The 57,671-nt window shown below is 65.3% G+C and carries 45 protein-coding genes and 3 tRNA genes (1 of these 48 running past the window's edge); 22 read left to right on the forward strand and 26 right to left on the reverse strand.

Translation table 11 applies throughout. The annotated features are described in order from the left end of the window. The coding region (locus AC5RVN_RS10805) for a hypothetical protein (protein ID WP_494137926.1) at positions 1–237 on the forward strand (237 nt) is incomplete at its 5' end. A 144-nt stretch (positions 238–381) separates the two neighbouring features. On the opposite strand, the gene AC5RVN_RS10810 is transcribed toward AC5RVN_RS10805, so the two are convergent. From AC5RVN_RS10810 to AC5RVN_RS10820, 3 genes are read right to left on the reverse strand one after another with little or no spacing between them, the layout of a single operon-like run. Beyond that, the gene (locus tag AC5RVN_RS10810; RefSeq protein ID WP_494040771.1) at positions 382–4,080 is read right to left on the reverse strand and encodes a 1,4-alpha-glucan branching enzyme; all 3,699 of its coding nucleotides are present in this window, start codon (positions 4,078–4,080) and stop codon (positions 382–384) included. Between the two features lie 3 nt (positions 4,081–4,083). After that, the gene (treS, locus tag AC5RVN_RS10815) at positions 4,084–5,880 is read right to left on the reverse strand and encodes a maltose alpha-D-glucosyltransferase (protein ID WP_494040770.1); all 1,797 of its coding nucleotides are present in this window, start codon (positions 5,878–5,880) and stop codon (positions 4,084–4,086) included. Further along, the gene (locus AC5RVN_RS10820; protein ID WP_494040769.1) at positions 5,877–7,958 is read right to left on the reverse strand and encodes an alpha-1,4-glucan--maltose-1-phosphate maltosyltransferase; all 2,082 of its coding nucleotides are present in this window, start codon (positions 7,956–7,958) and stop codon (positions 5,877–5,879) included. The genes treS and AC5RVN_RS10820 overlap by 4 nt, the downstream gene beginning before the upstream one ends. Before the next feature lie 153 nt (positions 7,959–8,111). Between AC5RVN_RS10820 and glgP the strand changes: the two genes are divergently transcribed. After that, positions 8,112–10,730: an alpha-glucan family phosphorylase gene (glgP, locus tag AC5RVN_RS10825; RefSeq protein ID WP_494040768.1), complete on the forward strand. Its 2,619-nt coding sequence runs from the start codon at positions 8,112–8,114 to the stop codon at positions 10,728–10,730. A 34-nt stretch (positions 10,731–10,764) separates the two neighbouring features. Beyond that, positions 10,765–12,546, forward strand: coding sequence for a thiamine pyrophosphate-requiring protein (locus AC5RVN_RS10830; protein WP_494137927.1), 1,782 nt, complete (start codon positions 10,765–10,767; stop codon positions 12,544–12,546). 15 nt (positions 12,547–12,561) lie between these two features. Here AC5RVN_RS10830 and AC5RVN_RS10835 read toward each other — a convergent pair whose 3' ends face one another. The 8 genes from AC5RVN_RS10835 to AC5RVN_RS10870 all read right to left on the reverse strand — a co-directional run bounded on the left by AC5RVN_RS10835 (position 12,562) and on the right by AC5RVN_RS10870 (position 20,130). Beyond that, entirely contained in the window at positions 12,562–12,918 is a 357-nt protein-coding gene (locus AC5RVN_RS10835) for a barstar family protein (RefSeq protein ID WP_494137928.1), read from the reverse strand. Between the two features lie 6 nt (positions 12,919–12,924). Then, entirely contained in the window at positions 12,925–13,446 is a 522-nt protein-coding gene (locus AC5RVN_RS10840; RefSeq protein ID WP_494138113.1) for a guanyl-specific ribonuclease, read from the reverse strand. 19 nt (positions 13,447–13,465) lie between these two features. After that, positions 13,466–15,586: a glycogen debranching protein GlgX gene (glgX, locus tag AC5RVN_RS10845; RefSeq protein ID WP_494137929.1), complete on the reverse strand. Its 2,121-nt coding sequence runs from the start codon at positions 15,584–15,586 to the stop codon at positions 13,466–13,468. A 95-nt stretch (positions 15,587–15,681) separates the two neighbouring features. Next, the gene (gene rlmB / locus AC5RVN_RS10850; RefSeq protein WP_494137930.1) at positions 15,682–16,671 is read right to left on the reverse strand and encodes a 23S rRNA (guanosine(2251)-2'-O)-methyltransferase RlmB; all 990 of its coding nucleotides are present in this window, start codon (positions 16,669–16,671) and stop codon (positions 15,682–15,684) included. A 102-nt stretch (positions 16,672–16,773) separates the two neighbouring features. After that, a complete protein-coding gene (cysS, locus tag AC5RVN_RS10855) occupies positions 16,774–18,240 on the reverse strand; it encodes a cysteine--tRNA ligase (protein WP_494137931.1) in 1,467 nt (488 codons plus the stop codon). A 9-nt stretch (positions 18,241–18,249) separates the two neighbouring features. Beyond that, entirely contained in the window at positions 18,250–18,765 is a 516-nt protein-coding gene (gene ispF / locus AC5RVN_RS10860) for a 2-C-methyl-D-erythritol 2,4-cyclodiphosphate synthase (RefSeq protein WP_494106583.1), read from the reverse strand. 2 nt (positions 18,766–18,767) lie between these two features. Next, positions 18,768–19,550, reverse strand: a complete 783-nt coding sequence (ispD, locus tag AC5RVN_RS10865; RefSeq protein ID WP_494137932.1) for a 2-C-methyl-D-erythritol 4-phosphate cytidylyltransferase — start codon at positions 19,548–19,550, stop codon at positions 18,768–18,770. A 97-nt stretch (positions 19,551–19,647) separates the two neighbouring features. Then, the gene (locus AC5RVN_RS10870; RefSeq protein ID WP_011690592.1) at positions 19,648–20,130 is read right to left on the reverse strand and encodes a CarD family transcriptional regulator; all 483 of its coding nucleotides are present in this window, start codon (positions 20,128–20,130) and stop codon (positions 19,648–19,650) included. Between the two features lie 256 nt (positions 20,131–20,386). On the opposite strand from AC5RVN_RS10870, the gene AC5RVN_RS10875 reads away from it, so the two are divergent. Beyond that, complete coding sequence (locus tag AC5RVN_RS10875; RefSeq protein ID WP_494040759.1) at positions 20,387–20,944, forward strand: hypothetical protein; 558 nt, start codon at positions 20,387–20,389, stop codon at positions 20,942–20,944. A gap of 115 nt (positions 20,945–21,059) precedes the next feature. Here the strand turns inward: AC5RVN_RS10875 and AC5RVN_RS10880 are convergent, their stop codons facing one another. Continuing rightward, a complete protein-coding gene (locus AC5RVN_RS10880; RefSeq protein WP_494040758.1) occupies positions 21,060–21,740 on the reverse strand; it encodes a response regulator in 681 nt (226 codons plus the stop codon). Further along, the gene (locus tag AC5RVN_RS10885; RefSeq protein WP_494138114.1) at positions 21,737–22,978 is read right to left on the reverse strand and encodes a sensor histidine kinase; all 1,242 of its coding nucleotides are present in this window, start codon (positions 22,976–22,978) and stop codon (positions 21,737–21,739) included. The genes AC5RVN_RS10880 and AC5RVN_RS10885 overlap by 4 nt, the downstream gene beginning before the upstream one ends. A gap of 205 nt (positions 22,979–23,183) precedes the next feature. Between AC5RVN_RS10885 and phoU the strand changes: the two genes are divergently transcribed. Beyond that, a complete protein-coding gene (phoU, locus tag AC5RVN_RS10890; RefSeq protein ID WP_494137933.1) occupies positions 23,184–23,846 on the forward strand; it encodes a phosphate signaling complex protein PhoU in 663 nt (220 codons plus the stop codon). Positions 23,847–23,920: 74 nt separating this feature from the next. Here the strand turns inward: phoU and AC5RVN_RS10895 are convergent, their stop codons facing one another. Continuing rightward, positions 23,921–24,667 carry a phosphoglyceromutase gene (locus tag AC5RVN_RS10895; RefSeq protein WP_494137934.1) on the reverse strand — a complete coding sequence of 249 codons (747 nt, stop codon included), beginning with the start codon at positions 24,665–24,667 and terminating at the stop codon, positions 23,921–23,923. Between the two features lie 91 nt (positions 24,668–24,758). Between AC5RVN_RS10895 and AC5RVN_RS10900 the strand changes: the two genes are divergently transcribed. Then, positions 24,759–25,604, forward strand: coding sequence for a class I SAM-dependent methyltransferase (locus AC5RVN_RS10900; RefSeq protein ID WP_494137935.1), 846 nt, complete (start codon positions 24,759–24,761; stop codon positions 25,602–25,604). A 1-nt stretch (position 25,605) separates the two neighbouring features. Here the strand turns inward: AC5RVN_RS10900 and AC5RVN_RS10905 are convergent, their stop codons facing one another. Together AC5RVN_RS10905 and AC5RVN_RS10910 are read right to left on the reverse strand one after the other, a co-directional pair. Continuing rightward, on the reverse strand, positions 25,606–25,956 hold the full coding sequence (locus AC5RVN_RS10905) for a DUF2516 family protein (RefSeq protein ID WP_387553740.1): 351 nt from the start codon (positions 25,954–25,956) through the stop codon (positions 25,606–25,608). A 9-nt stretch (positions 25,957–25,965) separates the two neighbouring features. Beyond that, positions 25,966–27,156, reverse strand: a complete 1,191-nt coding sequence (locus AC5RVN_RS10910; RefSeq protein WP_494137936.1) for a trans-sulfuration enzyme family protein — start codon at positions 27,154–27,156, stop codon at positions 25,966–25,968. Positions 27,157–27,275: 119 nt separating this feature from the next. Between AC5RVN_RS10910 and tmk the strand changes: the two genes are divergently transcribed. The 9 genes from tmk (at position 27,276) to AC5RVN_RS10955 (ending at position 35,009) form a co-directional block, all read left to right on the forward strand. After that, positions 27,276–27,929, forward strand: coding sequence for a dTMP kinase (gene tmk / locus AC5RVN_RS10915; protein WP_494137937.1), 654 nt, complete (start codon positions 27,276–27,278; stop codon positions 27,927–27,929). After that, complete coding sequence (locus AC5RVN_RS10920; protein ID WP_494137938.1) at positions 27,926–29,068, forward strand: DNA polymerase III subunit delta'; 1,143 nt, start codon at positions 27,926–27,928, stop codon at positions 29,066–29,068. Before tmk ends, AC5RVN_RS10920 begins: the two co-directional genes overlap by 4 nt. Before the next feature lie 17 nt (positions 29,069–29,085). Then, a complete protein-coding gene (locus AC5RVN_RS10925; RefSeq protein ID WP_494137939.1) occupies positions 29,086–30,651 on the forward strand; it encodes an alpha/beta hydrolase in 1,566 nt (521 codons plus the stop codon). Between the two features lie 103 nt (positions 30,652–30,754). Then, a tRNA-Thr gene (locus AC5RVN_RS10930) sits at positions 30,755–30,827 on the forward strand. 418 nt (positions 30,828–31,245) lie between these two features. Continuing rightward, the gene (locus AC5RVN_RS10935) at positions 31,246–31,530 is read left to right on the forward strand and encodes a hypothetical protein (protein WP_494137940.1); all 285 of its coding nucleotides are present in this window, start codon (positions 31,246–31,248) and stop codon (positions 31,528–31,530) included. A gap of 109 nt (positions 31,531–31,639) precedes the next feature. Further along, a complete protein-coding gene (locus tag AC5RVN_RS10940; RefSeq protein WP_494137941.1) occupies positions 31,640–32,311 on the forward strand; it encodes a DNA alkylation repair protein in 672 nt (223 codons plus the stop codon). 1 nt (position 32,312) lies between these two features. Next, on the forward strand, positions 32,313–33,284 hold the full coding sequence (locus AC5RVN_RS10945; protein ID WP_494137942.1) for a hypothetical protein: 972 nt from the start codon (positions 32,313–32,315) through the stop codon (positions 33,282–33,284). Positions 33,285–33,429: 145 nt separating this feature from the next. Next, complete coding sequence (locus AC5RVN_RS10950; protein WP_494137943.1) at positions 33,430–34,704, forward strand: multidrug effflux MFS transporter; 1,275 nt, start codon at positions 33,430–33,432, stop codon at positions 34,702–34,704. 119 nt (positions 34,705–34,823) lie between these two features. Continuing rightward, the gene (locus AC5RVN_RS10955; protein ID WP_494040744.1) at positions 34,824–35,009 is read left to right on the forward strand and encodes a hypothetical protein; all 186 of its coding nucleotides are present in this window, start codon (positions 34,824–34,826) and stop codon (positions 35,007–35,009) included. 117 nt (positions 35,010–35,126) lie between these two features. Here AC5RVN_RS10955 and AC5RVN_RS10960 read toward each other — a convergent pair whose 3' ends face one another. The 8 genes from AC5RVN_RS10960 to AC5RVN_RS10995 all read right to left on the reverse strand — a co-directional run bounded on the left by AC5RVN_RS10960 (position 35,127) and on the right by AC5RVN_RS10995 (position 42,070). Continuing rightward, positions 35,127–35,972 carry an aldo/keto reductase gene (locus tag AC5RVN_RS10960; RefSeq protein WP_494137944.1) on the reverse strand — a complete coding sequence of 282 codons (846 nt, stop codon included), beginning with the start codon at positions 35,970–35,972 and terminating at the stop codon, positions 35,127–35,129. 62 nt (positions 35,973–36,034) lie between these two features. Next, on the reverse strand, positions 36,035–36,511 hold the full coding sequence (locus tag AC5RVN_RS10965; RefSeq protein WP_494040742.1) for a hypothetical protein: 477 nt from the start codon (positions 36,509–36,511) through the stop codon (positions 36,035–36,037). 5 nt (positions 36,512–36,516) lie between these two features. After that, complete coding sequence (locus AC5RVN_RS10970; RefSeq protein WP_494105897.1) at positions 36,517–37,146, reverse strand: bacterial proteasome activator family protein; 630 nt, start codon at positions 37,144–37,146, stop codon at positions 36,517–36,519. A gap of 78 nt (positions 37,147–37,224) precedes the next feature. Continuing rightward, on the reverse strand, positions 37,225–37,428 hold the full coding sequence (locus AC5RVN_RS10975) for a YbdD/YjiX family protein (RefSeq protein WP_494137945.1): 204 nt from the start codon (positions 37,426–37,428) through the stop codon (positions 37,225–37,227). After that, complete coding sequence (locus tag AC5RVN_RS10980) at positions 37,428–39,728, reverse strand: carbon starvation CstA family protein (RefSeq protein ID WP_494040739.1); 2,301 nt, start codon at positions 39,726–39,728, stop codon at positions 37,428–37,430. The genes AC5RVN_RS10975 and AC5RVN_RS10980 overlap by 1 nt, the downstream gene beginning before the upstream one ends. 250 nt (positions 39,729–39,978) lie before the next feature. Continuing rightward, positions 39,979–40,263 carry a DUF1540 domain-containing protein gene (locus AC5RVN_RS10985; RefSeq protein WP_494040738.1) on the reverse strand — a complete coding sequence of 95 codons (285 nt, stop codon included), beginning with the start codon at positions 40,261–40,263 and terminating at the stop codon, positions 39,979–39,981. A gap of 102 nt (positions 40,264–40,365) precedes the next feature. Continuing rightward, complete coding sequence (locus AC5RVN_RS10990; protein ID WP_494137946.1) at positions 40,366–40,956, reverse strand: PadR family transcriptional regulator; 591 nt, start codon at positions 40,954–40,956, stop codon at positions 40,366–40,368. A 130-nt stretch (positions 40,957–41,086) separates the two neighbouring features. Beyond that, positions 41,087–42,070 carry an NAD(P)H-quinone oxidoreductase gene (locus tag AC5RVN_RS10995; RefSeq protein ID WP_494137947.1) on the reverse strand — a complete coding sequence of 328 codons (984 nt, stop codon included), beginning with the start codon at positions 42,068–42,070 and terminating at the stop codon, positions 41,087–41,089. Positions 42,071–42,177: 107 nt separating this feature from the next. Here AC5RVN_RS10995 and AC5RVN_RS11000 point away from each other — a divergent pair. Both AC5RVN_RS11000 and AC5RVN_RS11005 read left to right on the forward strand, forming a co-directional pair. Next, positions 42,178–42,265 (forward strand) — tRNA-Ser (locus AC5RVN_RS11000). Positions 42,266–42,785: 520 nt separating this feature from the next. After that, the gene (locus AC5RVN_RS11005; protein WP_494137948.1) at positions 42,786–47,324 is read left to right on the forward strand and encodes an ExeM/NucH family extracellular endonuclease; all 4,539 of its coding nucleotides are present in this window, start codon (positions 42,786–42,788) and stop codon (positions 47,322–47,324) included. A 223-nt stretch (positions 47,325–47,547) separates the two neighbouring features. Here the strand turns inward: AC5RVN_RS11005 and AC5RVN_RS11010 are convergent, their stop codons facing one another. Further along, positions 47,548–49,488: an FAD/NAD(P)-binding protein gene (locus tag AC5RVN_RS11010; protein WP_494137949.1), complete on the reverse strand. Its 1,941-nt coding sequence runs from the start codon at positions 49,486–49,488 to the stop codon at positions 47,548–47,550. A gap of 83 nt (positions 49,489–49,571) precedes the next feature. Here AC5RVN_RS11010 and AC5RVN_RS11015 point away from each other — a divergent pair, with 83 nt between their 5' ends. The 4 genes from AC5RVN_RS11015 to AC5RVN_RS11030 all read left to right on the forward strand — a co-directional run bounded on the left by AC5RVN_RS11015 (position 49,572) and on the right by AC5RVN_RS11030 (position 54,129). Beyond that, on the forward strand, positions 49,572–51,809 hold the full coding sequence (locus AC5RVN_RS11015) for a prolyl oligopeptidase family serine peptidase (protein WP_494137950.1): 2,238 nt from the start codon (positions 49,572–49,574) through the stop codon (positions 51,807–51,809). 2 nt (positions 51,810–51,811) lie between these two features. After that, complete coding sequence (locus AC5RVN_RS11020; RefSeq protein ID WP_494137951.1) at positions 51,812–52,339, forward strand: GNAT family N-acetyltransferase; 528 nt, start codon at positions 51,812–51,814, stop codon at positions 52,337–52,339. Between the two features lie 97 nt (positions 52,340–52,436). Further along, positions 52,437–52,524 (forward strand) — tRNA-Ser (locus tag AC5RVN_RS11025). A 174-nt stretch (positions 52,525–52,698) separates the two neighbouring features. Beyond that, on the forward strand, positions 52,699–54,129 hold the full coding sequence (locus tag AC5RVN_RS11030) for an MFS transporter (RefSeq protein WP_494137952.1): 1,431 nt from the start codon (positions 52,699–52,701) through the stop codon (positions 54,127–54,129). Between the two features lie 82 nt (positions 54,130–54,211). Here AC5RVN_RS11030 and AC5RVN_RS11035 read toward each other — a convergent pair whose 3' ends face one another. Continuing rightward, entirely contained in the window at positions 54,212–56,443 is a 2,232-nt protein-coding gene (locus AC5RVN_RS11035; protein ID WP_494137953.1) for a RecQ family ATP-dependent DNA helicase, read from the reverse strand. 154 nt (positions 56,444–56,597) lie between these two features. On the opposite strand from AC5RVN_RS11035, the gene AC5RVN_RS11040 reads away from it, so the two are divergent. Beyond that, on the forward strand, positions 56,598–57,671 hold the 5' portion of the coding sequence (locus AC5RVN_RS11040; RefSeq protein ID WP_494137954.1) for a phosphomannomutase/phosphoglucomutase. Its footprint extends 345 nt past the window's final position; 1,074 of the gene's 1,419 nt are visible here — the first part of the coding sequence; the start codon lies at positions 56,598–56,600; its stop codon lies off the right edge, out of view.

Genomic DNA, 57,671 nt, shown 5'->3' on the forward strand with positions numbered 1-57,671 from the left:
CCCACAGGGGCGGACAGCCCGGTCAATTCAACCAATCAAAAAACAATCGGTATCAACAAACTTGGCACACTATTGAGTTCTCAAACAACAGACACACCCGGCACCACCACCACAACAACACGCCATGTGGATCGCTCCGGAGCAACTTTTCAAGCTTACCCGCTGGCTTCTCACTTGTCAAACCGGCGTCTGCGACGATCCACACCCGAAGGCTTGATTGTCGGTTTTTCCGTCTGACTCCGTGGAGCAGCGCGGAAATAAACTCTACCACCACTGTGCCCGGATGGCCAACCCGGCAGTGAAGCTCATTCCTGACCAGCACCGCAGGCCACGAAAAAGCCCGGGATCGCGGGGATCCCGGGCCTTTCACAGGGCTGGCGGTCAGTTGGCGGCTGACCCCGCCGGCTTGAAGTACGCAGCACCAAGCGGCGGCAGTGTGACGCTCAGGGTGGCCGGCTGTCCGTCCTGGCCCTCGTCCGTTGCCTTCAGTTCCCCGTTGTTCAGTACACCGGAACCGCCGTACGTCGTGGCGTCGGTGTTGAGGACTTCAGTCCAAGCACCAGCCTCCGGCACTCCCAGGGTGTAGCCGGCGTGCGGCGCTCCGGAGAAGTTGATGGCGCAGACCAAAGGGTTGCCATCCTTGTCCCAGCGGATGAACGACAGGACGTTCCGTTCTGCGTCTCCCCCGTTGATCCACTGGAAACCGCCAGGCTCGTTGTCGCGTTCGTACAGAGCAGGGGTGGATGCGTAGAGCTCGTTAAGGTCCTTGGTCAGCAGCTGCAGTCCCTTGTGCGCGGGGATGTCGGCGAGCCACCAGTCCAGCCCGTGCTGTTCGGACCACTCCGCTTCCTGGCCGAACTCGGTACCCATAAAGATGAGCTGCTTGCCCGGGTGTGCCCACTGGTAGGCAAAGAAGGCACGCAGGTTGGCCAACTGCTGCCAACGGTCACCGGGCATCTTGCGGAGCATGGAACCCTTGCCGTGCACTACTTCGTCATGGCTGATGGGGAGCAGGAAGTTTTCCGTGAACGCGTAAACCAGGGAGAACGTCACCGTGCCGTGGTGCCACTTGCGGTTGATGGGCTCCTCGGAGGCGTACTTCAGGGAGTCGTGCATCCAGCCCATGTTCCACTTCAGGCCAAAGCCCAGGCCGCCGTTGCTGGTGGGTGCGGTAACACCGGGGAACGCCGTTGATTCTTCAGCGATCATGACAGCACCGGGGTGCGTCTTATAGACAGTTGCATTGACTTCCTGGAGGAAGGAGATGGCTTCCAGGTTTTCCCTGCCGCCAAAGCGGTTGGGCCGCCATTGCCCTTCTTCCCGGGAGTAGTCCAGGTACAGCATTGAGGCGACGGCGTCCACGCGCAGGCCGTCGATGTGGAACTCATCCAGCCAGTACAGGGCGTTGGCCACGAGGAAGTTGCGGACCTCGGTGCGGCCGAAGTCGAAGATCAGCGTTCCCCAGTCCGGGTGCTCACCCAGGGCCGGATCAGCGTGCTCGTACAGGGGCTCGCCGTCGAACTGGGCCAGGGCCCAGGCGTCCTTGGGGAAGTGTGCCGGCACCCAGTCCAGCAGGACGCCGATACCGGCCTGGTGGAGGGCGTCCACCAGGTACCGGAACTCGTCAGGGTGGCCGAACCGGGAGGTGGGCGCGAAGTACGAAGTGACCTGGTAACCCCAGGACCCACCGAAGGGGTGCTCGGCCACCGGCATGAATTCGACGTGGGTGAACCCGAGCCACTTGACGTAGTCCACGAGCTCCTTGGCGAGTTCCCGGTAGCCGAGTCCCAGCTTCCATGAACCAAGGTGGACTTCGTAAACGCTCATGGCGGAGTTGTGCGGATCCCGTTTGGCACGGGCCGCCATCCATTCGTCGTCCTTGAAGGCGTACGAGGGTTCAACGACCCTGGACGCCGTCAACGGGGGAACTTCGGTGCCGAAGGCCAGCGGATCTGCCTTCTCCACCCAGTGGCCCGACTTGGTCCTGATTTCGAACTTGTAGCACGCCCCTGCTACAACACCGGGAATGAAGATCTCCCACACTCCGGAGGAGCCCAGGGAGCGGAGCGAGTTTTCGCGGCCGTCCCAGCCATTGAAGTCGCCAATGACGCGGACAGCCTGGGCGTTGGGCGCCCACACGGCGAAGGACACACCATCCACATCCCCCAGGGAGGACTTGTAATGCTGGACATGGGCGCCCAGTACTTCCCAGAGTTTTTCGTGCCGGCCTTCACCGATGAGGTGCAGGTCCACTTCACCAACGGTGGGCAGGTAGCGGTAGGGCTCGTCCACGGTAACCGGTTCAGCACCCGGGTAGGTGACGGCCAGCCGGTAGTCCGGGACGTGCCCTTGCTGCAGCGGGTCCAGCACAGCCACCCACACCCCGTGGGCCTCATGCTCCATGGGAATTTCGCCGGCCGCGGTGATGACGGTGACAGCTTCGGCCAAATGCTTCACCGTGCGGATAGTGACGTGCCCGTAGTCGTCCAGGTGTGCGCCCAGAATGGAATGGGGGGCGTGGTGTTCGCCGTTCGCGATCCTGCCCAGGGTGCCCGCATCCACGTGCAGCGGCACCCCCGGACGGTCCGTTCGTGCTGAGCCTGTCATTTCACTACCTTCCGATGCTGCCCCGGCGTTGTCGCCGACGCCCTTACCGCTGAGGAGCCGCCTGGCGGCCTTCACTGGGATCGCCAGCCAGTCCGGCCTGTTACGCATTTCATAAACTACTTCGTACAGGGCCTTATCCAGCCACAATGCCACAAACAGCGGTGATTCCCTGTTGACCGTACCCGGGGTGACAGCCGCATAACCGGCAAGGAACGCTTCGGCGCAGTCATCAACCCAGGAGTCCGGCACCTGCGCGCCCTCCTGCTCGCGCTGCGCTGCTCCCGCGGCGTAATCGAAGGAACGGAGCATGCCAACGACGTCCCGGAGGGGAACATCGGGAACGTTCCGTTCCGCGATGGGGCGCAGCGGTTCACCTTCGAAGTCGAGGATCGCCCACCGCGGGGCGTTTCCGGCCTGCCCGGGAACCTGGAGGATCTGGCCAAGGTGGAGATCACCATGGATCCGCTGGAGCGGACCGGTGGGCACAGCGTCAAGCCCGTTCAGGAGTTCGTCCAGCGCTGCGTCGTAGGGGCCGACGGCGGAGGCGGCTTCCGCCCAGGCCTGCCGGACGCGCTTGGCTACTGCAGGGGCAACCGCCTTTCCGGGTTCAGCTTCCGCTGTTTGCCCGAGCGCTTCGGCGAGGCGGCGGTGGACTGTTGCCGTGGCAGCACCCAGGGCGCGTGCCTCGGCCGTGAAATCCGTCCCGGACCGGGCCGCGTCAACAGCGAGCCGCCAGGCGTCCCGTCCGCCGGCCAGGAACTCATGTGCCACCGCAAGCTCTCCCTGGACGTACCGCGAGCCGGAGCCCGGCCCGTCGGAGGAGGAACCGCCGTGCGTCAGCCATTCGCCGCGGACCCAGCCCAGGGTTGCCGGCACTTCAGCGGTGCCGGCCGACGTCAGGGCGGCGCCGACCTCAACCTCGGGGTTGGTCCCGTCCGACAGGACACGGAAGAATTTCACGATGGCGGCCGATTCGCCGTCGTCCACAATTACTGAAGTGTTGGACTGCTCTCCGGAAAGGACCTTTACCACTCCGTGGGCGGTGGGCAAACGGTGGTTACCCGGGGTGCGGAAGCCGGTGGCCGTGCCGCTGGGGGCCTTTTCCCCGCCACGCATCAGCTCAAGCCAGCCGCCAACAAAATCGGGATCGTGCACAGCGTCGTAAACCCATGGCCGCGACGGATCCATGCCGGCGGCCTCCCCCACCAGCGCCCGTTCCATCCCTGCAGCCGGCGCCGGCCGGAAGCTCAAGGGAACCTGGATCACGTCGGTGCGGCGTCCGGCACCGGCTCCCTTGCTGGTCACTTTCAGGAGGAACACTGCGAGTGCGGCATGGCCGGAAGGATCTTCCAGGCCCAGGCTGCCGGCTTGGGACAGCTCGAAGCCGGGCGACTTCACGGGGAACCAACGTTGCTTCGGAAGCCATTCCTGAAGCAAGGCGGTAAGGGCAGGAGTAAGGATGGGCTGGTTCATGTGTCAGTTCTCAATCGAGAGGATCGGCATTGCCTGCGTATAGGGGGACGAAGGATTGGACGCTGCCGACCGGATCCTCAGCCAGAAAAAATCGTGGCTGCCTAGGGTCAGCGTCAGCGTCCCGTCCTCGTTGATGCCGGGAAACGGCTGGCCGCCAAACACGTCACGAAGACCGCGCCCGCCGTAATCGGGGATGCGAAGCCTGGCGGCCACTGGATGCTGCGAGAGGTTGAAGGCACACAGGATGGATTCGCCGTCCACACCGGCGGAGTTACCTCCGGGCAGCTCCCGGAGGTAAGCCAGCACGGCGTCGTGGTCGGCCTCAACATGCTTGAAGGCACCGAGGCCGAAGGCGGGGTGGTTCTTGCGGACGGTGAGGATCTGCCGTGTCCAGCGCAGGAGGGACCCCGAGTGGGCGGCCTCGGCCTCAACGTTTGCCATGTTGTAGTTGTAAACCAGCGACTGGATGACCGGCAGGTAGAGCTTGCCCGGGTCCGCGTTTGAAAAGCCCGCGTTCCGGTCGGGGTTCCACTGCATGGGGGTCCGGACAGCGTCGCGGTCTTCCAGCCAGATGTTGTCCCCCATGCCGATCTCGTCCCCGTAGTACAGGAACGGGCTGCCCGGAAGCGACAGCAGCAGGGCATTGATCAGTTCGATCTCGGCGCGGGAGTTGTCCAGCAGGGGCGCGAGCCGCCGGCGGATACCGATGTTGGCCCGCATCCGGGGGTCCGGTGCGTACCATCCCAACATCGCCGCCCGCTCATCGGCGGTCACCATCTCAAGGGTGAGCTCGTCGTGGTTCCGCAGGAACGTACCCCACTGGGCGCCGTCGGGAATGTCAGGCGTGTCCTGCATCGTCTCGATGATGGGCGCGGCCTTTTGGTCCCGGAGCGCGTAGTAAAGCCGGGGCATGATCGGGAAGTGGAAGGCCATGTGGCATTCCGGTTCCTCATCCGTCCCGAAGTACTCCACCACCTCGTTGGGCGGCTGATTGGCCTCGGCAATGATTACGCGGCCGGGGTAGCTTTCATCCACCATGGCGCGGAGCTTCCGGAGGAAGTCATGGGTGGCGGGCAGGTTCTCGCAGTTGGTTCCCTCCTCCTCGAAGAGGTAGGGAATGGCATCGGCGCGGAACCCGTCAATGCCCTGGTCCAGCCAGAACCGCACCACGTCGAAGAGGGCGTCGATAACCTTGGGGTTCTCAAAATTCAGGTCGGGCTGGTGGCTGAAGAACCGGTGCCAGAAGAACTGCCGGCGGATGGGGTCGAAGGTCCAGTTCGATTCCTCGGTGTCCACGAAAATGATGCGGGCATCCTGGTACTTCTCGTCAGTGTCGCTCCACACGTAAAAGTCGCCGAAGGGCCCGTCCGGATCCTTCCTCGATTCCTGGAACCAGGGGTGCTGGTCCGAGGTGTGGTTCAGGGGAAGGTCGATGATGACCCGGACCCCCCTGGCATGGGCCTCGGCAACCAGCCGCTTGAAGTCGGTTATGGTGCCGAACTCGTCCAGGACTGAGTTGTAGTCCGAGATGTCGTAGCCGCCGTCGCGCAGCGGGGACTGGAAGAACGGCGGCAGCCAGAGGCAGTCCACGCCCAGCCACTGCAGGTAGTCAAGCCTGTCGATGAGGCCCGAGAAATCTCCCGAGCCGTCACCGTTGGCGTCCGCAAAAGCTCTGACGAGGACCTCGTAGAACACGGCCTTCCGGTACCACAGCGGATCGTGCTGCAGGCCCGGCGCATTCAGTTCGAAGGTGCTCTTCGGCGTGAAATGCTGGCCCGAACTTTGCGGGTTAAAACTCACTGATGCGTTCTCCTCACGCTGAGGATGTGTGCGGGCTCAACGTGCGGATCGAGGCGGACGTAGTTGAACTCGCCCCACTCCCAGCTTTCACCGGAGATGAGGTCATCCACGTGGAAGCCGCCGTTCCCAGTGAGGTCCTGGGGGTCCAGTTCAAGGGCGGCCAGGTCCAGAGCGACGCTGCATTCCTTGGTGACGTGCGGATCCACGTTGACCACCACGATGATGGTGTCCTTGGAACCATCGGCGAGGGTCTTGTGCTTGGAGTACACCACGGTGGAATCGTCAGTGCTGTGGTGCACAGTCAGGTTCTGCAGGTCCTGCAGCGCCGGGTGTGTGTGCCGCAGTTCGTTCAACCGGGTGATGTAGGGGGCAAGTGTCCGCCCGGACTGTGCTGCTGCGTCCCAGTCCCGCGCCTTGTATTCGAACTTCTCGTTGTCGATGTATTCCTCGGCACCGGGGCGGGCAACATGCTCGTACAGCTCATAGCCGGCGTAGACGCCCCACAGCGGGCTTGCCGTGGAGGCCAGGACTGCCCGGATCTTGAACGCGGCCGGACCGCCGAACTGCAGGTATTCCGTGAGGATGTCCGGGGTATTCACAAAGAAGTTGGGCCGGAAGAAGGCCGGGGACTCATGGCTGACCTCGTGGAAGTACTGCTCGATTTCCTTCTTGGTGTTCCGCCAGGTGAAGTAGGTGTAGGACTGCTGGAAGCCCGCGCGGCCCAGCGCGTGCATCATGGCAGGGCGCGTGAAGGCCTCGGCGAGGAAAACGACGCCGGCAACTTCCTTATTAACCTGCGCGATGAGCCATTCCCAGAACCACACGGGCTTGGTGTGCGGGTTATCCACGCGGAAAATCTTCACGCCGTGGCTGACCCAGAGCAGGACAATACGGAGAATTTCGTTTGAGAGGCCCTCGGGGTCATTATCGAAATTCAGCGGATAAATGTCCTGGTACTTCTTCGGCGGGTTTTCCGCATAGGCAATACTGCCGTCAACCCTGGTGGTGAACCACTCTGGATTGGACTGGACCCAGGGGTGGTCCGGGGCAGCCTGCAGGGCCAGGTCCAGAGCTACTTCCAGGCCGAGTTCGTTGGCCCTTGCCACGAAGGCGTCAAAGTCATCAAAGGTGCCAAGGTCAGGATGGATGGCGTCGTGGCCGCCCTCCTTGGCGCCGATTGCCCAGGGCGAACCGGGATCGTTGGGCCCTGCAATCAGCGTGTTGTTGGGTCCCTTGCGGTGCTGGACACCGATCGGGTGGATGGGCGGCATGTAAATGACGTCAAAGCCCATCGCGGCAACGGCATCGAGGCGTTGCGCCGCCGTGCGGAAGTTTCCGGAGGTCCAGGCGCCCGTGTTGTGGTCACGGACTGCACCTTCGGAACGCGGGAAGAACTCGTACCAGGCGCCGCGGCCGGCCCGGTCCCGCTCAACCAGCAGCGGGTACTGCTGGGAGACTGTCACCAGTTCGCGGATTGGCTGGCGCGCCACGATGCCGGCCACTTCCTGGCTGAAACCGGCGGCGAGGCGCTCTTCCGCGGTGAGGGAGGAGTCCGCCAGCGTGTTGGCGGCACCGCGCAGGGCGGCCCGGTCCGCCTCGCTGCGGGAGTCGTCGTCGGCTGCTTCATTCAGCAACACGGCACCCTCGGCGAGCATCAGCTCGACGTCGATGCCCGCTTCCACCTTTACTTCCGCGTTGTGGTGCCACGTGCCGTAGCGGTCGTGCCAGGCTTCGATGACGAAGGACCAGTTGCCGGTGTCCGACGGCGTGAGGACGCCTTCCCAGCGGTCCGTGCCCATGCCGCGGACCCCGCGCGGCGGTGCGAGCCTGACGCGCTGGCGTTCCTGGCCCGCCGGATCCAGGAGCACGGCACTAACCCCCAACTGGTCATGCCCTTCCCGGAACGCGGTGGCACCCACTACGATCCCCTCGCCAGGCAGCGCCTTGGCTGGAAACTTTCCACCCTCCACCACCGGCTGCACGGCCGTGATGGGGAAACGTCCAAACCGGAGGCCGTCCGTGATGGCGCCCAGCGGCTTTTTCTTCGATGCGGCAATGGTTTCTGAGTTAGTCGTCACAGGCTCGACGTTAGCGAGAAATGACCCGGAATGCTAAGCCTGCGCACTATTTTCATTGCGGCCCGTGTCATTTCCTCCCTGCCAACTGTCATTTACCCAAAAGAAACCCGATGCTGGTTCCGGCTGCCCATGTTGTCGGTTAGTGTGACGCAGGTGAAGGCAATCCGCAGATTTACGGTCCGTACAGTCCTCCCCGAACCGATCAGGCCGCTCGCCCGGCTGGCGAGTAATTTGCGCTGGTCCTGGCACCGGCCCACGCGGGAGCTTTTTGCCGGTTTGAACCCCCGGCTTTGGGTGGAGAGCGGCGAGGACCCGGTGGGTTTCCTTGGCCTGGTGAGCCGGGAAGAGTTCCAGCAGCTGGCGGCAGACCAGTCCGTAGTGGAACGCGTCCGCGCCGCCGAGGAGGACCTTGACCGGTACCTCGAGGAGCCCCGCTGGTACCAAAGCCTGGGCCCGGATGCGCCGGCGTCCATTGCCTACTTCTCCCCCGAATTCGGTATCACCGAAGTCCTCCCCCAGTACTCCGGCGGCCTGGGCATCCTGGCCGGTGACCACCTCAAGGCGGCCTCGGACCTGGGCGTGCCCCTGATCGGCGTGGGCCTGCTCTACCAGGCCGGGTACTTCAAGCAGTCGCTGTCCAGGGACGCCTGGCAGCAGGAAACCTATCCTGTCCTGGACCCGGACGGCCTGCCGCTCACTTTGCTCCGTGAGCCTTCCCGCGACGGCAATGGCCGGCCGCTGCAGATCTCCCTGCCGCTGCCCAACCACCGCCGGCTGCTGGCACACATCTGGCGCGCGGACGTCGGACGCGTCCCTCTGCTGCTCCTGGACTCGAACGTCCCGGGCAACGACGAAGCCGCCCGCAGCATTACTGACCGCCTTTACGGCGGCGGCGGAGACCACCGCCTGCAGCAGGAACTGCTGCTCGGCATGGGCGGGGTCAAGGCGCTGCGCGCCTTCCAGAAGCTCACCGGGACCGGCGCCCCCGAGGTGTTCCACACCAACGAAGGCCACGCCGGCTTCCTGGGCATTGAGCGCATCCAGGAACTGATGTCCGGTGACGAGGCGCTGACGTTTGATGAGGCTTTGGCCGCAGGCCGTGCCTCCACCGTTTTCACCACGCATACACCGGTGCCTGCCGGCATCGACAGGTTTGAAATTTCCCAGATCCACCACTTCTTCCAGGCGGGGCTCGCTCCGGCTGTGCCCGTGGACCGGATCCTGGAGCTGGGCCGCGAGAATTACGCAGACGGCAACCCGTCCGTCTTCAACATGGCCGTGATGGGCCTGCGGCTGGCGCAGCGGGCCAACGGCGTGGCCAAGCTCCATGGCGAAGTGTCCCGTGGGATGTTCTCCGCGCTGTGGCCGGGCTTCGACCACTCCGAAGTGCCCATCACCTCGGTGACCAACGGTGTGCACGTGCCCACGTGGGTGGACAGCCGCATCTCCAAGCTGGCCCGTGACCAGTTCGGCAGCGAGGCTGAAGCGCTGGGTCGCTGGGACCTCGCCTACAACGTCAGCGACGCCGACGTGTGGGAGCTGCGCCGGCAAATGCGGAGCGCCCTGGTTGACGATGTCCGCCGCAGGCTTCGGGCTGCGTGGAAGAAGCGCGGCGCGGCCGACGCCGAGCTGCGCTGGACGGACAGGGTGTTGGACCCGGACGTTCTGACCATCGGGTTCGCCCGCCGCGTGCCCACCTACAAGCGCCTCACCCTGATGCTGCGCGAGCCGGACCGGCTCAAGGCACTGCTCCTGCACAAGGAGCACCCGATCCAGCTGGTGATCGCCGGCAAGTCCCACCCCGCGGACGACGCCGGGAAGAAGATGATCCAGGACCTGGTGCGCTTCACCGATGACCCGGAGGTCCGCCACCGCATTGTCTTCCTGCCCAACTACGACATCGCGATGGCCCGGACGCTGTTCCCGGGCTGCGATGTGTGGCTGAACAATCCGCTCCGGCCGCTTGAGGCCTGCGGGACGTCCGGCATGAAGGCCGCGCTGAACGGTTCGCTGAACCTGTCCGTCCTGGACGGCTGGTGGGATGAGATGTACGACGGCGAGAACGGCTGGGCAATTCCGACGGCCAATAACGACGCGTCCCCCGAGGAACGCGACGATATCGAGGCCGCCGCGCTCTACGAGCTCCTTGAGACACAGGTTGCCCCGCGGTTCTACGGCAGCACAGTTTCGGAAGGAGCCGGAGCAGCCGGGCCGTCCACCTCGGGCACCGAGAAGGTGCCAACGCACTGGGTGTCGATGATCAAGCACACGCTTTCACACCTCGGCCCGGCAGTTTCGGCCGAGCGGATGCTGCGTGACTACGTGAACATCCTCTACCGCCCCGCCGCGGAAGCGGGCCGGGCTGCCGGTGCGAACTCCTACTCCCAGGCCCGCAGTCTGGCAGCCTGGACCGCCAAGGTCCGTGCCGCCTGGCCGCAGGTGCACGTGGAGCACGTGGACTCGGTGGGGGTCGCCGAGGATCCGCAGATCGGTGACACGCTCCAGGTCAATGCCTACGTGGCACTGAACAGCCTCACCCCGGAAGATGTCAGCGTGGAAGTCGCGTACGGCAGGGCCGAGGAAAGCGACACACTCACGGACATCACCGTGGTGGAGCTGAAGGTCCAGGAAGACCTGGGCAGCGGCCGCCACCTCTTCAGCGGTTCCCTGATGATCGACCGCTCGGGATCCTTCGGCTACACCGTCCGGGTGCTGCCGCGGCACGATGCGCTGGCGTCCAAGGCCGAGCTGGGCCTGATCGTTAACGCATAACAGGCAGGGCCCCTAACCACTGCAGGAGGATTCCGTGAACGACCGTACAGTGGCAGACCTGATCGTGGAGCGGCTCACGAGCTGGGGCGTCAACCGCGTGTTCGGGTACAGCGGGGACGGGATCAACGGTTTCATGGGGGCCCTGCGCCGTGCAGGGGGCCGGGTCGAATTCGTACAGGCCCGGCACGAGGAAAACGCCGCCTTTATGGCGGTGGGGCATGCCAAGTACACCGGCGGCGTGGGCGTGGTGACGTCCACCCAGGGTCCGGGCGCCGTCCACCTCCTCAACGGCCTTTACGACGCCAAGCTCGACGGCGTGCCTGTAGTAGCCATTGTGGGGCAACAGAGCAGGACGGTGCTGGGCTCGGCCTACATGCAGGAAATTGAACTGACCGGCCTTTTCAAGGACGTCGCAGCCCAGTTCGTGCAGCAGGTCAACGCCCCCGAGCAGCTTCCCATGGTCCTGGACCGCGCCTTCCGCACGGCAAAGGCGACGTCCTCGCCATGCGTGGTGATCCTGCCGCATGACATCCAGTCCGCGCCCGCGCCCGAACTGAAACAGGAACATGGCGTGGTGGTCACCGCGCCGTCCTGGAGCACCTCCGCCAAAACACCGCGCGGGGAAGACCTGGACGCTGCTGCTGCCATCCTCAACAACGCTCAGCGGGTGGCGCTGCTGGTTGGCCAGGGCGCCAGGCATGCCGGCCAGGAAGTGGTGGCCGTCGCGGAACAGCTGGGGGCGGGCATTGCCACGAGCCTCCTCGGCAAGCCCTACGTGGACGAAACCTTGCCCTTCGCCGTGGGAACCATGGGACATCTGGGCACCACCGCCAGCGCGCACCTGCTGGGCAACTGCGACGCGCTGCTGATCGTCGGCTCGAATGATCCCTGGACCGAGTTCTATCCACCACCCGGAGCCGCCCGGGCTGTCCAGATCGATATCGACGAGCGGAAGATCGGCAACCGGTACCCCGTGGAGGTGGGACTGGCAGGGGACGCGGCAAGCGCCCTCCGGGCCCTTGGTTCGCGGCTCAACCAGCGGCAGCGCGGGCAGTGGCGGGAGGACGTCGAGAAGGAAGTCACACGCTGGCGTGCCCTTGCCGAAGAACGCGCCGCGGTAACAGCCAACCCGGTCAACCCGGAAAGGGTGGTGCGGGAGCTCAACGGCAGGCTGCCGGCTGACGCCCAGTTGAGCATCGACGTTGGCAGCTGCGTTTACTGGTATGCCCGCCAGCTGGTACTTCCGCAGGGGGTACCGGCCCACCTGTCAGGGACGCTGGCCAGCATGGGCTGCTCCATCCCCTATGGTATTGCTGCCAAGCTTGCCCGCCCCGACCGGCCGCTGGTGGCGTTGTCCGGGGACGGCGCCATGCAGATGGCCGGAATCGCCGAGCTGGTGACGGTGGCGCACCGGTGGCGGCAGTGGGAGGACCCGCGGTTCGTCGTCTGCGTCTTCAACAACCGGGAGCTCGCCGAAGTGACGTGGGAGCAGCGGGAGTCCGAGGGTGAGCCGCGGTTCCGGGCCAGCCAGGAACTTCCGGACTTTCCGTTCGCGGGCTACGCCGACCTGCTGGGATTGACCGGCATACGGGTGGACGATCCGGAGCTTCTTGGCGATGCCTGGGAGCAGGCGCTGGCCGCTGACCGCCCGGTGGTCATCGAAGTGCTGACAGACCCCGAGGTTCCCCTCCTGCCGCCCTTCCCGGGAGGCCGTGAGAAAGCGGAAAGCATGCGCAAGGCCCTCGCAGAGGAAGAAGGCAGCGGCCGGGCCCTGGACCTGCTGGAAACCTACACCGGCCAGGAAGAACGGTCCTAGGGGCAGCGCCGCTTGTCAGAGCAGGACGGCTGTGACGGAGAGGTCTTTCCCGGCGTAGCGCTCGGCGTCCTGCAGGATCTCGCAGATGACGCCGAAGGACCTGTCGGCCCGAAAAGGCGCGGCCACTTGCCAGAGCACGGTGACCGGCGCGTTGCCGTTGTCAGTGATGCTGTCCGCGAAGTCATGCAGGGAATCGTTCAGGGCGTCAAGGTTGACGCCGTAGTGTTCGGGAAAGCTTAGGACCTCGCCAAAGGTTTCAAGGACGGCCCTCTTGCTGTCGGCGGCGGGAACCACCAGGCTACGGCGGCCGGCGTCGGCCACCTGTTCCTGCAGTTCTTCCAGGGTCCAGGTGTCGCCGGAGTAGATCTTCATTATTGCCTAGCTGCCTTCTGCTATGAATCGGAACGTCTCGTAGTGGTCATCGGTGTAGTATTTCTCGCCGCCGTCGCCCGCAACGATGCGCCGCGCTCCCCGGTCTGATTCTCCCGGTGTGGGCACCGTATATTCCCGGTAGTAGCCCCTGTCCCGCCGGGGCAGGATCCGCTCAAAGTTCCCGAAGGTCTGGTCGTCCTGGCTGTATCGGTAAGGTCCACCGGCGCGGATGAGGTTGAGGGTCCGGCGGGCTTCACCGGGCAAGGCCGACTCCCGCACTTCCGGCAACCCTGACGGGTTTTCCGGCGCCTGCGCTCCGGGGGTGGCAGCTGCTTTCCCCGGGGCGGCAGCAGGGGAACCGGCTGCCGGCGGGCCTGTTGCGGCACCCGGGCCGGGCGTGGCACTGGCCCCGGCCTCCGTCGTCGTACTTTCCGCCAGTTGGCCCAGGATACCGGTGCCGCCGAACGCGAGCAGTCCCAGTACCACGAGCGCAGTCAGCAGCAAGGGCAGAATTTTGCGGTGGCGCATCATGTTGTTCCCCGGTGCATCAGGTGCGGTAGATGTTGATGGAGTTCGCCTCCACGAGGTCCCGCTCCCCCGACAGCACCCGGCTGCCCTGGCGGAGCTCGTGCTGCGGTGTGGTGGTCAGCCGCAGCTCGAACTTCGTGTGCAGAGCGCCATCGGTGACGATCCGGGGCAGCGTGATCTGAACGTCGGAAGTGCTGCCGTTCACCACCACCAGGCCGGCCAGTGTCCCGTCGTCCGAGCCGAGCAGGAGTTGGATCACGCGGTGATGCGGATCGTTCCAGCGTTCCATGGACATGGGCTGCCCGGCGTGGTCGAACCAGTACAGGTAGGACTGCTCATCGCGGACCGGGAAATCGCGGGGCTGCGCGGCGAGGAACTCCTTGCGAAGGCGGATGTACCGTTTGGTGCTCCGAAGCATCTCGGAGGACTCCGGGGTCCTTGTCCAGTCCAGCCAGGCGATGGCGTTGTCCTGGCAGTAGGCGTTGTTGTTACCCTGCTGGGTCCGGGCCAGCTCGTCTCCGGCGGTGATCATTGGGACGCCCAGGGAAATCAACAACGAGGCCATCAGGTTGCGGCGGGACTGGGCCCGTCTGGCCAGGATCTTGCCGTCCTCGGTGGGGCCCTCGAAGCCGTGATTGTAGCTGCGGTTGTCGCCGTGGCCGTCGCGGTTCTGCTCACCGTTGGCTTCGTTGTGCTTGCGGTCGTAGGAAACGAGGTCGTTAAGGGTAAAGCCGTCATGGGCCGTGATGTAGTTGACGGATGCCAGCCTGGAGCGGCCGGACCCGGCAAACAGGGCTGCGGAACCGGACACTACGTCTGCGAGCTTGGCCACCGTGCCGCCCTGCCCGCCGGATTCAAGGGAGGCGCGGTCGGCCAGCCAGAAGGTGCGCACGGCGTCACGGAAGTGGTCGTTCCAGTCTGCCCAGCCGGACGGGAAACGCCCGGTCTGCCAGCCGCCGTAACCGATGTCCCAGGGTTCGGCAATCAGCTTTACGTCGGAAAGGACGGGGTCCGCAGCAACGGCAACCAGGAACGGGTGCCCGGGGTCAAACTCGTTGGCCTCGTTGCGGCAGAGGGTCACGGCAAGGTCAAAGCGGAAGCCGTCAATGTGGAACTCGTCTACCCAGTAGCGCAGGGAATCGAGCACCAGCTGGACCACCTGGGGCTCGGCAAAGTTAAGGCTGTTACCGCAGCCGGTGGTGTCCACGTACTTGGCGTGCCCGTCCGTCCGGTAGTACTTGTCCTCCCCCAGCCCGCGGAAGCTCAGGGTTTGCCCGTCCGGCCCACCTTCTGCAGTGTGGTTGTAAACGACGTCGAGGATGACTTCCAGGCCAGCGGCGTGGAGCGCTTTGACCATTCCCTTGAACTCATCCTGGACCGCCTGCGGGCCCGCTTCCTGTGCCGCTTTAGTGGCATAGCCGGGATGCGGGGCGAAAAAGGCCGCGGTGTTGTACCCCCAGTAGTTGGTCAGGCCCAGGTCCTGCAGGTGCGGTTCGTCGAGGTGGAAGTGCACGGGCAACAGCTGAACCGCCGTAATGCCCAGGCTCTTGAAGTGTTCGATAACGGCCGGGTGTGCCATGCCGGCGTAGGTGCCGCGCAGTTCCCGGGGCAGGTCCGGGTGGAGCATGCTTTGCCCCCGGACGTGGGCCTCGTAGATGATGGTGTCGCGCCATTCCAGGCGAAGCCGCGTATCTGATCCCCAGTTGTAGTCGCCGGCTACCCGGACGCTGCTCAGGAATCCGTCGCTCTGGTCCACTGCCCGGCCGTACGGGTCCAGGAGCAGCGGCTGGCCGCCGTCGCCATCAACGTTCTGCGCAGGCACGGCAAGCGGCAGGGACTGCTCCGGTAGCGCCGGCCGGAAGCCGTACCGCGAGCCGTAGGGCAGGTTGTCCACAATCCCGTGGTGGACGCCGTGGTTCAGGTTGGGCAGCGCCTGCACGCGCCAGTCCCGGCCTGGTGCTTTGTAGACGATCTCCAGGCTCCGCACGCCCGGGGCGTAGCAGGCCACATTGGCCCGTGCGCCCGGACGGGGACCAGCACCGGCTGGAGCCGCCGCATCCGGGCGCGGAACAGTCACACCAAGTGGAGAGGCCGTTGAGGCATCCGTGGTGGAAGCAGTGTCGAAGAGCGGCATGACCATCCCCTAAATCTTAGCCGCCGAGGGCACATCGCCTGCCTGTGCGTCACATTCGCGCACAGGCAGGCCTGGAAACAAACTTTGTTGTTGTGACGCGGTTACTTTGCCTTGCGCTGGCGTGATATTTCGTACAGCGAGATGCCCACTGCCATGGAGGCGTTGAGGGATTCCATGGCCGAGTCGATGGGAATCGAAACGATCTGGTCGCAGTTCTCCCGGACGAGGCGGCTGAGGCCTTTGCCTTCCGAGCCCACCACGATGCACACCGGCTCGGAGGCGAGGGTGAGCTCGGGAAGGGACACATCGCCGTCTCCGTCAAGGCCCAGGACAAAGATGCCCATGTTCTTGAACTGCTTCAAAGCACTGTTGAGGTTGGACGCGCGTGCCACAGGGACCCGGACCGCTGCCCCGGCGCTGGTTTTCCATGCTGAGGCGGTGACGCCCACAGAGCGGCGTTCGGGGACGATCACGCCATGGCCACTGAAGGCGGACACGGAGCGGATGATGGCACCCAGGTTTCGGGGATCGGTGATGCCGTCCAGCGCCACGAAGAGCGGCGCGTTGGCGACGTGCCCCTTCTTCCACTTCTCCACCGTTTCTTCGGCGAGCTCGTAGGCGTCCTGGTAGTCGTACGGCGGGATCTGCAGGACCAGGCCCTGGTGCACGGCGTCGTCCGTCATCCGGTCCAGTTCCGGTTTGCCGGTCTCCAGCAGCGGAATGCCGCGTTCGGCGGCGAGCTTCAGGGATTCCTTCACCCGGTCATCCATTTCGATGCGGATGGCGATGTGCAGGGCCTTGGCGGGAATGCCGGCCCGCAGCGCTTCAACTACGGAGTTCCGGCCCGTAACTACTTCCTCCATAGCCCGTCCCTTAGGTCCGGACTTTGTTGCGCCGGCGCTGCGCGCGCCTGTGCTGCGCTTGGCGGCTGAGCGCTCCGCGAGCTGCTTGGACTTGTGGGCTTTATGGTACGGACGGTCCTCCGCCTTGGGCGTGGGGCCCTTGCCTTCGAGGGCCTTGCGGCCATGGCCACCGGTTCCGATGGTTGGGCCCTTCTTCGCTTTAACCGATCGGCGACCATTGTTGGCCATGATGTTCCACCCTTGATTGTGCTGACTGACTCTGCCTACCAGTCTACTGAACCAAGTAAAATCGCCCGACCCGCTGGAATTGCCTGCGCGGAAACTGCCGGCTCAGTCCCGCTTCAGGCTCCAGCTCGCACCGTCCGGGCCATCCTCCACGACGACGCCGGCTGCGGCCAGTGTGTCCCGGATCGCGTCCGAGGCGGTCCAGTCTTTTTCGGCCCGCGCCGCGGCCCGCGCTTCCAGCTGCGCCTGGACCAGGACCTCCAACGCTGTTGCTTCCTTGCTGCTGACGGCATCGGTTCCCGCGACGGCGTTGAGCCCGAGCACCTCCGTCATCATTGCCACGGCGGACAGCGCCTGGCGGGCGGCGTCGTCCTCACCTTCGGCGAGGGCGGTGTTCCCGGCGCGGACCGTCTCGTGGAGGGCCGCCAGGGCACGCGGCACGTTAAGGTCGTCGTCCAGGGCCTCCGAAAAGGTGCGGACAGCAACGGCGGATGAGCCGAAGTCACCAGAAGCATCGCCTGAGGCTTCACCGAAGCGGGCGGAGGCCTTTGCCAGGAAACTGTCAATACGTTCGACGGCGGCGGCAGCCTCCGTGAGCGACGTGGGACGGTAGTCCAGGACGGAGCGGTAATGTGCCTGGCCGAGGTAGTAGCGGACAACCCGGGGCGACGCCAGTTCCAGCATCTCGGCCGGGCTGATGGTGTTCCCGATCGATTTGGACATCTTGTCGCCCTGGTAGGTGACCATGCCGTTGTGCATCCAGAAGTTGGCGAACGCGTGGCCGGCGGCCTGGGACTGGGCCAGCTCGTTTTCATGGTGCGGGAACCTCAGGTCCAGCCCGCCGCCATGGATGTCGAACTCGGTGCCGAGGTATTTGGTGACCATCGCCGAGCATTCCAGGTGCCAGCCCGGGCGGCCGGCGCCCCAGGGGGAAGCCCAGCTCGCGGTGGCCGGCTCGCCGTCCTTGGATCCCTTCCACAGCGCAAAGTCGCGGGGGTCCCTCTTGCCCCGCGGATCAGCATCGGGGGCCGCCTGCATGTCGTCGATGTTCTGCCTGGTGAGCGCGCCGTATTTGCTCCAGGAACGGACGTCAAAGTACACGTCACCGGACTCGTCCAGCGCGGGGTAGGCGTGCCCGCGGTCGATCAATTGCTGGATGAGAAGATGCATCTCCGGGATGTGGCCGGTGGCGCGCGGCTCGTAGGTTGGCCGCGAGACGCCAAGCGTGTCGTATGCCTTCAGGAATTCCTGCTCGTAGCGGTACGCGAGGGCCCACCACTCTTCCTGGGGCACCTCGCCGGCCTCCGGCGTAAACCCTGCCGCGAATGAAGCTTCGGATTTGGCGAGGATCTTGTCATCGATGTCGGTGACATTCCTGACCACCGTGACCCGGAGCCCCCGGTAGGTCAACCAGCGGGTGAGCTGGTCAAAAGCAATGGCTGAACGGATATGGCCCACGTGGGGCATGCCCTGCACGGTGGCGCCGCAGTAGTAGAGGCTGGCCTTGCCCTCAACGAGGGGGACGAAGTTCCGGACTTCGGCGGAGGCGGTGTCATAGAAGCGCAGGGTCACCGCTCCAGATTAGCCGATGGCGCCGGAGGGTCTCGGATACACCAGCGCTGTGGCCACCGCAGAGATACCTTCTCCACGGCCGGGGAAGCCCAGGCCGTCGCTGGTGGTTGCCGTAACGCTGATGGGTGCGCCGGCGGCTTCGCTGAGCACCCTTTGCGATTCTTCCCGCCGGGGACCGAACTTGGGCTTGTTGGCAACGAACTGGACGGCGACGTTGCCGATCTCGAAGCCTGCTGCCCTGACGATCCGTGCCGCCTCGGTGAGCAGGGTAACTCCGGAGGCACCGGCGAACTCGGGCCGACTGGTTCCAAAATGGGTACCAAGGTCACCGATACCGGCGGCCGAAAAGAGCGCGTCGGCAGCCGCGTGGGCAACGGGGTCGCCATCGGAGTGCCCTGCGAGGCCGCGTTCACCCTCCCAGAGGAGCCCCCCGAGCCACAACTGCCGCGGCGCATCTTCCGGTGCGTAGGCATGGACGTCAATGCCGATGCCGGTGCGGGGCAGGACAACGATGGGGTCAGGCACGGTCAGCCCTCCACCCAGCGGGCGCCCAGCGGCCCTTCGAGAAGCCCCTCGGCGAGGATCAGATCCAGCGGAGTGGTGATCTTTAGGGACTGGCTGGAGCCCCGTACGGCATGGACCGGGGTACCCAGCAGTTCCACGAGCATGGCGTCATCGGTAACGGCGGCGGCCTGGCGCTCGTCCAGGTCCCGGGCTGCCTCATGTGCGTTCAGGAGGGTCCCCAGCCGGAAACCCTGGGGCGTCTGGACAGCGCGCAGGTCCTCGCGCGGTGCGGTCCCGGTGACAACCTCCGGTGCGAAGACGCTGTCCTCCCCAGTAGTCGTGGCCACCGTTTTGACAGTGTCCACGACGGCGACGGCAGGAATTACTGCCGAGGCGCCCGCCGCCAGTGCGTCCACCACCCGGTGAAAAACCGATTCGGGCGTCAGGGCCCGCGCTGCGTCGTGTACCAGCACGGCGTCGATGCCCTCCATTAGCGCAGCTATCCCGGCGCGGACGGACTCAGCCCGGGTGGCACCGCCGACGACGATGGAAAGGAGGGGGCCGCCGTCGGCCAATTCCTCCCGGAAGTCCTCGCACAGCTGCCGGAGGGCAGTGTCAGCGGCTGGCAGCGCTATGCACACCTGGCTGCTGACCCCGGATGCAACAATGCCCCTCAGGGCGTGCATCAGGATGGGTTCGCCGCCGAGCGGCACCGCCGCCTTGGGCATGCCGTAGCCCAGCCGCTGCCCGGAGCCGGCGGCCACCAGGATCACCGCGGTGACAGGGCGCGTGGAAGTTTCACTCATGCGGACTAGCCTACGTCCCCGCTGCCGGCCCCGCCCGGACCTGAATCCGGGCAAAAAGAAGCCCCGGCGGCACTTGGGTGCCACCGGGGTTCAATTCTTAGGAAGCCAGGACCTCGTCGAGAACGCTTGCAGCCTTCTCCTCGTCGGTCTTTTCAGCCAGCGCCAGTTCTGAAATCAGAATCTGCCGGGCTTTGGCCAGCATTCGCTTCTCGCCTGCGGAAAGGCCCCGGTCGTGATCGCGGCGCCACAGGTCGCGGACGACCTCTGCAACCTTGATGACGTCACCGGAAGCAAGCTTCTCCAGATTTGCCTTGTACCTGCGTGACCAGTTGGTGGGTTCTTCGGTGAACTCGGCACGAAGCACATCGAACACGTGCTCCAGGCCTTCCTTGCCCACTACGTCCCGAACCCCAACAAGATCAACGTTCTCTGCTGGAACTTCAATGGTCAGATCACCCTGGGCCACCTTGAGCTTGAGATACATCTTCTCTTCGCCCTTGATGGTGCGCATCTTGATTTCTTCAATCTTCGCAGCACCGTGGTGAGGGTAAACTACTGTCTCGCCGACCTCAAATACCATGTGGACATTTCCCCTTTCCCGCTGACCAGTTTATCACGATTCAGGCATATGACCGGCCGGGAAGCGGGCCGGGAACCGCGTAAATACGCGGAAAATGGGCATAAACAACCCCCTTCACCCCCTTGACGAACACGGATAATAGTGCATGCTGCGGGTGCTGCCAAGGGCGATATGACAATGCCGAATCCGCGTTTAGCAGGGTTTGCGGATAGGCTATGCGTGAATAATCTTCCAGAACTTTCGAGGAGTACGTGACGTGCGTTTCACTGCGACGAACCGGGCCCGCCGCGCCAAACTGGCCCTCACGGCAGGTGCCCTTGGCATCGGACTGCTGGCCTCGGGCTGCGGGTACACCAATTCCCAGCAGACCAGCGTTCAGTACCAGTCGTCGGACGGCATCATCACCGACCTCGGCCCGCTCCAGCTGCGCAACATCCTCATCATCTCCAATGGGGAGGACCAGCCGGGCCGCGTCATCGGCGCCGTCTACAACTCGTCCTCGGAGGATGTGACGCTGACACTCAACGGCGCTGAAGGCTCGCAGACGGAAGTTCCGGTCAAGGCCAACTCCTCCACCCTGCTGAACAACACCACGGACGAAGTGGTCCTGAGCACCACGGGCGGAATCCCGGGCTCCCTTGTGGACGTCAAGATCAGCGAAGACGGCACCAACGTGAGCAACACCGTGCAGGTTCCGGTGCTGGACGCAACCCTGCCCGAGTACAAGGAATACCTGCCGGCAGGCAGCACTCCTTCGCCGAGCCCGTCCGCCACGCCAACGGCCTCCGAACTCGGCGGCGGAAGCGGCCACTAAGGCCCACACACAACGCAAACAAAAGGGAGGGGCCCACGGGCCCCTCCCTTTTTGTGCTCCTAAATGGTTCCGGTCCGGAGCCGGCAGTCCTGCGGCTCCAACCTGTTGCCCGTACTTACGGCTCGAACTTGTAACCGAGGCCGCGCACGGTCACCAGGAACCGCGGCGCCGAAGGATCGGGTTCGATTTTCCCGCGCAGGCGCTTGACGTGGACATCGAGGGTTTTGGTGTCGCCCACGTAGTCCGAGCCCCACACGCGGTCAATGAGCTGGCCACGGGTAAGCACCCGGCCCGAATTGCGCAGGAGCATCTCCAGGAGTTCGAACTCCTTCAGGGGAAGCAACACCTGTTCCCCGCCCACGCTGACCACGTGGCGTTCGATGTCCATGCGGACGGGGCCGGCCTGGACTGTGGCGGAAATCAGTTCCTCGGGCTCACCCTGGCGGCGCAGGACGGCCCTGACCCTGGCCACCAGTTCCCTGGAGGAGTAGGGCTTGGTGACGTAGTCGTCGGCCCCGAGTTCCAGCCCCACCACCTTGTCGATCTCTGAGTCCTTGGCTGTCAGCATGATCACCGGGACGCTGGAGCGCTGGCGCAGCTGGCGGCACACCTCGGTGCCGGAGAGCCCGGGAAGCTGGAGGTCCAGCAGTACCAGGTCCGCTCCGTTCCGGTCGAATTCGGTGATGGCGTCCAGGCCGTTGTCCACGACCTCCACCTCGAACCCTTCCTTGCCCAGCAAATAGGACAAGGGATCGCTGAACGATTCCTCGTCCTCCACAATCAAAATCCTGCTCAAGCGTTAGCTCCTCGTTCTTTTGCGCCTGCGGCGCGGGGTACTTGGGTGACGTTTGGCTCCCGGTTTCCATGACCAGACAATCCCGGGGCTGCTGCGGGCAGGACGTCGTCCTCCCCCTCCTGCCCTTCCATTTCCGGGAGCCGGAGCGTGAAGGTGGAACCCTGGCCCGGCTGGGACCACAGGGTCACTTCCCCGCCGTGGTTGGAGGCAACGTGCTTCACGATGCTTAGCCCGAGGCCCGTGCCGCCGGTGTGGCGGGAACGGGCCGAGTCCACCCGGTAAAAACGCTCGAAGACCCGCTCCTGGTCCTCGGGGCTGAGTCCCTCGCCCTGGTCCGTCACCGAAATGGAAACCAGGCCGTCCCGGGAGCGGACTCCCATGCCTACCCGCGTGTTGGCCGGCGAGTAGCGAATGGCGTTGTCAATCAGGTTGCGCAGTGCGGTGACCAGGAGGTCCTGGTCACCGAAGACCTTGCCCTCTGTCCGGCCGCCCACCACAATACGGATGTTCTTGCTCTCGGCGGGAAGCTGCGAGCGGTCCACTGCCTCGGCGATGACGGCGTTGACGTCGACGGGGCGGCCCTCCTGAATGACGCTCGCGCCCTGCAGCCGGGAGAGTTCGATGATGTCCTGCACCAGGGCGGCCAGTCGGCCCGACTCCTTATGCATGCGCTTTGCGAAGCGCCGCACTGCCTGTTCGTCGTCGGCCGAGGACTCGAGGGCCTCGGCGAGCAGCGAGATGGCGCCGACAGGGGTTTTGAGTTCGTGGGAGACGTTGGCGACGAAGTCGTTCCGGATCTCTTCAGTACGGGTGATCTCAGTGCGGTCGTCCGCGAGCAGGAGGATGTATTCCTCCCCGAGCATCGCGGCCCGTACCTGGACGATGATGGTGCCCTGCCCAAGGGGACCGCGGGGAAGTTCCAGCTGCTTTTCCAGGATGACGCCGTCCCGCCGGACTCCTGCTGTCATATCCAGCAGTTCCTTGTGGACCACGGTGTGCCCACGGACCAGGCCATAGGCGTAGGCCGCGGGGCTGGCGCGGACCACACCATCCACAGCGTCCACCACCACGAAGGCGCGTCCGACGACGGCGAGCACCTCGGCAGCGCCGGCCGGCAGCGCGATGTCATCGGCGTCGACGTCCAGCAGATGCCGCTGCTTCTCGCTGACCCTGTAGGCCAGCACGCCGAAGGTGCCGAGCGCCAGGCCGATAAGGCCGGCGACCAGACCAATGAGCATAGGATCCACAGCTCCACCTTATGTGCTGGCGGATGGCCGTCGGCGCGTCCGGGACTGCTGCACCGACGGTTCAACTAACGTTCATCTTCAAGCACTTAGCCGTTTACCGGATACTGGCAGAGTATCGAGTTGGACTGCCGAACGGCGACATGAATTCCTGCTGCCCTGGAGCGGGCGGGACGGAGTTCCAAGGAAAGGACGCCTAGTGCGTAAGGTTTTTCAGGAAGAGCTCACCCAGGTCGGTGACCAGCTGGTGGAGATCTCCCGGCTGGTCAGCGAAGCCATGGACAAGGCCACCACATCGTTCCAGGTGGCAGACGTTGACCTCGCCCAGGACGTGATCGCGGCGGACGCCCGCATCGATTTCCTGCAGAACAGCCTGGATGAACGTGCCATCGACATCCTGGCGCTGCAGGGTCCGGTTGCCAGTGACCTGCGGGTGATCGTAGGGTCCCTGCGGATGAGCGCATCGCTGGAGCGCATGGGCGATCTTGCCCGTCACCTCGCCCAGCTGGCCCGCCTCCGTTTCCCCTCCACCGTCATCCCGGAATCCATGTCCGGGACGTTCAAGAGCATGGCGGAGCTGGACCAGGAGATCGCCGACAAACTAACCGTGCTGTTGGAGACCCGCGACCTTGAGGTGGCGCGGGACATCCTGAAGGCGAACACGGCCATCAACGATCTGCACCTGAGCGTGTTCAAGGCGATCGCCGCCCCTGAGTGGGCGGAGTCGCCCGCCACCACTGTGGACGTTGCCCTGGCCAGCCGGTACTTTGAGCGCTTCGCGGACCACGGCGTCTCCGTCGCCCAGAAGGTCACGTACCTGGTCACCGGCGCCTGGCAGCCGAACGGCACTGAGCACAGCTGATCCGGCGCAGCTGTTAACGAACGACGGCGGGCTGGTCACCCCAGGTGACCAGCCCGCCGTCGTTGTTTAACGCCCTATTTCTTGCCCTGGTTGGCCACGGCGAGGATGGCCTCGGCAGCGGCGTCGGGGTCCAGGTAGGTGCCACCGGGCTTGACGGGCTGGAAGTCCTCGTCGAGGTCGTATACCAGCGGGATTCCCGTGGGGATGTTCAGGCCTGCGATGGCTTCATCGCTGATGCCGTCCAGGTGCTTGACCAGCGCGCGCAGGGAGTTGCCGTGGGCCGTGACCAGGACTGTCTTGCCGGACTTCAGATCCTCCTTGATGTCAGATTCCCAGTACGGCAGCAGGCGGACCAGGACATCCTTCAGGCACTCGGTGCGCGGCAGGGCGGCGCCCAGGTTCGCGTAGCGGGGGTCGTGCGCCTGGGAGAACTCGGAGTCATCGTCCAGGGGCGGCGGCGGGGTGTCGTAGGAACGGCGCCATTCCATGAACTGCTCTTCACCGTATTCGGCGAGGGTCTGGGCCTTGTCCTTGCCCTGCAGGGCGCCGTAGTGGCGTTCGTTCAGGCGCCAGTCGCGCTTGACCGGGATCCAGCCGCGGTCGGCCTTGTCCAGGGCGATGTTTGCGGTGTTGATGGCCCGCTTCAGCAGTGAGGTGTAGAGGATATCCGGGAGAACATCGTTCTCAACCAGGAGCTCCCCGCCCCGCGCTGCTTCCTTGCGGCCCTGGTCGTTGAGGTCTACGTCCACCCATCCCGTGAAGAGGTTCTTGGCGTTCCATTCGCTGTGGCCGTGGCGCAGCAGAATCAGCTTGTAAGTCATGATTTTCATCCTAGCCGAGCGCTGCGGCCGCCTGCCCAGCGTTACAACGGACACTGCCCGGCTGGGATGCGGCAAGGGATAAGGTGGGGCGGTGGTGCAAAAAGCTGAACGCGTGGCCGCCCCGCAGATGACCGGCAGGAACCCGGGCAGCAGGCAGGGCCGGCCGGTAGGGAACGTCACCCGCGGCACCACGAATCCGAACCGCATGCGCCGGGTTGACCGCTGGCTCGCCGGGCCCCAGGCGTGGCGCCTCCGCTCGGCGGAAAGTCCCCTGGTGGTGGACCTGGGCTATGGCGCAACCCCGGCCACCGCCGTCGAACTCTACGAGCGGCTGTCCGCCCTGCGTCCGGACGTCCAGGTGTGCGGCATCGAGATTGAACCGGACCGGGTCCGCGCGGCGCTGCCCCTGCAGCGGCCGGGTTTGAGCTTCCACGTGGGCGGGTTCGAGATCCCGGTGCCCGGACGGCCAGTGCTGGTGCGCGCCTTCAATGTCCTGCGCCAGTATGAGGAAGCGGATGTGGCGGGGATCTGGCGGCTGGTGCAGGACCGCCTGTCCGCCGACGGCCTGTTAATCGACGGGACCTGTGACGAAATAGGGCGGCGGGTGACATGGGTGGCGCTGGATGCGGAGCGGCCGCTCTCACTCAGTATTTCCGTCCGGTTCGGCAGCTTCGGCCTTCCCTCGGATGTTGCTGAGCGGCTGCCCAAGGCCCTGATCCACCGCAACGTCCCCGGCGAACCGGTGCACGCCCTGATGCAGGCGATGGACCGGGCGTGGCTGGAGTCCGCCCCGCTGGCGGCTTTTGGCAACAGGCAGCGCTGGCAGTCCATGGCCCGCTTGGTGCGCGACGCCGGCTGGCCGGTTCAGGACGGGCCGGCCAGGTGGCGGCTGGGCGAGCTGACAGTGGACTGGGAAGCGGTGGCCCCGGGGAGTTAGTTCACCAGGGCCCGTAGGGCCCGGTGTTGCGGCTGCCGCCGCGGCCGGCATCCTTGACGGCCGGCCGTACGTCTGCCAGGTAGACGGACGCGGCGACGACGGCCGCGAGCCCGAACAGGCCAAGCGTGCCGAAGAAGCCGCCACTGCCGAAGAACGATATGACGCCCACCAGGGCGGCTCCACCCGTCAAAGCCATCCAGAAGGTCTTGGTCCTCTTCCCGGTTGCCTCAAAGGCGTTGGCGCGGTGCCGGGCGCAGTCCACCACGGCCCACAGTTCAAGTCCGAGTGCCACCAGGGCAAGAATAAAGAACACTGCCTGCTCTACAGGCCGAATAATGAGTTCACCGTCCACAAGCCCAGCCTAGCCGCCCAGCGCGTCCAGCGCCTGCTTCAAATCCGCCCAAAGGTCCTCAACATTTTCAATGCCCACGCTGAGGCGGACCAGGTTCTCCGGCACGTCCGCCGGCTCGGCGGCGTGCCGGCGGCGGCGTTCTATCAGCGACTCGACCCCGCCAAGCGACGTCGCGGGCAGCCACAGCGCCATTGCCCGGACCACCGCGTCCGCAGCGTCGGCACCGTTCAGCCCGCCCACGGGTGCCACCTGGAAAGAAATGATCGAACCGAAGCCTTTCATCTGCGCCTTGGCCCGTTCGTGCCCCGGATCCGTGGGAAGCCCCGGGAACCGGAGCGACTCGATCCGGGGATGGGCTGCCAGACGCTCCGCCAGGACCATGGCAGTGGCCTGAGACCGTTCAATGCGCAGTGCCAGCGTTCTCAGCCCGCGCAGGGCAAGCCAGGATTCGAAGGGCCCGGCAATTCCGCCATGGATGGTCCGATGATGGAGCAGCGCGGAACGGATATCCGGGTTGGAGGTGACCAGCGCGCCGAGGACGACGTCGGAGTGGCCCGCCAGGTACTTGGTCACCGAGTGCAGGACGACGTCGGAGCCCAAGCGCAGGGGCTGCTGGACCAACGGCGTGGAAAAGGTGTTGTCCGTGACGACGATGGCTCCGGCCGCGTGAGCTGCGGCAGTGAGGACCGGCACATCCGCGACGCTGAGCATGGGGTTTGTAGGGCTCTCGAGCCAGAGCATGGCGGCTGCCCGACCGGCCGGGCCGCCGGGCGAGAGCGCTTGCCCGACTGCTTCAGTATCGGCAATATCAACGGTTCGGAGCTCGATGAAGCCCTTTTGGGCAAGCTCGGCCGCCATGACCAGGGAACCTGAATAGCAAAGCGTCGGCATGACCAGCACTCCCCCGGCGGGAATGAGGGACAGGGCGGAACTGACTGCAGCGAGGCCGGACGCGTAGAGGAGACCCGGCAGTTCCGAACCTTCGAGCTGGCCCAGCGCTTCCTCGAACGGATCCCAGGTGGGGTTGGAGTACCTGCCGTAACCGCGGTCCCCGTCAGCAAGGGCACCAGTGCCGAAGTATGTGGAGGACAACACGATGGGCGGGTTGACTGGCTGGTCCCTTTCCCGCGGGGGACGCCCCGCGGCCACCACTACCGTCTCAGCCGCCAGGGAAGCTGCTTGCTGTTCGGAAAGACTCATGGACGAAAGCCTACTGTCCGCGCCAAGCACCCCGGAAAGCCGTTACCCCGCCCGCAGATGCTGTCCACATGGGGCTGCGGCGGTCTGCGATTGTCCGGGCGGATCGGTAGGCTTGACCGGTGAGCAAACAACGGGCGGGCCTTTTCATCGCGTTTGAGGGCGGAGATGGTGCCGGCAAGTCAACCCAGGCGGCCCGGCTTGCGAATGCCCTTGAATCGCGCGGGCTGACGGTCCTGCGGACCCGGGAACCCGGTGGAACCCCCATTGGCGAGAAGCTGCGGTCCCTGGTCCTTGACCATGGGCACGGCCACATTGATGCCCACACCGAAGCCCTTATTTTCGCCGCATCGAGGGCTGCCCACGCCAGCCAGGTCATCCGGCCGGCACTGGAGCGCGGGGACATTGTTTTGACGGACCGGTATATCGACTCTTCCGTTGCCTACCAGGGAGCCGGGCGGAACCTGGGCAAGGACGCCGTCCGGTCCATTAACGCGTGGGCCACCTCGGGCCTGGAGCCCCACCTTACGGTCCTGCTGGACGTTGACCCGGAAGTGGGCCGCCGCCGCCGGACCGCCGGTGATGCCGCCGAGGACCGGCTGGAGTCCGAAGCTGACGAATTCCACCTGCGGATCCGGGAGGCCTTCCTGGAGCTGGCCGCAAGCCGGGCCGGTTCCTACCTCGTGCTGCCCGCCCATCTTCCCGTAAGTGACCTTGCTGAGCAGATCCTCCAGCGGGTGGACGCCCTGTTGGCGTCCCTGGAGGTTGACGCATGACCGTGTGGGACGACCTGCAGGGCCAGGCTGCCGTCGTCGAACAACTCCGCCAGGCCGCCGGCGGTGAAAGCCTCACGCATGCGTGGCTGTTCACCGGGCCCCCGGGGTCCGGCCGTTCGAATGCCGCCAAGGCGTTTGCCGCGGCGTTGAACTGCGACCAGGAGGATGTCAGCCGGCGCGGCTGCGGGCAGTGCCCGGCCTGCCGGACCATCCTCGGGGAAACGCACTCGGACGTCACCTTTGTCCGTACCGAAAAAGTCACCATCACCATCGACGAAGCGCGCGACCTGGTAGCGGCGGCGGGCAACCGGCCATCCTCCGGCCGGTGGCGGATCATCGTGGTGGAGGACGCGGACCGGATGGCCGAGCGCACCACCAATGTCCTGCTCAAAGCCATCGAGGAGCCAACTCCCCGTACGGTGTGGATGCTGTGCGCCCCCTCCCCTGCCGATGTGCTGGTGACCATCCGGTCCCGCTGCCGGAGCGTGGCGTTACGGCTGCCGCCCGCCGCTGACGTGGCGGCCCTGCTGGTAAAGCGCGACGGCGTGGAGCCGGCGCTGGCGGAGCAAGCGGCCCGTGCGGCACAAAGCCATGTGGGTATTGCCCGCCGGCTTGCCCGGGACCCTGCGGCGAGGGAACGGCGCCTGGAAACCGTCCGGTTCCCGTTGGGACTGCGGGGCGTGACCGCCGCGGTGATGATGGCGGAGAAGCTGGTAAAAATCGCCACCGCCGAGGCCAACAGTTCCAACGAGGAACGCGATGCTGCCGAGAAGGCTGCCCTGCTGGCAACGCTGGGGGCGCCGGAGTCCGGAGCCTTGCCTCCTGCCATGCGCAGCCAGGTGAAGCAGTTGGAGGACGACCAAAAACGGCGGGCCAAGCGGTCCATCACCGATTCCCTGGACCGGACGCTCACGGACCTGCTCTCCTTCTACCGGGATGTGCTGATTATCCAGCTCGGGAATGCTGTGGAGCTCGTGAACGTTGAGCTGAGGGGTGAATTGGAGGAGTTTGCCGGCCGCTCCACTCCGGAAGCCACCCTCGCCCGGATGGATGCCATCAACAAAGCCCGCGAACGCATCACCACCACCAACGTTGCCCCGCTGTTGACCATTGAGTCCATGGCAGCCAGCCTGATCTAGCCCTCCAAGGAGACCCGATGACTGCCCGCCCCCTGCTTGCACACCCCCGATCCTGGGTGATTGGCGTGCGTGCCGCCGGGGCCATGGCGCTGGCCATGGTTCTGGCCTCCTGCACCCTGATCGACGGCGGAGACCGCAACCAGGAGGCCGCCACTGCCAAGGCGGATCCCTCCATTGTGGCGTCCGCTCCGGCCGGGCTCGAGCAGTTCTACTCCCAGGAAGTGGTGTGGGAGCCGTGCGAAGGTGAATTCCAGTGCGCCAAGGTGAAGGTGCCGATGGATTATGACAAGCCCGAAGGCGACGCCATCGAACTGGCCGCGTTAAGGGCTTCGAGCACCGGCAACAAAACCGGCAGCCTGCTGGTCAACCCGGGAGGCCCGGGCGCGTCCGGCTATGACTTCGTCAAGGACGCTTCGGAAACGCACTTCTCCCAGACCGTGCGGGACGCGTACGACCTCGTGGGATTCGATCCCCGGGGCGTAAAACGTTCTGCACCTGTCACCTGCATGACGGACGCCGAGCGTGATGCCGCGCGGGCCAAAATCTACGATCTGGAAACTGACGCCGGCCTGGAGGCCGCCCGGACGGACAACAGGGCAATCGCCGCCCAGTGTGCGGAGCAGACCGGTCCGGTCCTGGCCCACATCGATACGGTGAGTTCCGCGAAGGACATGGACATCCTGCGCGCAGTGGTGAACGACTCCAAGCTCAACTACCTCGGGTACTCCTACGGCACCTTCCTGGGATCCACCTACGCTTCCCTGTTCCCGGACAACGTGGGGCGGATGGTGCTCGACGGCGCCTTGGATCCGGCCATCAGCAACGAGGAGCTCACCCGGGGACAGGCCCGCGCCTTCGAAAAAGCCATCCGGGCTTATGTTGCGAGCTGTTTGGAGCAGGACGGTTGCCCGCTAAGCGGGACCGTTGATTCAGGGGTGCAGCAGCTGCGGGACCTCATTGCGGCCGTTCAACAGACGCCCCGAACCGCCAAGGACGGGCGTGTGGTCAACGCCACGATGTTCGTCAGCGGGATGATCACCCCGCTGTATAACGATCAGAGCTGGCCTGCCCTGACCCAGGCCCTTGAAGCGGCGATGACCGGTGACGTGAGCCTTATGCTTCGGCTGGCCGATCTTGGTGCCGACCGTGCTTCCAACGGGACGTATACGTCCAACTCGACGTTCGCGTTCAATGCCATCAACTGCCTGGACTACCCCATGGAGTCCGATACCGCAGCTATGCGGGCCGAACAGCAGCGCCTGATGCAGGACTCCCCCACCTTCGGATACTTCTTTGCCTACGGCGGCACCAACTGCGCTGACTGGCCCTACCAAAACACCCGGACCCCGGCACCGGTTGAGTACACGGGAGATTCACCCATTGTGGTTATCGGCACCACCGGCGACCCTGCCACTCCGGTCGAGTGGGCCGCTTCGCTCCGCAAGCAGCTGGGCAACGCCGCCCTGTTGACGTGGGAAGGCGAAGGCCACACCGCTTACGGCCGGTCCAACAGCTGCATCGAAGACCCCGTGGACGCCTACCTCGTCAGTGGCAAGGTTCCGGCGGACAACACTGTGTGCTGAAAGCCTCATACCCTTTGGCCCCGCCCATTTTGACCGGGGCGCTGGGACTCTACTACAGTTGAATCTTGCATGAAGCGCCCGGTTCTTCCGGGCAGCATGCGGTGCTTCCTTAGCTCAGTCGGTAGAGCGTTTCACTCGTAATGAAAAGGTCATCAGTTCGATTCTGATAGGAAGCTCGGGATAAACCCCGTGTTGTCGTTGATTTCGACGATAATGCGGGGTTTTTCGCTGGTTAAGCTGAAAAGCATGCCGCCGGGGACAAAGGCCCACTCTCGTGGCCGCGCAGGCGGTGAAATCCGGCCAAGGCCTGGCGACCTTCGGGGAAGCTCCTGCCCAGACCCCGGAGGACCTGGACTTCAACCTCAACGAAACCAAGACGGGCAGACGTCTTTCTAAAAAGCAGCGGTAAGTAGTAGGCCCCTTGAGGAGTCGAGTACTTCCTACGCATGCACGCCAAGGCACCCGACCCTAATCTTGTTGATACGGCAGCAGGCCGGCTACGGCTGCTGCCGGCCATCGGGTCACCGGTGGTTCACGCACTCAGCCTATGAAGACGGTATTGGTGCACAGCTTCCACTGCTTACAGGACTCCCCATGCCGCTGTCACCAGATCCAGCCGAAAAGCACGCACCGCTGGATATGCTCCCCCGGCAGTTGCCCGACCTGGCGGCCGGGGCCGCCGCGCTGCAGGCCTCCGTGGGTGAGGACGTCCTGCGGCAAGCACCCGGCCGGCCGGTCCTGATGCTGCGGCCTGCGCGGGTGAAGGTGGGCTCCAGGACCGGACTCGCCACCGCCTATACCGTCACCCATGTGTTGGTGGAGTGGGACGACGGGCAGGACGCCCGGTGGGTGGCCAGCTGGCTGGTGCGCCGGCTTTAGCCCGCCGTGCCCCACACACGCCCGTGGCACCGGCGCGCACGGAAGTCCCCTTCGTCGTAGGCTGAACTTCGCATGCGACGGAGGAGGAACCAAAATGGCTGCGAGCGGAATGACCGGAACCAGTCTGGAAGGGCTGATGGCGGAGCTTGCCGCCCTTGAAGACCCGCGGGTCCGCGAGGTAAACGAGAGACATGGGGATGATCACGGTGTGAACCTTGGCCAGCTGCGTGCCGTCGCCAAGCGCCTTAAGACCCAACAGGAACTCGCTTGCCGGCTCTGGGAGACGGGTGACACTGCGGCGAGGCTGCTGGCCCTCCTGGTCTGCCGTCCCAGGGCGTTCGGGCGCGACGAGCTGGACACCATGCTCCGCGAGTGCCGCACACCCAAGGTGCACGACTGGCTGGTGAATTATGTGGTGAAAAGGAATCCCCACGCAGAAGAACTGCGCCTGGCGTGGCTTGACGATCCCGATCCGGTGGTGGCGAGTGCAGGCTGGGCACTTACCACTGAACGCGTGGTGAAGCAGCCTGAAGGCCTCGACCTTGCCGGACTGCTGGACGTGATAGAGGCCCGGATGAAGGCCGCGCCGGACCGCCTGCAGTGGGCAATGAACACTTGCCTGGCACAAATCGGGATCGGGCATGCGGAGCACCGGGACCGGGCGGTCAGCATTGGTGAGCGCCTGGAGGTACTCAAGGACTACCCCACTCCCCCGGGCTGCACCTCCCCCTATGCGCCCAGCTGGATTACCGATATGGTTCGCCGGCAGCACGCTAATTAGTATGGCGGTTATGGAAGACGAGGCCCTGGCGGAGATAGCGAACGGACTCTACGCCAAGCCGATGGAAGACTTCGTGCCGGCACGTGCCGCCGCAGCAAAGGAAGTTGCCGGTGCAAACAAGGAACTCGGAGCCGCTGTACGGGCACTGCCAAAGCCTTCGGTTGCCGCCTGGGCCGTAAACATGCTGGCCCTGCACCAACCGGAGGTCCTTGCCGGGTTGGCGGACCTGGGGACCCGGATGCGTGCGGCCCAGGCATCATTGGACGCCGCAGCCCTCCGGGAGCTGGGACGCGAGCGGCGAACCCTTCTGGCTGCCGCCGTCGACACCGCCCGCTCCGTAGCCCAGGAGCACGGCCGGTCCATCAGCGATGCGATGACTACTGACGTCGAGGAGACCCTCCGGGCCCTGACGGCAGATGAGGGGGCCGCTGCTGCCGTCCAGAGTGGACGGCTCCTGAAGACAATCTCGGCGGACGGCGTAAACGCCGTGGAGCTTGAGGGCTCTGTGGCAGTCCCGGCCGCCCTGACAGCACCGCGGGCAGCTCCTGCGCCGTCCCAAACGCCGGTGCGAAAGGAACAAAAGGAAAGTACGACGGCGGCGGGCACCGCCCGGACCAAGCCTGATAAGCCGCGGCTCGAGGCAGTCCGCCAGGCACCGCGGCCAAGGTCGCTGCCCGCACTAGACAAAGCCCAAGCCGCCCTTGCGGAAGCACAGGCGGCAGAAGCCGAGACGGCGCAGCTGGCCAAAAAACTGCAGAACCAGGCGGACGAAACACGGACCGAAATTGCTGGGCTGATCCAGGAGGCCTCCGGTCTGCGGGCGCAGCTCAAAGCAGTTGAGGACCGGCTCGAGCAGTCCCGCAAAAGGTTGGCCAGCACCACGGCGGAGGCAAAACAGGCCCAGCGGGCAGCCGACAAAGCCGAGCGGACTGCGATGCTCGCGCAGGAACGGGTCCTCCGGCTGGGCAGCTGACAGAAGTATCCCCGGCCCCCGGCCAAACTGTGGACGCGGGTTTAGGAACACTTCGTCAGGGGTACTCCCATGACCTCAGCTGAACTGCTCCAGCCACGCATTGGACCCACACCCTGCGCGCTTGCACACAAGTTAGGTTTGCCCCGTGACGGACCCGTCCCACCCCCAGAACACCAGCAAGCAGCCACCGCGCAGCTTCAAGTACATCCTGATGCTCGGCGCCCTGGCCGCGCTTCCGGCTGTTACCACGGACATGTACCTGCCCTCCTTGCCCGCCGTGGAAGCCGACCTCCGTACAACCCAGACCGCCGTGCAGCTGACCTTGTCCGGAACCCTCGTCGGTGCCGGTGTTGGCCAGTTGGTGATCGGCCCGTTCTCGGACCGGTTCGGACGGCGGCTGCCGCTGGTCATCGGCATTTCCCTGCACGTGGTCATTTCGTTGCTGTGCTCCATGGCTCCGAACATCGAAACGCTGACAGGGCTCCGCGTGCTCCAGGGTTTCTTCAACGCAGCCGCCGCCGTGGTGGCCCTGGCCGTCATCCGTGACCGCTTCGTTGGTTCCGCAGCAGCCCGGCTGCTGTCCCGGCTGATGCTGGTGATCGGCCTCGCCCCGCTCCTGGCACCCACCGTGGGCCAGGCCATCGCCGGGCTCTGGGACTGGCGTGCCGTCTTCTATGCACTGGCCCTCATCGGGGTGGTCCTGGTGGCAATCGTCTGGAAGTTCATGCCTGAAACGCTGCCGGAGGACCGGCGCACGCCGGCCCACCCCAAGCACGTGGCAGGTGCCTACTGGTCGCTGCTGCGGGACAAGCACTTCATGGCCCTGGCGGTAATCCCCGGCCTGGGGCTGGCCCTGATTATGAGCTACGTGGTGGGTTCCCCCTTCGTCTTCCAGAACGAGTACGGCCTCACGGCCCAGCAATTCGCCCTTGTCTTTGCCCTCAACGGCGCCGCGCTGGTCCTATCGGCACAACTGAATGCCACCCTTGTCCGGAAGTTCCCGCCGGTCCGGCTCCTGCGCACCGCCCTCCTGGTGCAGTTGGGCCTCGCCCTGCTCCTGCTCGTGGTGGTCCTGACGGGTGCCGGCGGCCCGTTTGGCCTGATTGCCGGCCTGTGGCTGGTCCTGTCTGCCCAGGGCATGATTCCGGCAAACGCCTCCGTACTGGCCCTGCACAACTACGGCCATATGGCGGGTACAGCGGCCGCGGTCATCGGAGCCCTGCAGTCCGGCGTCGCCGGGCTCGTCAGCCCCCTGGTGGGGCTTCTGGGTGGAAACGCGCTCTCGATGGCCAGCGTCATGGCGGGCAGTTGTGTAGTGGCAGTAATCGTACTTGCCGCGGGAACTCCCGCCTACCGAAAGGGCGGGTGGCCTGAGCCCGCGGAACGCGATGACGACCAACGGGTCAGTGCCGACGATTAGTTGACTTTGAGCCCCTGCCGCCATGGACGGTGCTATGGGAAGGGGCCTGTGACTACGTCGGAGAGCAACACGCGGGGCTGATTCCGGGGAATGTCAGACCCCGGTTGCACACTGGATTTATGGAAAGCCAACTCGTACAGGAATTTCACGTCACCTACTTCGACGCCGACTGCGGCCGTGCACGCTCCGAGACTTTTGACACCTTGGCGGAGGCCGAGCGGTTCGCCAGCCGGCACTGCGCCGGTGAGGACAGCTGGGCCGTCGTGGACGCGGTCCCGGTCCAGCAGGTCCGTATCGCTGCCTAAAGGGAATTCTCCCTTAGGCACTTAAAGCAGTAACCCGCGTTGCGAGGGGACACCCCAGGCAACGCGGGTTGGACGGTCTATTGGGACCGGACTGCTTAGACCGGCAAGCGGTCCGGGCTAAGCGAAGTCGGAGACAGCGGGATCGGCTCCAATACGGCCTTCGCCCTTGGCGCTGCGGTCCAGCGCGTTGATGGCTTCGATGTCGTCGGCGTCAAGGGAAACATCCAGCGCCGCGAAGTTTTCGCGGATCCGGGACTCCGTGACGGACTTGGGGATGACCACGTTGCCGATGGCGAGGTGCCAGGCGACAACCACCTGGGCGGCCGTGGCATCATGCTTGGCCGCGATGGACGCCACCGTCGGGTCCTCCAGGAGCTCGCCGCCCTGGCCCAGCGGTGACCAGGCCTGCGTCAGGATTCCCTTAGAGGCACCGAAATCGCGCAGTTCGCGCTGGCTGAAGTACGGGTGGAGTTCAATCTGGTGGATGGCCGGAACCACGCCGGTCTCGCCAATAATCCGCTCCAGGCCTTCGATGGTGAAGTTCGAAACACCGATTGACTTGACCCTGCCACGCTTCTGCAGCTCAATCAGCGCCTTCCAGGTGTCCACGTACTTGTCCTGCTTGGGCTGCATCCAGTGGATCAGGTAAAGGTCAAGGGTCTCAAGGCCGAGCCGGTCCATGGACTCTTCGAACGCTGCAAGGGTGGATTCGTAGCCCTGGTCTGCGTTCCAAAGCTTGGTGGTGATGAAGAGCTGCTCGGGTGACAGGCCTGAGCTGGCAATGGCGCGGCCAACGCCGGCCTCGTTGCCGTAGATCTTGGCGGTGTCGATGTGGCGGTAGCCGGCTTCGAAGGCCTGGCGGACAACCTTTTCCGCCACGCCATCCTCAACCTGCCATACGCCATAGCCGAGCTGGGGAATCTGGTTTCCGTCGTTGAAAGTCAGTGTCGGTGAAAGAGTCATGACCCCATCCTGCCAAAACAACTGCCCTGCCAACGGCGATCAGCACGAACTAAGCCAGACGCTTAACCGGGAATATCCTCTTGCCGGGGGTCCGGACTCTCCTCCCGCAGGTGCCGCTCGGCGTCGGCCACCTGCTGGAACACCGCCTCCGCGCGGCGCCGCACAGATGCTGCGCCCACGGGGACGGGACCGACGGCGAGACGCAGCATGGCTGCTGCTTCGGCGGTGGTAGCGAGGGAATTGCCGGCCTTGGACAGGGAACGGTGGACACCCGCGAGGGCGTCCGGGATGTCCAGCCCGTCGCTGGGCGAGCGCTGCTGTGCTTGCACGCAGACTGCCCTGACGCGGTCCAGCAGTGCTGCAAGTTCATTGGCGACATCCACGAGCTCCGAGTAGAGCTGGTCGTCTTCCACCCCTTCGAGGACCTGGTGGAAGCGGTCCAGCCCCCGGTGGAAGCGATCGTGGGCCCGGCGCCACAATCCCTTCCCAAGTTCAGCGTCGTCCTTGCGCCCCTGCCTGGCGGCGCTAAAAAAGCCCAAATGCCCTAAAGGTACTGTCCCGGACCGTGGTCCGGGTCAGTGGGCTGGCCTGGCCGTCCTGGAACACCGGCCCGCGGCCCGGCCGACGCCCGCTGGGGCTCCCCGTTCTCCCCGATGACCACACCGGGTGCAATAACTGTCCCCGGAGGAAGCTGGCGGAGCTGGTGCTGCGCCGCAGCGTGCTCGCGGGCAGCGTGTTGGGCGGCGATGGCAGTCTGGATACCGTGGAACAACCCCTCCAGCCAGCCCACCAGCTGTGCCTGGGCAATGCGCAGCTCAGCGTCGGAGGGAGTGGCCTCGTCCGGGAACGGGAGGCTGATCCTGTCCAGTTCCTCCACCAGCTCAGGGGCAAGCCCGTCTTCCAGTTCCTTGATGGAGCGCTCATGGATCTCGGCGAGACGTCCCCGGGCGGCGTCGTCCAGCGGCGCAGACTTCACCTCCTCGAGCAGCTGCCTGATCATTGTTCCGATCCGCATCACCTTGGCCGGTTCATCCACCAAATCCTGGAGGTTGCTGCCTTTGGGCTTGCCATCATTGGCAGGGACAGCCGGCGCAGGTGCCGGCTGTCCGCCGTCGATGGTGGTGCCCTCTACCGGGAGGTCCTCAGGTGCCTGAGTGTCTTTCGGATCGCTCATGCGTTCATACTCTCACGAGCAATCGGCCGGTTGTTCACTCCATGAAGCGCACTGACGGTTTGTCCGCTGCAGGCTCAATCAGCAGCACCGGCCCTGGGGATTGGTGTCCTGCCGGTCGGTCTGGTCCCGCCAGAACTCGCGCTCGGTCAAAGGCGGGGTGCTGTGGCCTGCAGCCCGGTGGTGCTCCAGGTACCTTACGTAGGCATCCGCCCCCAGCACGCCGCCGAAGTAACGCACAAAACCCCGGAAGCCCTGGGCAACCGCGGCGAGTCCGGAGCTCATCAGTGGTGGCCTGCCCTCTCGAACCGCAACTCAGCAGGAACCTTTTCCCACTCGGCCAGCAGCTCCTTCTCGGCGGGCGTGGGGATGAGACCGGACGGGGCAAAGACGCGGGACGGCCGGGCCGGGTCCTCGGTGTCCTTGGCGGCTGTCCCGTCCGCTCGGGTGCGGAAGGCCTTGACGGTGGCAAGCACCGCCGTCGTAATAACAATGATGCTGAGCACGACGAAGATCACCGAGAGCCAGCCCTGGATGGCGGTGTTGCGGACTACGGCTTCCATGGCTGCCACGGACTTGGCCGTGCCGAATTCGGTCTTGCCTTCGGCAAGGGCCTTGCTGAAGGCGGCGTTGTTCGCGAAGTAACCCACTGCCGGGACGGGCGAGAAGATCTTTTGGTAACTCGCCGTGATGGTGACCACCGCCGCGAACGTCAGCGGAAGCGCCACGATCCACAGATACTTGAACGTTCCGCGCTTGGCCACGATGGCCAGGCACACGGACAAGGCGATGGCTGCCAGGAGCTGGTTGGCGATGCCGAACAGCGGGAAGAGGGTGTTAATGCCGCCCAGCGGATCGGTGACGCCCATCAGAAGGACCGCGCCCCACGCGAGCACCATGATCGCGGTGCAGAGCCAGGCTCCGGGCCGCCACGAGTGTTCCTTGAACTTGGGGACGAAGTTGCCGATGGAGTCCTGGAGCATGAAACGGGCCACGCGGGTGCCGGCGTCAACGGCGGTGAGGATGAAGAGAGCTTCGAACATGATGGCGAAGTGGTACCAGAATCCCATCATGGCCGTGCCGCCGATGAACTGCTGCATGATGTGCGCCAGGCCCAGGGCGAGCGTGGGGGCGCCGCCGGTACGGGACACGATGCTTTCCTCGCCCACGTTCTCGGCGGTCTGGGACAGGAGGTCGGGTGAGATGTTCACCCCGGTCAGGCCCAGGCTGTTCACCCAGGTGGCTGCTGTTTCAACCGTGCCACCCGTCAGGGCAGCCGGCGCGTTCATGGCGAAGTACAGGCCCCTGTCGATGGAGATCGCAGCAACCAGCGCCATGATGGCCACAAAGGACTCCATCAGCATGCCGCCGTAGCCGATGAACCGGGTTTGGCGTTCCTTTTCCACCAGTTTCGGGGTGGTGCCGGACGAGATCAGGGCGTGGAAGCCGGACAGGGCACCACAGGCAATGGTGACGAAGAGGAAGGGGAACAGCGCACCGGGAAATACGGGCCCGTTCTCCCTGCTGGCAAACTCACTGAACGCGGGAACCGTGATCTCCGGGCGGACCGCGATGATGGCCACCGCGAGCATCACGATCACGCCGATCTTCATAAAGGTCGACAGGTAGTCACGCGGGGCAAGGAGCAGCCAGACCGGCAAAATAGCTGCGATGAAGCCATAGATGATGATTCCCCAGGCAATGGTGACCCTGTCGAGGGTGAAGAGATCAACACCCCACGGGGTTTCAGCGACAATGCCACCGCCGATGATTGCCGCCATCAGCAGCACGAAGCCGATGAGCGAAACTTCCAGGATTTTGCCGGGCCGCAGGTAGCGGAGGTAGACGCCCATGAACAGGGCGATGGGGATTGTCATGCCGACGGAGAACACACCCCACGGGCTTTCGCCGAGGGCGTTGACCACGACGAGTGCGAGGATGGCCACGATGATCACCATAATGAGCAGGGTGGCGATGAGGGCGGCGGTGCCGCCGATGACGCCCAGTTCTTCCCGTGCCATCTGGCCGAGGGATCGTCCTCCGCGGCGCATGGAAAAGAACATCACCAGGTAGTCCTGGACAGCGCCTGCAAGGACGACGCCGACGATGATCCACATAGTGCCGGGCAGGTAACCCATCTGGGCGGCAAGCACGGGGCCCACGAGCGGTCCGGCCCCGGCAATGGCGGCGAAGTGGTGGCCGAACAGTACGTTGCGGTCCGTCCGGACGTAGTCCTTGCCGTCGGCCTTGTACTCGGCCGGGGTGGCCCGGCGGTCATCGGGCCTGGTGATGTAGCGTTCTATGACCTTGGAGTAGAAACGGTAGCCGATCAGGTACGTGCATACGGAGGCGAAGACAAACCAGATGGCGTTGACGGTCTCCCCGCGGATGATCGCCAGCATGAACCATGCCACGCCGCCCAGCAGGGCGATCGCAGCCCAAAGCGCGATCTTTCCCGGCGTCCACTTTTTTTCTTCGGCCTGGCGGACATTTTCATCCACGGCCGACGGCGGGAGAACGGTGTCGGTGGTAACCGTACCTTCCCCCCGGGCTGCGCTCCGACGATAATCAGGCGTTTCGGCCATGTCTCCTCCTTGAGATTTGTTCCTCATCTGCTGACTCGCACACTACCAACGGTGGCCCTCGATCGGGGCGCTTTTTTGCCCTTGGAGCACGGCCTGCGCCGAACGGCTGGCGCCGGGCGCCAAATGACGGCTCCCCACCGCCCCGGCTCCTACTCCGGTACCGGCATCCCGGGAAGCGGTAAAAGCAAAGAGGGTCCCCATCCGGTGTTCCGGACGGAGACCCTGGTTCCCGCGTGGGCGGGAAGCTTGGCTAGGCGTGGGAGTAGGTGAGGCAGTCCGCGTTGTCGGCTCCCGGACCGACGTGAACTTCAGGCGCCTTGCACATCAGGTGGTCGTTGTGGACGCATTCGGAGCGCTGGCATGCCCCGACATCGGCCAGCACCTTGGGCAGTCCGCCGTGAAGGCCGGTGTCGATGAAAGTGGCGCAGGTTGCATGGTTTTCGGCGCCGCCCACGGTGATGGCGGCTGCGTTGCAGTTGGTGTGGTCGTTGAAGGAACAGTTCGTTACGCTGCAGTCGGCGACGTGCGTTGTCATGGAAAGTCCTCCTGGCTTCGGCGCCCGGTGCGGGCGGCTCCTGAACCCCACGGTAAACCCGTTAGCAACAATCAAAAAGACCCAATTTAGTGACTTAATTGTTCAGGTTCCTGTTAGCCCTGCATCTGACGTGCCCCCGCTGGATGTCCTGCGTGTTGGGCTTGGAGACTGCGCCTGCTGGACCATTCTGGCTTCACAGAGGTCCAGCCAGCGGACCTCGGCTTCGGTCTGGAAAATGAGGGAGTCAAGGACGAGCAGCGAGGCGGTATCTCCTGACCGGTGGGTGACGGCGGTGTCCCTGCGGGCCTTTGTGTAGTCCTGCAGTGCGCGGATGGAAGCCACCCGCTGCGCCTGGATGATGCCCTGCACGTCCACGCCCGGGATGGTGACGGCGAGCGCCAGCTTGATGGCCAGCTCATTGCGCGGCGGATTATTCCGCTCCACCGGGGCGGCAAACCAGCTTCCCACCTCAGCCTTGCCGGCACCCGTAATGCTGTGGACCACGTGCCCGTTGCCGTCGTCGCCGTCCCTGACAACCAGGCCGTCCCGTTCCAGCCGGTCAAGCGTGGTGTAGACCTGACCGATATTCAGCGGCCAGGTGGCTCCCGTCCTGTTCTCGAACTCGGCCCGCAGCTGGTAACCGTAGCGCGGCTGGTCCTGGAGCAGGGCAAGGAGGCTGTGGCGGACGGACATCGGCGCTCCTGGCGTTGGTGGGCCTCGGTATGCGGGCTACCCCAAGACAGGGTGCATACCGCGTATGCACCCTGAGCTTAGGAGCAGGAAGGCTCCAAAGCAATACTGGATATGAACCCCGCGTGGGCCGTTACATCAGCAGGAGGATCTTTCCCACGTGGTCGCCCGAGTCGAAGTATTCATGCGCAGCCTGGACCTGTTCCAGCGGGAAAGTCTTGGCCACGAGCGGACGGATCCTGCCGTCACTGACCAGCGGCCAGACGCCATCGCGAACGGCGTTCATGATGGCGCCTTTCTCTTCCACCGGCCGCGGCCTCAAGGCGGTGGCCACCACCGCTGCACGTTTCTTCAACAGCTGCCCCAGGTCCAGTTCCCCTTTGACGCCGCCCTGCAGGCCAATCACCACCAGGCGCCCATAGTCGGCGAGGGCGTCCACGTTCTGCGAAAGGTACTTGGCTCCAACGACGTCGAGGATCACGTCAGCGCCGTGCCCGCCGTTTTGCTCGCGGAGGCTCGTTGGAAAGTCCTCTTCGGCGTAGTTGATGGCAATGTCCGCGCCCAGGAAAGCTTTCGCGGTTCCCACCTTTTCGTCCGTTCCGGCTGTCGTGGCCACCCTGGCTCCCAGAGCCTTGGCAAGCTGGATGGCCATGGTGCCGATCCCCCCGGTGGCGCCATGAATCAGCACCGTCTCGCCGGCCTGAAGCTGGGCAGTCATCACCAGGTTGGAGTACACCGTGGCGGCGACTTCCGGCAGGGACGCCGCCGTCACCAGGTCCACACCGTCCGGTACCCGCAGGACCTGTTCCGCAGCCACCGCCACCTGCTGGGCATATCCGCCGCCGGCCAGCAGCGCCACCACCTTGTCGCCAAGTGAAAACGGTTTGCTGACGCCGGGGCCGAAGCCGGCTATGCGGCCGGAGACTTCCAGGCCCGGAATCTCGGAAGCGCCCGGCGGCGGGGGGTAGAAGCCCCTGCGCTGCTGCACGTCTGCGCGGTTGAGGCCAGCCGCCACGACGTCGATAAGCACCTCCCCCGGTCCGGCTACCGGCGCGTCCGTCTCGCGGATCTCCAGCACTTCCGGGCCGCCCGGTTCGGATATGTAGACGGCTTTCATGGAACACTCCTGTTTCTGACTGAATACTCGCTGCAACCAGTGTGCACCGGACACCTTCCAGTCTCTGTTTTGTTGCAGGCAAGTGCCTATGAAACACTACTAGTCAGGGAAGGTTGTCCGAGCGGCCGAAGGAGCTAGTCTTGAAAACTAGTGTGCGGTAACCCCGTACCAAGAGTTCGAATCTCTTACCTTCCGCGAATAGGACCCCTGTCCGCCAGCTTGCTGGCTGGCAGGGGTCCTTCGTTTACCCCGGCAACTCCGCGAAAAGCGCTGGGCGCAGCCGGATCCATGGGGGCTGTCAGACCCGGCCCAGAGTCCCGTGGTGTCCCTGCCTGGGCTTGGCCGCCTTCGCCAGAGGCGCAGCGAAGATACCGGCAAGAAATCCCGGAAAGATCTGCCGTCTGGACCTTCCCCTTAAGCTACCGGCCGGTATTCTTTGGTGATGGCCGGCACATGGGTTCCGGCCACCAAACCAACCACTGCCGAGAGCATCACCGGATGGGGCCACTGGGGCCTGATTCGGTGGGGCGGCCCGTTCCGCTGGGGAACGTACCGCCGAATGCACGCACTAGCAACCTTGCGTTCATTCATCCCTGTTTTGATGTGCCGGATACCACTTGACCAGGAGCAGGATCCGGGCCCTCGTCCATCGGTACAACCTGGACACCTTCCACTGGCTCCCCCATCGGGGAGACCCTTCTGAAAGTAAGAGCAGATGCAGACACCTTGGAAATTGGCGCTGGGTACAGCGCTGTCAGCGGGGCTTATCGCTCCGCTCGCAGCCTTTCCCGCGCTTGCGGACGGCACAGCCGCGGAGGTCCCGCCCGCGGCGGGAACTTCGCCGGTGGTCATCAACGAGGCCTACCTCAGTGGCGGCAGCGCAGGCGCCGCATTCAAGCACAAGTTCGTTGAGCTGTACAACTCATCGGACGCCCCGGTGTCCCTGGACGGCTGGTCCGTTCAGTACCGCTCCGCTACCGGCGAGGCAGCTCCGACCAGCGTGGCGACCCTTTCCGGTTCCATCCCGGCCAAGGGGCACTACCTGGTCCAGGGTGCCAGCAACGGCGCCAACGGGGCTGACCTTCCCGCACCGGACCTGGTGTCCGGCAGCCTGAACTTCGGCGGCGCCGGCGGCACCATCGTGCTGGCAAAGCAGCGTACAGCCCTTCCACTGGCCACGGGTTCGCAGGTGGAACCGGCCGGCGTCGCCGATCTCCTCGGGTACGGCAACTCCAATACTTTCGAAGCACTGGCGGCCAAGGCACCCTCCTCGAACACGGACGTTAAGAGCCTGAACCGCGCGGCCGGCGCGGACAGCAACAGTAACGCCACGGACTTCAGCCTGAACGCGGCCATCACCCCAACGGGCGCCGGGGGCACTTCAACACCGAACCCGGTTCCCACCCCTGACCCTGCGCCCGCGCCGTCGACCCGGACCATCGCCGAAATCCAGGGCACGGGCACCGCGAGCCCGCTGGCCGGGGCAACCGTAACTACCACGGGCAAGGTCACTGCAGCCTTCCCCACCGGTGGACTCAACGGCTACTACCTGCAGACCCCCGGCACCGGCGGGGATCTGACGGCGGCCAACCATGCGGCGTCGGACGGCATCTTCGTCTACTCCCCCGCCACCGCAGCGTCGGTCCAGCCCGGAGAGCATGTGCAGGTGACCGGCACCGTGGCCGAGTACCACGGCATGACCCAGCTCAACGTCGAAGCCGCTGCCGGGCTCAGCAAGTTCCCAGAAGCGGCCCCGGAGGTCAAGGCCACCGCCTTCACCCTGCCTGCCAGCGAATCCTTCCGCGAATCACTGGAAGGGATGCTCCTGGCACCCCAGGGCCCGGTGACGGTCACGGACAACTACACGCTGAACCAGTACGGCGAGGTGGGCCTCGCGGGCGGAACAGCTCCGCTGGTCCAGCCCACCGCCGTCGCTCCCTACGGCTCAGCCGGGTACACCGCCGTCGTCGCTGAAAACGCGGAACGCGGCATCAAGCTGGACGACGGCTCCAGCACCAACTTCCTCAAGGACGCCACCACCAAGGCGCAGGTCCTGCCCTACCTCACCACAACTGACCCGGTCCGCGTGGGATCGCCGGTAACCTTCACCACCAACGTGGTACTCGGCTATGGCTACAACGCCTGGAAGCTCCAGCCGCTGACCCACCTGACGGAAGCCAACAAGGCCACCGTCCAGCCCGCATCGTTCAGCGCCACGCGCACCGAGGCTCCCGCCGCAGTGGGAGGCAACCTGAAAATCGCCTCCTTCAACGTGCTCAATTACTTCCCCACCACGGGCGACACCTTGGCGGGCTGCACCTTCCACGATGACAGAGCGGGCAACCCCATCACTGTCCGTGGAGGCTGTGACGCCCGTGGTGCCGCCAACGCCGAGAACTTCGAGCGGCAGCAGGACAAGATCGTCGCGGCCATCACGAAGGCGGGCGCAGACATTGTCACGTTGATGGAAATCGAGAACTCGGCACAGTTCGGCAAGAACCGGGACGACGCCCTGGCCAAGCTGGTGGATGCCCTGAACGTCGCAACCCCTGGCGTTTGGGACTACGTCCGTTCGCCTGCCAATGCCCCGCCGCTCAGTGATGAGGACATGATCCGCACGGCCTTCATCTATAAGAAGGCTGTTGCAGAACCGGTGGGTGAATCCAACATCCACAATGACATCACAGCGTTTGCCAGCGCACGCAAGCCGCTCGCGCAGGTTTTCAAGCCCGTGGGCGGTGGCGCCGGAACCGAATTCATAGCGATCGCCAACCACTTCAAGTCCAAAGGCTCCGCAGCCACTCCGGAGGACACAGACAAGGGCCAGGGCGCATCAAACCTGGCACGTACAGCCCAGGCGAAGTCACTCCTGGAGTTCAGCAAGTCCCTGCAGCAGGCCAAGGGCACGGACAAGGTCTTCCTCATCGGCGACTTCAACGCCTACGCCAAGGAAGACCCCATCAACGTCTTCACCGCCGAGGGTTACGTCAACCAGGACGAAAAGGCGCGCAACGCGGACGGCACCGCCAAGCACTCCTACCTGTTCGGTGGAATGGTTGGGTCCCTTGACCACATCTTGGCCTCACCTGCAGCGGATGCTGCGGTTACGGGTGCGGACATCTGGAACATCAACTCGGTGGAATCCGTAGCACTGGAGTACAGCCGCTACAACAACAACGTCACCGACTACTACGCCCCGGACCAGTACCGCGCCAGCGACCACGATCCCGTGATTGTGGGGCTGAACCTGCAGTCCGTTCCCGCCACCGTTGACCTGAACTTCCTGGGCATCAACGACTTCCACGGCAGGATCGACACCAACACCGTCCTGTTCGCCGGCACCATTGAAAAGCTCCGGGCAGCAGCAGCTCCCGGCGCAACCGCCTTCCTCTCGGCCGGCGACAACATCGGGGCTTCGCTGTTTGCGTCCTCCGTCGCCAAAGACCAGCCCACCATTGACGTGCTGAACGCCTTGGAACTCCAAGCCTCCGCCGTGGGCAACCACGAGTTCGACGGCGGCTGGGCGGACCTGCAGGACCGCGTCATCGCAGGCGGCAGCAACGCCCGGTTCCCCTACCTGGGCGCCAACGTCTACCGGAAGGGCACCACCGAACCGGTCCTGCCCGAGTTCACCGTCCTGGACATGAACGGCGTCAAGGTTGCGGTCATCGGCACTGTAACCCAGGAAGTTCCCTCCCTGGTGACCCCGGCCGGCATCGCGGACCTCGAGTTCGGCGATCCCGTGGACGCAATCAACCGGGCAGCGGCACGGATCACCGCGGATAACCTCGCCGACATCATCATCGTGGAAAACCACGACGGCGCAGGCTCGGGAACGGTGGAAGGCGCCACGCTGGAAGAGGAAGTGGCAGCCGGCGGACCCTTCGCGAAGCTCGTGACCGAAACTTCCGCGGACGTCGACGCCATTTTCACCGGCCACACGCACAAAGAATACTCCTGGGACGCCCCCGTCCCTGGAGTTGAAGGCAAGACCCGCCCCATCGTCCAGACCGGCAACTACGGCGAAAACGTGGGCCAGATCCAGCTCACCGTGGACACCGCCACCAAGGAGGTAACGGCTTACAAGGCCGGCAACGTCAAGCGCACTGCCGACCCCGCCGCGAACCTGATCGCCGCCTACCCGCGCGTGGCCGCCGTCGACGCCATCGTCAAGAAAGCCCTGGCGGATGCCGCCGTGGTGGGGAACCAGCGTGTTGGCGCTGTTACAGCTGACATCACCACCGCCTTCACCACGGACGCCGCAGGTGTCGCCAAACGCGATGACCGCGGCAACGAATCCACCCTGGGCAACCTCGTGGCCGAGTCCCTGCTGGCTTCACTGCAGCCGGCGGAACTGGGCGGGGCGGAGATCGGTGTAGTCAATGCTGGCGGCCTGAGGAATGAGCTTTACTACGCACCGGATGGAAACATCACGTATGCAGAGGCGAACGCCGTGCTGCCGTTCGTGAACAACCTCTGGACCACGTCCCTGACAGGAGCCCAGTTCAAAACGATGCTGGAACAGCAGTGGCAAACAAATGCGGACGGCACGGTCCCCAGCCGCGCCTATATCCAGCTCGGCCTGTCCAGGAACGTGAACTACACCTACGACGCCGCCCGGCCGGCCGGTGACCGCATCACGTCCGTCCGGGTGAACGGGGCCCCGCTCGACCCCGCCCGGTCCTACCGGGTGGGCACGTTCAGCTTCCTGGCCACCGGCGGCGACAACTTCCGGATCTTCACGGAAGGTGCCAACACAAAGGATTCAGGGCTGGTGGACCGGGATGCGTGGATTGGGTACCTGCAGAAGAGCAGCCCCGTGTCGCCCGACTTCGCCCGCCGTTCCGTGGCCGTCACCAACTCCACGCCCGGCGAGGTCAAGCCGGGCGATTCGATCACCCTGGCAGTATCCAAGCTGGACCTGACGTCCCTCGGCAGCCCGGCGAACAGGACCTTGTCCGCCGTGTTCACCGACTCCGCCGGGACGGTAACCCAGCTGGGGTCCGTACCAATTCAGGCGGGTGCAGCCAGCGTCAACCTGGCTGTCCCGTCCGGTGCCGCCGCAGGAACAGGGACGCTGGTCCTTACCGCCGCCGAATCCGGCACGGTGGTCACTGTGGGTGTCACGGTGGCGAGTGTTGCCGTTGAACCCGTGTGCGCCCCTCCGGTTAAGCCTGTCCGCCCGGCTGACGTGAAAGGCCAGGCGAACTACGGCCAGGCCATGGCCGCCTACCGGGCTTGCCTGCGCCGCTGACGGCAGTGTGTGGCTGGCCGCCGTCGTGAAGGCACGGCCCAGCCGAACGCTCTCTCACCTAATGCGCGCTTTCCCTCAACGCTCTCTCATCACGGTGAGGGAGCGCTGAGGTGAAGGTGCGACTGGTGAGAGAGCGTCCGCCGTTAAGGCGCAGGAAGTGAAAGAGCGTTGCATTCTAAGGCGCAGGAAGTGAAAGAGCGTTGGGCCGGGTGCCTTGTCCTGCTCAGGATCCCAGGATGGCGCCGGCGATTTCGTCGGCGTCGCGCAGTGTCCGCTGGCCGCTGCGGTAGTTCGGCGCGCCGGACTGGACCGCTTCGGCGGCGATGGCCGTGCCCCATTGGGCGGACGAGAGCTGGAGCCCCAGCACGTAGAGGCCTTCGGTCACGGACCCGTTCGCTGCCACCGGGCGGTAAGGGTGCGGCTCCACATCCAGGCCGGTGGATTCAACGGGAGCACCCTCCACGGACATCATGAGCCGCGGCCGCACCAGGCCGTCAGCCAGCAGCTGCTCCAGGACCGGCGAATCGTTGGCCGAGACCCTGTTGCCCGGCGCCAGCGCCTCCACCATGGTCCGTGCGGCCACCGGGGCGTCGTTCACCCATGGCGAGGAGGCCGTGAAAACACCGTTCCTGCGGTCTACCCCGAACTTGGGGTCAGGCCCTACAAAGCTGACCACCCCTGCCCTGGCCAGCGCCGCAAGCTGTTCGGAGCGCAGCGCGGGCGGCCCGCTGGCGAGTCCTTCCACAAACGATTCAAACCAGCCCCGCAGGCCGGCAACCCAGGATTCATCGGTGATCCCGCCGTCGGCCACCGCGGTCTTGAGCACGGCGCGCCCGTGGTGGAGGGCACCGATGGCCATCTTCACGGGGTCATCCTCGCCCAGCGCAGAGCGGCGGGCATCATCGAGCAGGTATTCCACCACGGCGGCGTCGTGCTCGGCGCGCGAGGCAAAGGAGCGGCCCGCCAAGGGTGCCGCGAGCCCCGGCAGGTCCAGCCGGTGCCGGGGCCCGACGTGCACGGCCAGCACGCTCTCCACGGCGTCTTCCCAGTTGGCGGCACTGTGGGCGTGCGGACGCAGGGCCTCGTCCAGGGCGGCAAGGAACGCCGCCGGGTCCGGGACCGCGTTCGGCTGCGAGCGCACCAGAGTGGAGTAGTAGGCCCACAGCGCATCGCGGTGCAGTAACGGCCAGAAGTCATGATCAAACGCAGGGCGGATCCCGGCCGTGTGGAAGCGCTCAGGCGCCGCTTCGGTGAAATAGCGCAGACTGACCGACGCCGGGTAGTAGCCGCTCAAGGCAGCCTTGGCGCGGTAAGGCGTTCCCCGCCGGGAGGCAGCAATGATGTGCGGCTCCTGGCCCGAGGGCTCGTAATGGAGCATCGCGCCGTTGCTGATGAACTTTCCGCCGCGGCCCTCCGTCAGCTGGCCCATGGTGTCAAAGAAGTTCAGGCCCATGCCCCGGACCAGGACAGGTTCCCCGGCAGGGATCAGGGACCAGTCCACGTCGGCGGGCACAGCCGGGGGCAGGTACCGCAGGCCCAGCTGATCTGCCGAGGCCTGCAGGTTCCGCTGTTCAGGGTTCAGCCGGGACGGGATGTGACCCAGTGCAAGCACCACGGATCCGGTGCTTAACGTGGTGCCGGTGGCCAGGCGGACATCGAACGATGCGTCGCCCGAGGGGTGCACAGTCAGGGCGGACGTTTCGTGGAAGTCGATGGTGACGCCGTCCGGAACGTTGCGTGTCAGCTCCTCCACGGTGCTGCGGAGGTACCGGCCGTAGAGTGCGCGGCTGGGAAATTCATTGGCGGTGAGGACGGAAAGTTCGGCCAGCTCCTCCTCATCAAGATCCGGCAACGGGTCCTCTTGCTGCCGGGTACGCCATTGGTCGAAGGTGGTGCCGGCGACCGGCGGCGCCAGCGAAGGATCCTGCGGGATTACCGTGGGATAAAAGGACTGGGTGTTCATCAGGAACAGCCGTGACTGCCCCGGCTGCCACACGTGGCCCGGACCCGCGGGGTAGGGGTCGATGACGTCGATGTGGAGGCGCACTGGGCCGGCGCCGGAAGCAATCCGTGCGGCACTCCGGGCGAGCAGGCGTTCCAGGACGCTGGTGCCCCGCGGACCTGCCCCGATGATGGCGGTCCGTATGCTCTGCGTTATTTCCACGGCATCCAGAGTACGGCTGAATGGCGAGTACGTGCTGCCGCTTGACTTGCTAGCCGCCCGGGGATGTTGTTTGGATGGGGCGCATGACCACCACTGCAGCTGATCCAGCGCCCGCCCCCGGTTCCGGCAACACCCCCGGAGCGCCCTCGGGCACCGCGCCCGAGCCCACCGATGAAAATGTCTGGCTCGAGGAGATTTACGGCGAGCAGCAGCTGGCCTGGGTGAAGGAACAGAATTCACGCACGGAAGACCTGCTCGAGGACGCCGAGTACGTGGAGCTCGAGGCCGGCATCCTTGAAGTACTGGATTCCACGGACCGGATCGCGATGGTGGGCAAGCGGGGCGACTGGTACTACAACTTCTGGAAGGACCGGCAGAACCCCAAGGGGCTGTGGCGCCGCACCACCTGGGACAGCTACTGCACGGACACACCGGACTGGGACGTCCTGCTGGACCTCGACGCCCTGTCCGCCGCGGAAGGCGAAGAATGGGTCTTCCACGGGGCCACTTTCCTCCGCCCTGTCCCGGGCCAGCCCTACCGGCTGGCGCTGCTGGCGCTGTCCCCGGACGGGGGCGACGCCAACCGCTACCGCGAATTCGACGTTGAATCGCGGACGTTCGTGGACCCAGCCCTGGGCGGCTTTGACCTGCCGACGGCGAAGGGCAACGTCTCGTGGCTGGACGCGGACACGCTGCTGGTCGCCTCCACTGCGGAAGGGCTTCCAAAAACGGCCTCCTCCTACGCCCGCACTGCCGTCACCCTTAAGCGCGGCGTACCACTGGGTGAAGCGCCCCGGCTGTTCGAGGTGCCTGAGAACCACATGATGGCAGTGGTGGCCCACGACTCTACGCCGGGGTTCGAACGGACCTTCGCCGTTGACTACATCGACTTCTACAACCGGAGCAACGCTGTCCTGCAGGACGGTTCCTGGGTGGTGATCGACGTTCCCACCGACATCAACGTCAGCGCCCACCGCGAGTGGCTGCTGTTCCGCCCGCAGCAGGACTGGGCCCTCAACGGCTCCACGTATCCGGCGGGTTCACTCCTCGCCGCACCGTTTGAGGACTACCTGGCCGGTTCGAGGAAGGTTTCGGTGCTGTTCACCCCCGACGCCAGCACGTCATTGCAGTCGTGGAGCTGGACCCGGAACTTCCTGCTGCTTAACCTCCTCAAGGATGTGTCCTCCGAGATCCGCGTCCTGGACCCGTCCCGGCCGACCGGCGCCACGGACGGAGCCTGGGAATCCACTCTCCTTGATGCCTGTCCCCCGCTCCACGATGTCAACGCCTATGCCGTGGACGATGAAGACGAAACAGACGGCGCCGGGGACGACTTCTGGCTGGTAGCCACCGGCTTCACCACCCCCAGCACGCTGATGCGGGGCACATTGGAGCGCGCGGCGTCGGGGACACCCGGCGTGGTGAGCCGGCACCTGACAGTCAAGACGTCGCCGTCGTTCTTTGCCGATGACAACTATGAGGTGCAGCAGCATTTCGCCGTCTCCGACGACGGCACACGGGTGCCGTATTTTCAGGTCGCCTCCCGCGACCTCGCCCTGGACGGGCAAAACCCCACCCAGCTCTCCGGCTACGGCGGCTTCGAAGTTTCCCGCACCCCCGCGTACAGCGGCACGGTGGGCAGGGCGTGGCTGGAACGCCGCACGTCCACGTCCGCCGGCTCCAACGGGGAGACACCGCACTCCCGTGGCGGGGTTTACGTGGTGGCGAACATCCGCGGCGGCGGCGAGTACGGGCCCGGATGGCACCGTGCGGCACTGCAGGAAAACCGGCACAAGGCGTACCAGGACTTCGCGGCCGTGGCCCGCCACCTCATCTCCCGCGGCGTTACCTCGCCGGAAAGGCTGGGCTGCGTCGGCGGGTCAAACGGCGGGCTGCTGGTGGGAAACATGCTGACGCAGTACCCCGGACTGTTTGGAGCGGTGTCCTGTGGCGTCCCGCTGCTGGACATGCGCCGTTACACCAAGCTGTCCGCCGGCCACTCCTGGATCGCCGAGTACGGGGACCCGGACGTCCCGGAACAGTGGGAGTACATCAGGACGTTCTCCCCGTACCACCTGCTCAGGGATGGGGTGGGCTACCCGGAGACGTTCATCTGGACCGCCACCTCCGATGACAGGGTGGGCCCGGTGCAGGCCCGCAAGATGGCTGCCCGGATGCTCGCCATGGGCATCCCGAACGTATGGTTCCACGAAGCCCTGGAGGGCGGGCACGCCGGAGCGTCGGACAACCGGCAGGCGGCTGCGCTGCAGGCCCGCAGCCAGCATTTCCTGTGGAAGGCGCTGGCCGGAGGGATGCAGTAACGGTGTCTCTCGTGGTCCGGCTGGCGGTACAGGCAGACGTGGGGCGCCTTACGGAGGTACACGCCCGCTGCTGGCAGGAGACGTACCGGGGCATGCTGTCCGAGCAGTTCCTGGCCGCACAGGGTCCGGAGTCCCGGCTCCCGCTCTGGCGCCATCTCCTGGAGGCAGCCGCGCCTGCGAATGCGTGGGTCGCCTGCGACGACGGCATCGTAGTTGGCTTCGCCGGCACCCGGCATCTGCCGGACAGCGGACCATTGCATGAAGCAGGGCCGCCGTCGTCCGGGGACCTGGAACTGTGGGGACTGTACCTGTTGGCATCGCACCAGGGGCTGGGCCTGGGGCGGCGTCTCCTGGAGGCAGCGTTGGGCAGCAATGCGGCCAGCCTGTGGGTGGCAGCCGGGAACGGGCGCGCGATCAGCTTCTACCGGCACTTCGGATTCCAACCCGACGGCGCCGCGGACGTTATCCCCGACTGGGAAAACCTGCGCGAAATCAGGATGGTGCGGCCGGCACAGGCTCCGCTCCTGTAGCCGGCGGGGGTGTCGCGGCACGCTTGCGGGGTGGTGCGGCCCGTTTTGCACTGCGTGCCAGGTTCTGCGTATCCTTGGTGGGCTAGGAATAGCAATTGGAGACGTGCCAGAGCGGCCGAATGGGCTTCACTGCTAATGAAGTGTGGGGCACAACTCCACCGGGGGTTCAAATCCCCCCGTCTCCGCGTTTGGCCCCGGTCCTGTACCGGGGCCTTTTGCGTACCCGGGAAGGCTGCTGGCTCCCGCCCCTGCTGCCCGGGCCTTCCCTTCCGTCCCGCGCACCTTTTCACTACAGGGCTGTCCGTCCGGGGTACGGACACGTGGGTCCGGCGACGCTGTGCCAGTGGAATGATGAACGAATGGCAGCAAACAATGCGGTGGATGAAGCCGGCAGCACCACGGCATGGAGTCCCCGCCTGGCGCTCCTGGTGGCCGCCACCTTCTTTATGGAGTTCCTCGACGGCACCATCCTCACCACCGCCATTCCCAACATTGCTGCCGACTTCCGGGTACCCGCCGCAGACGTGAACATCACCATGACGGCGTACCTGCTGACTGTTGCCATGGGCATACCGCTCAGCGGGTGGCTGGCCGAACGGTTTGGCGCCCGCCGGATCTTCTGCCTGGCCATCACGATCTTCACACTTGCTTCCCTGGCGTGTTCGATCAGCCCGGACCTTCCTGCGCTCACCCTCAGCAGGATCGTCCAAGGGGTTGGCGGTGCCATGATGGTTCCGGTTGGAACCCTCCTGGTACTGCGCGGTACGCCCAAGGCGGAGCTGCTCCGCGCCACAGCGTTCCTGGTGTGGCCCGGCCTGCTGGCCCCGGTCCTGGCACCGCTGGTGGGCGGTGCCCTCACCACCTACCTGTCCTGGCACTGGATTTTCCTGATCAACCTTCCCCTGGGTGTTGCGGCGCTGATTGCCGCCCTGCGGCTTGTGCCGGCGACGGCGGGCGACCAGCGGCGGCGGCTGGACTGGCCGGGGCTTTTCCTCACCACGCTCGGCGTGGGGGCCCTGGTGGTGGGCCTCGAACTGGCGAGCACCCACCCTGATACTCCCTGGGCGGCCGTGAGCGCAGGATCAGGCGCGGTTGCCGTGGCCGGTGCCGTGCTGTGGATGCGGCAGAGCCGCAATCCGCTTTTCGACCTCGGGGTCTTCAACACCCGCACATTCAGGGCCATGGCTACCGGCGGGTTCGCCTACCGGCTGACCATCAGCTCCGTCCCGTTCCTGCTGCCGCTGATGTTCCAGGCGGGGTTCGGCTGGACACCGCTGCACGCCGGCGCCATGGTGGCGGCCGTTTTCATCGGGAATATCGGCATCAAACCGGCCACCACACCCCTGATCCGACGCTTCGGCTTCAAAGCAATGCTCGTGTTCGCCTCAGTTGCTTCTGCAGCGACCTTCGCCCTGTGTGCCCTGCTCACGCCGGAGACCCCTGAGCCGCTGACCTTCGCCCTGCTCGTCTGCAGCGGCGCCTTCCGCTCCATTGGCTTCTCTGCCTACGCGTCCGTTCAGTACGCGGACATCGCGCCCGCACAGCTCACCTCGGCGAACACCGTCTCCGCCACCCTGGTCCAACTGGCCGCTGCTGCCGGCATCGCTGTGGGAGCCCTGCTGATCCGCCTGTTCGAAGGTCTCGGCATCTTTCCCCACGACGCTGCAGGACCCTTCCGCGGCGCTTTCCTCGCCATGGCAGTGCTGATGCTGGCGAGCACGGCCGACAGCTTGTTGCTGCCTCGCCATGCCGGCGCCGAAGTCAGCCGGCGCAGAGCCCAGCGGGTTTAGCTCTCCTGCTTGCGGGCCCTGCTTCAGGCAGTCCCCGCCGGGCCTGGGCTTTGTGCAGTTGTTCCTGAGCCCCGGCCCGAACTCAGCCTGCCTGCGCGAGGACCAGCGGAAGCACAGGCCCTGCCCCGGCCTGCTGAAGGGCCCGCCCGGCCACCGTCAGCGTCCACCGGCTGTCAGCCAGGTCATCGATCAGCATCACGGGCTTCCCTTGCACTGCGCCCAGCGCTGCTTGCAGTTCAGGACCCACCACAAGGCGGTCCCACACCCCCGCGAGGCGGTACGCGCTGTTGCCGCCACGGCCTCCCGTAGGACCACCGTGCGCCAACTGCATGGCTCCCAGGTAGGGAATGCGCCCGATGTCGGAGATCCCCCGGGCCAGGGAGCCCACCAACTCCGGTTTGCTCCGGGATGGAATGCTGACGATCGCGGCAGGCCGGCCGGCGCCGCTCCATCCGGGATTGCGGGCGTCTCCGGTGCCCCACTCCCGCAGTACCTGCACGCAGGCCTGGAGCATGGCCGGATCCACTGGGCGGTCTTCAGCTCCGGCTGCAAACAGTGAGCGCAAGGCACCACCCCAGCCGAGGTCGGTCAGCCTGGCAAGGACGCGCCCCTCGGCAAGGCCTTCGCCGGGCTTGAGCTTTCCCTTGACCGGCACGCCCAAGCGGTCCATGCCGCTGGGCCACTGGAGCCTGGCTTCGAGGACCCCACCCGCCCTGCTGAGGGTCTGGCCGGCGGCCTCGGTGGCTGTTTCTGCAATGTCCGCCCGGAACCAGCGCCCCGCGCAGTTGTCGCACCGGCCGCAGGGCTGCGCCGTCTCGTCGTCGAGGACAGAGGTGATGTACTCCATCCGGCACCCGGCAGTGTCCTGGTAGATCACCATGGAGTCCTGCTCATCAACGCGTGCTTCAGCAATCCGCCGGTACCGCTCGGCGTCGTAAATCCACGGCTGGCCGGTGGACCGCCAGCCGCCTCCCACCCGTTCCACGGCGCCGTCAACGGACAGGACTTTCAGCAGCAGTTCCAGCGGCGTGCGGCGGAGGTCAACCCGCGCTTCAAGGGCCACCGTGGAGAGCGCGGTGCCGGCTTCTGCCAGCGCCGTCAGGACCGACGCCGCCTTCTCTTCAGAGGGCATGGACGCTGTGGCGAAGTACTGCCAGATGTCGCGGTCCTCCGAACCCGGAAGCAACAGGACATCGGCATTGGCGGCGCCCCGGCCGGCACGGCCCACCTGCTGGTAGTAGGCCACCGGGGAAGACGGCGCCCCCAGATGGACCACAAAGCCCAGGTCGGGTTTGTCGAAGCCCATTCCCAGGGCTGAGGTGGCCACCAGCGCCTTGACCTGGTTGTCCTTGAGCAGCTGTTCGGCGCGTTCCCTGTCCGCGGGATCGGTGCGGCCGGTGTAGGCCAGCACGTCATGCCCGGCTTCGGCGAGGAGCCGGGCGGTGTCCTCCGCCGCAGACACGGTCAGGGTATAGATGATGCCGCTTCCGGGAAGATCAGCCAGATGTGTCAGGAGCCAGCCCAGGCGCTGCCTTGAGTCCGGCAATGACAGGACGCCCATCCGCAGCGAATCCCGCCCCAGGGAACCGCGGATGGTGAGGACCCCGTCCCCGAGCTGCTCCTCAATGTCATGCACCACGCGGGAGTTGGCTGTGGCCGTGGTGGCCAGCACCGGAACAGAATCCGGCAGCTGGGTGATCAAGTCCGCGATCCGCCGGTAATCGGGGCGGAAATCGTGGCCCCAGTCCGAAATGCAGTGTGCCTCGTCGATCACCAGCAGGCCGGTCCGCCGGATAAGTTCGGGCAGCTGGGTTTCCCGGAACGCCGGATTGGTCAGCCGCTCGGGGGAGACCAGCAACACGTCCACCTGGTCCGCCGCGAGCTGTTCACGGACGGCGTCCCATTCCAGCTGGTTGGCTGAGTTGATGGCAACGGCACGCACCCCTGCCCGGGCAGCGGCAGCTACCTGGTCCCGCATCAGGGCAAGCAGCGGTGAAACGATAAGGGTGGGCCCGGCACCGCGGCGCCGCAGCAGCAGGGAGGCAACAAAGTAGACGGCCGATTTGCCCCAGCCGGTACGTTGGACCACCAAGGCCCGGCGGCCGCCGTCGGCCAGTGCTTCGATGGCCTCAAACTGCCCCTCGTGGAAGGCCGCCTCAGGGTGCCCGACGAGTTCACGGAGCACCTCCAGTGCCTGATGATGGGTGGCAGAAGCGGAGGCAGGACCGGCTGGCGAATCTGCGGAGACGGCAGGGAAACCATCAAGATTTGGGGCTAAGTCAGAAATTGCTGTGGCGTGCTGGTTATCGACCATTGATTCAGTATCCCAGCCGCCCCCGACACCCGGCACCGCCCGCAGCCCTATGTGGAGAATCGGGAAAGACCGCGGCCCGGAAACCGCCGTCACATACCGCGCTCCCAGACCTCTCCTCCACAGCCGCTTTCGCCGTCCACGTAAGATGTAGCCCGTGACTAGCGAACAGACAACGACTTTTGACCTTTCGGCATCCTTCAAGGCGTACGACGTACGCGGCATTGTGGGCGAATCAATAACTGCCGAAATCGTCGAGGCCGTGGGGGCCGCGTTCGTGGATGTCCTGCAGCTTCAGGGCCAGACCATCCTGGTGGGCGGCGACATGCGCCCTTCCTCCCCCGAGTTCAGCAAAGCCTTTGCAAGCGGCGCCACCGCACGCGGAGCCCACGTCGAGCTCCTGGACCTTATTTCCACCGACGAGCTGTACTTTGCCTGCGGTTACCTGAACCGCGCCGGCGCCACCTTCACCGCCAGCCACAACCCCGCCGGCTACAACGGCATCAAGATGTCCAAGGCCGGAGCGGTGCCCATCTCCTCCGAAACCGGCCTCAAGGACATCCAGGCCCTGGCCGAGCAGTACCTGAACACCGGTTCCGTCCCTGCCGCCGAAAACCGCGGCCGGATCAGCGTCCGGGACGTGCTCAAGGACTACTCCGAGTACCTCCGCAAGCTTGTGGACCTCTCCGGCTCCCGCCCCTTGAAGGTGGTAGTGGACGCGGGCAACGGCATGGCCGGCCTCACCACCCCTGCAGTCCTGGGCGACGCACTGCTTCCCAAGCTGCCCCTGGACATCGTTCCCCTGTACTTCGAACTCGACGGTTCCTTCCCCAACCACCCGGCCAACCCGTTGGAGCCGGAAAACCTCCGCGACCTGCAGGCGGCCGTCCTTCAGCACGGCGCCGACATCGGCCTGGCTTTCGACGGCGACGCCGACCGCTGCTTCGTCATTGACGAGAAGGGCGAGCCGGTTTCGCCGTCGGCCATCACCGGCATGGTGGCGCGCCGCGAAATCGCCCGCGCCAAAGCGCAGGGCGAAGCTACTCCCACCATCATCCACAACCTCCTCACCTCCCGTGCAGTTGCCGAACTGGTTGAGCACGACGGCGGCCGTGCGGTCCGCACGCGCGTGGGCCACTCCTTTATCAAGGCAGTCATGGCGGAGGAAGGAGCGGTGTTCGGCGGAGAGCACTCAGCACACTTCTACTTCCGTGACTTCTGGAACGCTGAT

The sequence above is a fragment of the Arthrobacter sp. sptzw32 genome (genome assembly GCF_059089735.1).

What these genes read in the sequence shown, in the direction of transcription:
- AC5RVN_RS10920 (WP_494137938.1), top strand. Translation starts at nt 27,926, where the DNA reads ATGACCGTGTGGGACGACCTGCAGGGCCAGGCTGCCGTCGTCGAACAA.
- AC5RVN_RS11005 (WP_494137948.1), top strand. Translation starts at nt 42,786, where the DNA reads ATGCAGACACCTTGGAAATTGGCGCTGGGTACAGCGCTGTCAGCGGGG.
- AC5RVN_RS10870 (WP_011690592.1), bottom strand. Translation starts at nt 20,130, where the DNA reads ATGGTATTTGAGGTCGGCGAGACAGTAGTTTACCCTCACCACGGTGCT.
- AC5RVN_RS10975 (WP_494137945.1), bottom strand. Translation starts at nt 37,428, where the DNA reads ATGAGCTCCGGACTCGCCGCGGTTGCCCAGGGCTTCCGGGGTTTTGTG.
- AC5RVN_RS10925 (WP_494137939.1), top strand. Translation starts at nt 29,086, where the DNA reads ATGACTGCCCGCCCCCTGCTTGCACACCCCCGATCCTGGGTGATTGGC.
- AC5RVN_RS10980 (WP_494040739.1), bottom strand. Translation starts at nt 39,728, where the DNA reads ATGGCCGAAACGCCTGATTATCGTCGGAGCGCAGCCCGGGGGGAAGGT.
- AC5RVN_RS10910 (WP_494137936.1), bottom strand. Translation starts at nt 27,156, where the DNA reads ATGAGTCTTTCCGAACAGCAAGCAGCTTCCCTGGCGGCTGAGACGGTA.
- AC5RVN_RS10995 (WP_494137947.1), bottom strand. Translation starts at nt 42,070, where the DNA reads ATGAAAGCCGTCTACATATCCGAACCGGGCGGCCCGGAAGTGCTGGAG.
- AC5RVN_RS10935 (WP_494137940.1), top strand. Translation starts at nt 31,246, where the DNA reads ATGCCGCTGTCACCAGATCCAGCCGAAAAGCACGCACCGCTGGATATG.
- AC5RVN_RS10960 (WP_494137944.1), bottom strand. Translation starts at nt 35,972, where the DNA reads ATGACTCTTTCACCGACACTGACTTTCAACGACGGAAACCAGATTCCC.
- AC5RVN_RS11015 (WP_494137950.1), top strand. Translation starts at nt 49,572, where the DNA reads ATGACCACCACTGCAGCTGATCCAGCGCCCGCCCCCGGTTCCGGCAAC.
- AC5RVN_RS10940 (WP_494137941.1), top strand. Translation starts at nt 31,640, where the DNA reads ATGACCGGAACCAGTCTGGAAGGGCTGATGGCGGAGCTTGCCGCCCTT.
- rlmB (WP_494137930.1), bottom strand. Translation starts at nt 16,671, where the DNA reads ATGGCCAACAATGGTCGCCGATCGGTTAAAGCGAAGAAGGGCCCAACC.
- AC5RVN_RS10885 (WP_494138114.1), bottom strand. Translation starts at nt 22,978, where the DNA reads ATGCTCATTGGTCTGGTCGCCGGCCTTATCGGCCTGGCGCTCGGCACC.
- AC5RVN_RS11030 (WP_494137952.1), top strand. Translation starts at nt 52,699, where the DNA reads ATGGCAGCAAACAATGCGGTGGATGAAGCCGGCAGCACCACGGCATGG.
- AC5RVN_RS10835 (WP_494137928.1), bottom strand. Translation starts at nt 12,918, where the DNA reads ATGAAGATCTACTCCGGCGACACCTGGACCCTGGAAGAACTGCAGGAA.
- AC5RVN_RS10970 (WP_494105897.1), bottom strand. Translation starts at nt 37,146, where the DNA reads ATGAGCGATCCGAAAGACACTCAGGCACCTGAGGACCTCCCGGTAGAG.
- AC5RVN_RS10810 (WP_494040771.1), bottom strand. Translation starts at nt 4,080, where the DNA reads ATGAACCAGCCCATCCTTACTCCTGCCCTTACCGCCTTGCTTCAGGAA.
- AC5RVN_RS10985 (WP_494040738.1), bottom strand. Translation starts at nt 40,263, where the DNA reads ATGACAACGCACGTCGCCGACTGCAGCGTAACGAACTGTTCCTTCAAC.
- ispD (WP_494137932.1), bottom strand. Translation starts at nt 19,550, where the DNA reads ATGAGTGAAACTTCCACGCGCCCTGTCACCGCGGTGATCCTGGTGGCC.
- AC5RVN_RS10945 (WP_494137942.1), top strand. Translation starts at nt 32,313, where the DNA reads ATGGCGGTTATGGAAGACGAGGCCCTGGCGGAGATAGCGAACGGACTC.
- glgX (WP_494137929.1), bottom strand. Translation starts at nt 15,586, where the DNA reads ATGGTCATGCCGCTCTTCGACACTGCTTCCACCACGGATGCCTCAACG.
- AC5RVN_RS10840 (WP_494138113.1), bottom strand. Translation starts at nt 13,446, where the DNA reads ATGCGCCACCGCAAAATTCTGCCCTTGCTGCTGACTGCGCTCGTGGTA.
- AC5RVN_RS11035 (WP_494137953.1), bottom strand. Translation starts at nt 56,443, where the DNA reads ATGGTCGATAACCAGCACGCCACAGCAATTTCTGACTTAGCCCCAAAT.
- AC5RVN_RS10895 (WP_494137934.1), bottom strand. Translation starts at nt 24,667, where the DNA reads ATGACTTACAAGCTGATTCTGCTGCGCCACGGCCACAGCGAATGGAAC.
- AC5RVN_RS10990 (WP_494137946.1), bottom strand. Translation starts at nt 40,956, where the DNA reads ATGTCCGTCCGCCACAGCCTCCTTGCCCTGCTCCAGGACCAGCCGCGC.
- AC5RVN_RS10955 (WP_494040744.1), top strand. Translation starts at nt 34,824, where the DNA reads ATGGAAAGCCAACTCGTACAGGAATTTCACGTCACCTACTTCGACGCC.